Annotated in this window: 47 protein-coding genes (2 of these 47 only partly in view); 16 read left to right on the forward strand and 31 right to left on the reverse strand. The window is 65.9% G+C overall.

All coding sequences use genetic code 11. The annotated features are described in order from the left end of the window. Positions 1-1159 carry the 5' portion of a sigma-54 dependent transcriptional regulator gene (locus tag B7G54_RS03570; protein WP_085037775.1) on the reverse strand. Its footprint begins 233 nt before the window's first position, so the window shows 1159 of its 1392 coding nt (coding positions 1-1159); the start codon lies at positions 1157-1159; its stop codon lies off the left edge, out of view. Positions 1160-2575: 1416 nt separating this feature from the next. Here B7G54_RS03570 and B7G54_RS03580 point away from each other — a divergent pair. The 4 genes from B7G54_RS03580 to B7G54_RS03595 all read left to right on the forward strand — a co-directional run bounded on the left by B7G54_RS03580 (position 2576) and on the right by B7G54_RS03595 (position 7444). After that, positions 2576-3160: a GNAT family protein gene (locus tag B7G54_RS03580; RefSeq protein WP_085037962.1), complete on the forward strand. Its 585-nt coding sequence runs from the start codon at positions 2576-2578 to the stop codon at positions 3158-3160. Then, complete coding sequence (locus B7G54_RS03585; RefSeq protein ID WP_085037776.1) at positions 3157-4737, forward strand: mannose-1-phosphate guanylyltransferase/mannose-6-phosphate isomerase; 1581 nt, start codon at positions 3157-3159, stop codon at positions 4735-4737. Before B7G54_RS03580 ends, B7G54_RS03585 begins: the two co-directional genes overlap by 4 nt. Before the next feature lie 308 nt (positions 4738-5045). Then, a complete protein-coding gene (locus B7G54_RS03590; protein ID WP_085037777.1) occupies positions 5046-6194 on the forward strand; it encodes a glycosyltransferase in 1149 nt (382 codons plus the stop codon). 170 nt (positions 6195-6364) lie between these two features. Further along, positions 6365-7444 carry a glycosyltransferase family 4 protein gene (locus B7G54_RS03595; RefSeq protein WP_085037778.1) on the forward strand — a complete coding sequence of 360 codons (1080 nt, stop codon included), beginning with the start codon at positions 6365-6367 and terminating at the stop codon, positions 7442-7444. A 229-nt stretch (positions 7445-7673) separates the two neighbouring features. Here B7G54_RS03595 and B7G54_RS03600 read toward each other — a convergent pair whose 3' ends face one another. The 9 genes from B7G54_RS03600 to B7G54_RS39520 all read right to left on the reverse strand — a co-directional run bounded on the left by B7G54_RS03600 (position 7674) and on the right by B7G54_RS39520 (position 19666). Next, positions 7674-9920, reverse strand: a complete 2247-nt coding sequence (locus B7G54_RS03600; protein WP_085037779.1) for a GNVR domain-containing protein — start codon at positions 9918-9920, stop codon at positions 7674-7676. A 45-nt stretch (positions 9921-9965) separates the two neighbouring features. Continuing rightward, positions 9966-11318: a cellulase family glycosylhydrolase gene (locus tag B7G54_RS03605; protein ID WP_085037780.1), complete on the reverse strand. Its 1353-nt coding sequence runs from the start codon at positions 11316-11318 to the stop codon at positions 9966-9968. After that, the gene (locus B7G54_RS03610) at positions 11315-12571 is read right to left on the reverse strand and encodes a hypothetical protein (RefSeq protein ID WP_085037781.1); all 1257 of its coding nucleotides are present in this window, start codon (positions 12569-12571) and stop codon (positions 11315-11317) included. The genes B7G54_RS03605 and B7G54_RS03610 overlap by 4 nt, the downstream gene beginning before the upstream one ends. A gap of 179 nt (positions 12572-12750) precedes the next feature. Further along, on the reverse strand, positions 12751-14004 hold the full coding sequence (locus B7G54_RS03615) for an oligosaccharide flippase family protein (RefSeq protein ID WP_085037782.1): 1254 nt from the start codon (positions 14002-14004) through the stop codon (positions 12751-12753). Positions 14005-14042: 38 nt separating this feature from the next. Next, on the reverse strand, positions 14043-15233 hold the full coding sequence (locus B7G54_RS03620; protein WP_085037963.1) for a glycosyltransferase: 1191 nt from the start codon (positions 15231-15233) through the stop codon (positions 14043-14045). A gap of 297 nt (positions 15234-15530) precedes the next feature. Next, positions 15531-17318, reverse strand: coding sequence for an alpha/beta hydrolase family protein (locus B7G54_RS03625; protein WP_085037783.1), 1788 nt, complete (start codon positions 17316-17318; stop codon positions 15531-15533). 390 nt (positions 17319-17708) lie between these two features. Further along, positions 17709-18896 carry a polysaccharide biosynthesis/export family protein gene (locus tag B7G54_RS03630; protein WP_085037784.1) on the reverse strand — a complete coding sequence of 396 codons (1188 nt, stop codon included), beginning with the start codon at positions 18894-18896 and terminating at the stop codon, positions 17709-17711. 413 nt (positions 18897-19309) lie between these two features. Continuing rightward, a complete protein-coding gene (locus B7G54_RS39515; RefSeq protein ID WP_244289243.1) occupies positions 19310-19453 on the reverse strand; it encodes a hypothetical protein in 144 nt (47 codons plus the stop codon). A gap of 3 nt (positions 19454-19456) precedes the next feature. Further along, positions 19457-19666, reverse strand: coding sequence for a hypothetical protein (locus B7G54_RS39520; RefSeq protein WP_244289244.1), 210 nt, complete (start codon positions 19664-19666; stop codon positions 19457-19459). Between the two features lie 458 nt (positions 19667-20124). Between B7G54_RS39520 and B7G54_RS03640 the strand changes: the two genes are divergently transcribed. Continuing rightward, positions 20125-22326 carry a glycoside hydrolase family 3 C-terminal domain-containing protein gene (locus tag B7G54_RS03640; RefSeq protein ID WP_085037964.1) on the forward strand — a complete coding sequence of 734 codons (2202 nt, stop codon included), beginning with the start codon at positions 20125-20127 and terminating at the stop codon, positions 22324-22326. A gap of 73 nt (positions 22327-22399) precedes the next feature. On the opposite strand, the gene B7G54_RS38915 is transcribed toward B7G54_RS03640, so the two are convergent. Together B7G54_RS38915 and B7G54_RS03645 are read right to left on the reverse strand one after the other, a co-directional pair. Then, positions 22400-22573 (reverse strand): hypothetical protein, encoded by a 174-nt coding sequence (locus B7G54_RS38915; RefSeq protein ID WP_165765523.1) that lies wholly within the window; start codon positions 22571-22573, stop codon positions 22400-22402. Continuing rightward, positions 22570-23148, reverse strand: a complete 579-nt coding sequence (locus B7G54_RS03645; RefSeq protein WP_175130423.1) for a DUF4865 family protein — start codon at positions 23146-23148, stop codon at positions 22570-22572. The genes B7G54_RS38915 and B7G54_RS03645 overlap by 4 nt, the downstream gene beginning before the upstream one ends. A 127-nt stretch (positions 23149-23275) precedes the next feature. Here B7G54_RS03645 and B7G54_RS03650 point away from each other — a divergent pair, with 127 nt between their 5' ends. Together B7G54_RS03650 and B7G54_RS03655 are read left to right on the forward strand one after the other, a co-directional pair. Then, on the forward strand, positions 23276-24133 hold the full coding sequence (locus B7G54_RS03650) for a LysR family transcriptional regulator (RefSeq protein ID WP_085037786.1): 858 nt from the start codon (positions 23276-23278) through the stop codon (positions 24131-24133). Between the two features lie 193 nt (positions 24134-24326). Next, positions 24327-24914 (forward strand): IMPACT family protein, encoded by a 588-nt coding sequence (locus B7G54_RS03655; protein ID WP_085037787.1) that lies wholly within the window; start codon positions 24327-24329, stop codon positions 24912-24914. Positions 24915-25047: 133 nt separating this feature from the next. Here the strand turns inward: B7G54_RS03655 and ppk2 are convergent, their stop codons facing one another. From ppk2 to B7G54_RS38920, 7 genes are all read right to left on the reverse strand, one after another. Further along, positions 25048-25998 carry a polyphosphate kinase 2 gene (ppk2, locus tag B7G54_RS03660; protein WP_085037788.1) on the reverse strand — a complete coding sequence of 317 codons (951 nt, stop codon included), beginning with the start codon at positions 25996-25998 and terminating at the stop codon, positions 25048-25050. An 89-nt stretch (positions 25999-26087) separates the two neighbouring features. After that, complete coding sequence (locus tag B7G54_RS03665; protein ID WP_085037789.1) at positions 26088-27479, reverse strand: OmpW/AlkL family protein; 1392 nt, start codon at positions 27477-27479, stop codon at positions 26088-26090. 4 nt (positions 27480-27483) lie between these two features. After that, the gene (locus B7G54_RS03670; protein ID WP_085037790.1) at positions 27484-28779 is read right to left on the reverse strand and encodes an HlyD family secretion protein; all 1296 of its coding nucleotides are present in this window, start codon (positions 28777-28779) and stop codon (positions 27484-27486) included. 12 nt (positions 28780-28791) lie between these two features. Then, the gene (locus tag B7G54_RS03675; protein WP_175130422.1) at positions 28792-29796 is read right to left on the reverse strand and encodes a lysophospholipid acyltransferase family protein; all 1005 of its coding nucleotides are present in this window, start codon (positions 29794-29796) and stop codon (positions 28792-28794) included. After that, a complete protein-coding gene (locus B7G54_RS03680) occupies positions 29793-31913 on the reverse strand; it encodes a peptidase domain-containing ABC transporter (protein ID WP_085037791.1) in 2121 nt (706 codons plus the stop codon). The genes B7G54_RS03675 and B7G54_RS03680 overlap by 4 nt, the downstream gene beginning before the upstream one ends. 144 nt (positions 31914-32057) lie before the next feature. After that, positions 32058-32243 (reverse strand): hypothetical protein, encoded by a 186-nt coding sequence (locus B7G54_RS03685; RefSeq protein ID WP_021159490.1) that lies wholly within the window; start codon positions 32241-32243, stop codon positions 32058-32060. Positions 32244-32468: 225 nt separating this feature from the next. Beyond that, on the reverse strand, positions 32469-32642 hold the full coding sequence (locus B7G54_RS38920) for a hypothetical protein (protein WP_006495012.1): 174 nt from the start codon (positions 32640-32642) through the stop codon (positions 32469-32471). Between the two features lie 380 nt (positions 32643-33022). Here B7G54_RS38920 and B7G54_RS03690 point away from each other — a divergent pair, with 380 nt between their 5' ends. Beyond that, positions 33023-34339 (forward strand): TolC family protein, encoded by a 1317-nt coding sequence (locus tag B7G54_RS03690; RefSeq protein WP_425266445.1) that lies wholly within the window; start codon positions 33023-33025, stop codon positions 34337-34339. A gap of 308 nt (positions 34340-34647) precedes the next feature. Here the strand turns inward: B7G54_RS03690 and B7G54_RS03700 are convergent, their stop codons facing one another. Beyond that, positions 34648-35097, reverse strand: coding sequence for a winged helix-turn-helix transcriptional regulator (locus tag B7G54_RS03700; RefSeq protein ID WP_027791380.1), 450 nt, complete (start codon positions 35095-35097; stop codon positions 34648-34650). A gap of 312 nt (positions 35098-35409) precedes the next feature. Between B7G54_RS03700 and B7G54_RS03705 the strand changes: the two genes are divergently transcribed. Beyond that, complete coding sequence (locus B7G54_RS03705; RefSeq protein ID WP_085037792.1) at positions 35410-36333, forward strand: alpha/beta fold hydrolase; 924 nt, start codon at positions 35410-35412, stop codon at positions 36331-36333. Between the two features lie 84 nt (positions 36334-36417). Here B7G54_RS03705 and ggt read toward each other — a convergent pair whose 3' ends face one another. Then, complete coding sequence (ggt, locus tag B7G54_RS03710; protein ID WP_085037793.1) at positions 36418-38139, reverse strand: gamma-glutamyltransferase; 1722 nt, start codon at positions 38137-38139, stop codon at positions 36418-36420. Between the two features lie 423 nt (positions 38140-38562). On the opposite strand from ggt, the gene B7G54_RS03715 reads away from it, so the two are divergent. The 3 genes from B7G54_RS03715 to B7G54_RS03725 all read left to right on the forward strand — a co-directional run bounded on the left by B7G54_RS03715 (position 38563) and on the right by B7G54_RS03725 (position 45269). Further along, positions 38563-39087, forward strand: a complete 525-nt coding sequence (locus tag B7G54_RS03715; RefSeq protein ID WP_085037794.1) for a metal-dependent hydrolase — start codon at positions 38563-38565, stop codon at positions 39085-39087. 201 nt (positions 39088-39288) lie between these two features. Beyond that, entirely contained in the window at positions 39289-43860 is a 4572-nt protein-coding gene (locus tag B7G54_RS03720; RefSeq protein ID WP_085037795.1) for a DEAD/DEAH box helicase, read from the forward strand. A gap of 134 nt (positions 43861-43994) precedes the next feature. Further along, positions 43995-45269: an APC family permease gene (locus B7G54_RS03725; RefSeq protein WP_085037796.1), complete on the forward strand. Its 1275-nt coding sequence runs from the start codon at positions 43995-43997 to the stop codon at positions 45267-45269. 151 nt (positions 45270-45420) lie between these two features. On the opposite strand, the gene B7G54_RS03730 is transcribed toward B7G54_RS03725, so the two are convergent. The 4 genes from B7G54_RS03730 to B7G54_RS03745 form a co-directional block, all read right to left on the reverse strand. Further along, a complete protein-coding gene (locus B7G54_RS03730) occupies positions 45421-45717 on the reverse strand; it encodes an XRE family transcriptional regulator (RefSeq protein ID WP_085037797.1) in 297 nt (98 codons plus the stop codon). A 73-nt stretch (positions 45718-45790) separates the two neighbouring features. Further along, positions 45791-46138, reverse strand: a complete 348-nt coding sequence (locus B7G54_RS03735) for a type II toxin-antitoxin system RelE/ParE family toxin (RefSeq protein WP_085037798.1) — start codon at positions 46136-46138, stop codon at positions 45791-45793. Between the two features lie 134 nt (positions 46139-46272). Continuing rightward, positions 46273-47259 carry a pca operon transcription factor PcaQ gene (pcaQ, locus tag B7G54_RS03740; protein ID WP_085037799.1) on the reverse strand — a complete coding sequence of 329 codons (987 nt, stop codon included), beginning with the start codon at positions 47257-47259 and terminating at the stop codon, positions 46273-46275. Positions 47260-47336: 77 nt separating this feature from the next. After that, the gene (locus B7G54_RS03745; protein ID WP_085037800.1) at positions 47337-48074 is read right to left on the reverse strand and encodes a helix-turn-helix domain-containing protein; all 738 of its coding nucleotides are present in this window, start codon (positions 48072-48074) and stop codon (positions 47337-47339) included. A 120-nt stretch (positions 48075-48194) separates the two neighbouring features. Between B7G54_RS03745 and B7G54_RS03750 the strand changes: the two genes are divergently transcribed. The 3 genes from B7G54_RS03750 (at position 48195) to pcaG (ending at position 50341) form a co-directional block, all read left to right on the forward strand. After that, positions 48195-48761, forward strand: coding sequence for a YiiX/YebB-like N1pC/P60 family cysteine hydrolase (locus tag B7G54_RS03750; RefSeq protein ID WP_085037801.1), 567 nt, complete (start codon positions 48195-48197; stop codon positions 48759-48761). Positions 48762-49036: 275 nt separating this feature from the next. Continuing rightward, complete coding sequence (gene pcaH, locus B7G54_RS03755; RefSeq protein ID WP_085037802.1) at positions 49037-49744, forward strand: protocatechuate 3,4-dioxygenase subunit beta; 708 nt, start codon at positions 49037-49039, stop codon at positions 49742-49744. 3 nt (positions 49745-49747) lie between these two features. Then, positions 49748-50341: a protocatechuate 3,4-dioxygenase subunit alpha gene (gene pcaG, locus B7G54_RS03760; protein WP_085037803.1), complete on the forward strand. Its 594-nt coding sequence runs from the start codon at positions 49748-49750 to the stop codon at positions 50339-50341. Between the two features lie 457 nt (positions 50342-50798). On the opposite strand, the gene B7G54_RS03770 is transcribed toward pcaG, so the two are convergent. Further along, the gene (locus B7G54_RS03770; protein ID WP_085037805.1) at positions 50799-51578 is read right to left on the reverse strand and encodes an AraC family transcriptional regulator; all 780 of its coding nucleotides are present in this window, start codon (positions 51576-51578) and stop codon (positions 50799-50801) included. Positions 51579-51720: 142 nt separating this feature from the next. Here B7G54_RS03770 and B7G54_RS03775 point away from each other — a divergent pair, with 142 nt between their 5' ends. Then, positions 51721-52500 carry an alpha/beta fold hydrolase gene (locus B7G54_RS03775; RefSeq protein ID WP_085037806.1) on the forward strand — a complete coding sequence of 260 codons (780 nt, stop codon included), beginning with the start codon at positions 51721-51723 and terminating at the stop codon, positions 52498-52500. Positions 52501-52538: 38 nt separating this feature from the next. On the opposite strand, the gene B7G54_RS03780 is transcribed toward B7G54_RS03775, so the two are convergent. The 5 genes from B7G54_RS03780 to gsiB form a co-directional block, all read right to left on the reverse strand. Further along, positions 52539-53366 (reverse strand): M55 family metallopeptidase, encoded by an 828-nt coding sequence (locus B7G54_RS03780; protein ID WP_085037807.1) that lies wholly within the window; start codon positions 53364-53366, stop codon positions 52539-52541. Next, the gene (locus tag B7G54_RS03785; protein WP_085037808.1) at positions 53363-54445 is read right to left on the reverse strand and encodes a DmpA family aminopeptidase; all 1083 of its coding nucleotides are present in this window, start codon (positions 54443-54445) and stop codon (positions 53363-53365) included. The genes B7G54_RS03780 and B7G54_RS03785 overlap by 4 nt, the downstream gene beginning before the upstream one ends. Continuing rightward, positions 54445-55338 (reverse strand): glutathione ABC transporter permease GsiD, encoded by an 894-nt coding sequence (gene gsiD, locus B7G54_RS03790; RefSeq protein WP_085037809.1) that lies wholly within the window; start codon positions 55336-55338, stop codon positions 54445-54447. The genes B7G54_RS03785 and gsiD overlap by 1 nt, the downstream gene beginning before the upstream one ends. Before the next feature lie 7 nt (positions 55339-55345). Beyond that, a complete protein-coding gene (gene gsiC / locus B7G54_RS03795; protein WP_085037810.1) occupies positions 55346-56266 on the reverse strand; it encodes a glutathione ABC transporter permease GsiC in 921 nt (306 codons plus the stop codon). Positions 56267-56333: 67 nt separating this feature from the next. Beyond that, on the reverse strand, positions 56334-57671 hold the 3' portion of the coding sequence (gene gsiB / locus B7G54_RS03800; RefSeq protein ID WP_085037811.1) for a glutathione ABC transporter substrate-binding protein GsiB. The gene runs 225 nt beyond the window's last position; 1338 of the gene's 1563 nt are visible here — the last part of the coding sequence; its start codon lies beyond the right edge, outside the window; it ends in the stop codon at positions 56334-56336.

The following is a 57671-nucleotide window of genomic DNA, read 5'->3' on the forward strand; positions in this document are numbered from 1 at the left end:
GCCCCTCCGTCATCACGACTGCGCGGCGCACGCGGTTGATCAGTTCGCGGACATTGCCGGGCCAGTCGTGCTTGTAGAGTGCCGTGATCGCGTCCGTCGAGAAGCCGCGCACGCGATGGCGCGCGTCGCCGCGGAAGCGTTCGAGCATGTGATGCGCGAGCAGTTCGATGTCCTTGCCACGCGCGCGCAGCGGCGGCTGGTCGATGCGCATCACGCACAGACGGTGGAACAGGTCCGGCCGAAAGCGCCCTTCCTCCATCGCGCCCCGCAGGTCGACGTGCGTGGCCGACACGATCCGGACATCGACCGGCACCGGATCGCTGCCGCCAAGGCGATGGATCGCGCGTTCCTGCAGAAAACGCAGCAGGCTCGCCTGGCTCTCGTGCGGCAGGTCGCCGATCTCGTCGAGCAGCAGCGTGCCGCCGTTCGCCGCTTCGACATAGCCGATCTTGCGCGCGTTCGCGCCGGTAAACGCGCCACGCTCATAGCCGAACAGTTCGGATTGCAGCAGATGCGGCGGAATGGCACCGCAGTTGACCGCGACGAACGGGCCGTTGCGGCGCTCCGAATGACGATGGATCGCGACGGCCGTCAACTCCTTGCCTGTCCCCGTTTCGCCGAACACGAACACCGGTGCGTCCGTGCGCGCGAAGCGCCGCACCGTATCGAACAACCGCAGCATCGCACTGCAGGTGCCGACGATGCCTTTCTCTTCCGATTCGAGCCGTTCGCGGTCGCGCGCGAACAGGCATTCCATGCCGTACGCATGGCCGACCGTATCGGCGATCCGCTGGTGCGATGCGGGCAGCGTGACGTAATCGAAGCAATAGTCGCGCAACAGCGCGCGCACGTTCGGCGAAGCCGTCTGGCCGACGTCGACGAGTGCGACCCAGACGACGTCGCGCATCGACGCGCAGGTCGACGCGATGCTGCCGATCGCATCGGCATGGCCGCCGCTCAGGTCGAGGATGCCGCAGGTGATTTCGCCGGACGTGTCGCGCAACTCACTCGCCTGCGCGACGATCGACACTTTCCAGTCACGTCGCGCCAGTTCCTTTCGCAACATGACGGACGGCGACTGCGTCCAGTAAATCAGCGGACGCTGCCCGTTACCACTCCCCGCGCCGGCGCTCTTATCGCGCGTTATTGGCATATTCATATGCGAACCATCACTTTCTCCACTCCGCGAACCGTTCGCGTGCGCTGCGGCCGGTGGCGCATGGCCGCCTTTCCGCGCTGCGTTTCCGCAGCTTTGGCGAAGATCGAAACTGCACACGGCGAGAACCCCCGGAGGTCGAGCCGGATGTCATCCGGCCTCGTTGTCATCTAACTCGAAGGGAACGCGCGGCTGCGGAGCCACGACGTTCCCGCTTTGACACGCCCCGCCATCCAGGCGGGGCGCGTCGGCAGACGAGAATGCCGTCGGCATGTGCGTCACGTCATATACGACCGTTGCGCCCGATGCTGAACCGGATGGCCGCCAACCCGCTCCCGGAATGACCGCCGCATTTCATCCGTTCCTGAATTTACACCCCGTTTCGAGATGCTCTTGTTACCAAAAGATAAACCTGAATCAGCCGGTTACGCGACCGGCCGCCCCGCGCCACGCACCTTTGATCACTGAGATTTGATTATCTATGAGCATTGCAGTCAATCAGTGGCAAATACTACTTTTCTGCAAGATGAAGGCAGTCGATTGCCTGTGATTTCCACCGAAATCCCCGGGAAAGGCCGGCACCGCATTCCGGTCGCCGCATAATCGCGCGCGCCGCCGGACAGCCGCATCGTATCGCGACGGCGCACGGCCCCCTCATCCTCCACTCGTACGTTACATGCCGTAATCAACCGCCCCGCATCGCACATCGCGTTTCGCGAAGCCCGGGCACGGCAAAGCGCGGGCCACGCGCACCGGTCGTTCTCGGGCGAATCGTCGCGGCGACGCGTGAAACCGGTCGTGCCGACACTCGCCCCCCGCAATGCAGCATGGCGGTCCGGCACGTGACGCACAGGCACGTCGTGACTGTGCCCGGCGTTCCGCCGGCGCGGATGCGGGCTGTCCGTTGTCGTCATCGGCCAGGCCACATCGCCTGATCGCAAGCGGCAACGGCGGCATGCGGACGAAGGACGTGTGCGCCATGCCGGCACGCACGATCGTGGATGAAATCGACGCGGCTGCACACGGTCGGCCTGCGCGATGCAGCCGACCGCATGCTTGCGTGTGTGCCCGGTACCGCCATGCACGATCGGCCCGTCGCGAACGCTCGCTATCTTCAAGTCCTGCCCCCGGTTCTTTATTGACATTCGATGTTGACTGGCCGCGCATCGAGGCGGGCCGCCAGGATGGGTCAATTATGAAAAAGCACCGGCCGCCGCGGTGTGTGCTACCGCACTTTGCAGCGCTCGCGCGGCGCGCCTCGGCAGCGTGTGGCCCGCCTGCCGTGCGAATCCGGAGCGTGAGTATGCTTTCGAACAGACTGGCGCACGGCGCACCCGGATGATGAGGATCGCCGCGTTGCCCGGAACGATCGCGTCCGTGCGGCACGGCGTGCCGAAGGCATCACGCGAGGACAGCATCATGGAATGGCATTGTTGTGAATTCGAACATCTGGGAGCCGTCGATCTCTATGCAATCCTGCGCGCGCGCAACGCCGTGCTGGTGGTCGAGGACGCGCACACGCATCTCGACATCGACGGCAAGGACGCGGGTGCGCTGCATGTCTATGCGATCGTGCGCGACGGCGACACGATGGAAGTCGCGGCCTACGCACGCATCCTGCCCGGCGACGACATCGACCCGGACGTCGTGATCGACAAGGTGCTGACGAGCGAGAGCCGCCGCGACGACGATACGCTCGAGCGGCTGATCGAGCGCGCCCTCACCGCCGCGCGGGCTGCGTGGCCTGACGCCGCGGTGCGCACGCACGTCCCGGCGGCACGCCAGGCGTTCTACAAGCGTTTCGGATTCCGCAAGGCCTACGGCCCGTATCTCGAACAGGGTGCGCCATTCGTCGGCCTGGTGCGGTCGACCGATCGCGCTGCAGGCGCGCTGCGCACCCTGCTGTCCCGGGCCGTTTCGGCACACCGGCCGCGCAACGACGACACGCATGCCGACAGCCGCACACACAACCGGCAGCCTGCCGACACCGGAGCCAGTCGATGACCCGCACCCTTCGCCCGGTTCCCGAGCCCGGCCTGCCGCGCATCCTGCCGGTGATTCTCGCAGGCGGCTCCGGCACGCGGCTGTGGCCGCTGTCGCGCGAGCAGTATCCCAAGCAGCTGATCGAGCTGATCTCGAACGAATCGCCGTTGTCGGCGACGGCGCGCCGCCTGAACGGCATCGCGAATGCATCGCTCGGCGACACGCTGCTGCTGGTCTGCGGCGAACAGCATCGCATCATGAGCGCCGCACAGGTGCTCGGCCGCGCGGCGCCCGCCCGCATCCTGCTCGAACCCGCCGCACGCAACACCGCGCCCGCGCTGACGCTTGCTGCACTCGACGCGAGCCAGCTCTCGGACGATCCCGTGCTCGCGGTGATGCCGGCCGATCATGTGATCGCCGACGTCGGCGCATTCCAGGACGCGATCGCGCGTGCGGCACGCTACGCGCAGGAAGGCGCGATCGTCACGCTCGGCGTGCTGCCGCGCCGCGCGGAGACGGGCTACGGCTACATCCAGGTCGGCGAGCCGCGCACGGGCCGCCACGGCGGCCACGGCGGCTACACGATCGGACGCTTCGTCGAAAAGCCCGACGCGGTGCTCGCCGAGCGCTACCTGCAATCGGGCGACTACTGGTGGAACAGCGGGATTTACGTCACGCGCGCATCGGTCTGGCTGAAGGCGATCGCCACGCTTGCACCGGAAATCCATGCGGCCTGCGAGACCGCATGGCGCGCAGGCGTCGCCGAGGATCCGTTCTTCCGGATCGATGCGGCAGCCTTCGACACGTGCCCGTCCGACTCGATCGACTATGCGGTGATGGAACGGCTCGCGGAACACAGCGAGCTCGGCATCGAAGGCATCGTGGTGCCGCTCGCGGCCGGCTGGTCGGACGTCGGCACCTGGGATGCGATCTGGGAAATCATGCCGAAGGACGATCACGGCAACGTCGCGCGCGGCCCGATCGTGTTCGAGGACACGCAGGACAGCCTCGTGCGCTCGGAGGGCCGCCTGATTGCATGCGTCGGGATGAAGGACGTCGTGGTAATCGAGACGCCCGATGCCGTGCTGGTCGCGAACAAGCACGACGTGCAGCGCGTGAAGAACGTCGTCGCGCGCCTGAAGACCGACCGGCACCCGCAGGCGAGCGAGCATCGCAAGGTGCAGCGACCGTGGGGACACTACGATTCGATCGATCTCGGCAAGCGCTTCCAGGTGAAGCGGATCGTCGTCGAGCCCGGCAAGCGGCTGTCGCTGCAGATGCACTATCACCGCGCCGAGCACTGGATCGTCGTGCGCGGCACCGCGAAGGTGACGCGCGGCGAAGAGACGTTCCTGCTCTGCGAGAACGAGTCGACGTATATCGCGGTCGGCGAAGTGCATCGCCTCGAGAATCCCGGCCGGATTCCGCTCGAAATCATCGAGGTGCAATCGGGCGAGTATCTCGGCGAGGACGATATCGTCCGGTTCGACGATCAGTATGGTCGGGCGGTCGAAGCACTGCCGCCGCAATCCGTGCAGCCTGCGTCACCCACGACACATGCACCCGTCAACATGACGGACACTGCTCGACAAACGTGAGCCGAACCGCCCGGATATGCGCGGCATCCGGCCGACGACACGTCGACCACTCAATGTAAGCCATCGCACCTAGCCCGCCGCGCGGGCATAGCACAATGCTTGTGACGCACGGAATCAGGTGCGACCGTGCGAGCGCTGGCGGTTTCGCAAATGAGGACGCAACTTACTCAATGCAAAATCATTCAGGAATACATAGTTCTACGATTCCTCATGACGAACCGATCGGACGCCACCAACTTCGCGATTCGCCGGATACCCGTTTCTTGCGGTCGGCCGCGCCACACCCGGTCGAACCAACAGCCTCGAAGATGACCAGACAAAGAATCGTTCACATTGTCGAAGCGTTTGGCGGCGGCGTGCTTTCCATGCTGGTCCATCTCGCCAACCACGCCGCAGCAGCCGGCGTCGACGTGACCGTGCTGCATTCGATCCGCTCCGAAACGCCGGTCGATTTCCCGACGCTGTTCCGGCCCGACATCAAGCTCGTCCACATCGCGATGGCTCGCGAAATCAGCATCAGGCAAGATCTGATCAGCGTGAAGGAACTGGCCGATATGCTTCGCGAATGCGACCCGACGGTCATCCACCTTCACTCTTCGAAGGCCGGTGTGCTGGGGCGTGCTGCCGCGAGGATAGCGACACCTCGTGCGAGGGTGCTCTATTCTCCGCATGGACTCTCGTTCTTGCGTCGTGACGTCTCCCGCGCGAAACAGCTTGCCTACCTCGGCTTCGAACGAATGGCGGCCCTCCTGGGCGGCACCATCGTCGCCTGCTCGGACAGTGAGCTCAGGGAAATCAAAGGCAGGATTCGGGCAAAAACGGCGGTGCTCGTGGAAAACGGCGTCAATGTGGCCGAGGTTCCTTCTCGTCAACCGCGGGGCGATCGAAAGATCGCGGTGGGGATGAGCGGGCGCGCGTCGTTTCAGAAAAATCATCAAGCCTTCCTGCAACTGGCGACCGATCTACGCGATTCCGACCTGACGTTTATGTGGATCGGCGGCACCCCTGACGACATCCCGGATCAGCAGGGAAACCAGGCCATTGCCTGTAGCGGATGGGTGACACGCACGCGTGCACTCGAACTGACGTCCCAACTGGATATCTACGTCCAGACATCCCGCTGGGAAGGCATGCCCGTCGCGCTAATCGAAGCCCAGGTCGCGGGGCTGCCCGCGGTGGTGACCGACGTCGTCGGCAACCGCGACGTCGTCATTCATGGTGTGACCGGCTATGTCGCGTCAAACGCCGACGAGATGGCGCGGTATGTGGCAATGCTCTGCGACGACCGCCAGCTGCGAGAGCAAATGGGGGAATCGGCGAGAAAGTTCGCACTCCATCGATTTTCCATGAACGCGATTTTCCGGCAATGGCAATCCCTCTATGGACTGAGCGCCCATTTGCGTACCGTCCATGCGCGACGGTTCGAACCTGCGGCGCCCGATCACGTCGAGGCCTGACACGCTGCCGAAACCGGATCGGGGGGCCGTGGCCTCGAGCGCGAAGCCGTCGGGACATCGCATGCATGGCCGTTATGGAACGCGCCGATAGCGCATAACGACAGACAAGCGCTGCCGTTCAGAGCGCGCGGCAAGCGCCCTGGACGCGCATCGATTTCACCGGATTTGACATGAACACTCCCCAAAAAACCAAGCAACTCGTATATAACGGCCGATTCTCCACCCAAAAGACGACCGGCGTGCAACGCGTCGCCCGGGAGCTCATCGCCGCCCTGGTCAAGGTGCAACCGCAGGGCTCGATCACGGTTCTCGTGCCTCCGCACGCCGATGCAACGGTGGACGGGACGACGACGCTCAAGGTCGGCTTTTCCAAAGGCGTGATTTGGGAACAACTGGCATTGCCGCTTTTTTCGTCTCGTAACCGCATCGTCAATCTGAGCAATTCCGCTTCCGTTTTCCTCGGCAATCAGATCATCTACATGCACGATGCCGCGGTGTTCGACACTCCTGCTCACTTTTCCCGATTGTTCCGGGCGTGGTATCGGGTCATGTTCTGGATTCTCGCGCGCACGTCCCTATGCGTGTTGACCAATTCTCGCTTCTCGCGCGATCGCCTCGCTCACCACTGTGGTGTTTCAACGGAAAAAATCAGCGTCGTGCCGCTCGGTGCTGACCATCTCGACGCCCTGGAATCGGACGCGAGCATACTGAAAACACTCTCGCTCACGCCGGGCAGATTCGTGCTGGCGGTCAGTAGCATGAATCCGACCAAGAACTTTCGCCGGCTGATCGCGGCATTTCGACAAGTCAACGACCCGTCAGTGGATCTGGTCATCGTCGGCATGCGCAATGCCGCCGTTTTCGGAGCGCAAGACGATATTGCCGCGACCGAGCAGAACATCAAGTACGCCGGATACATCAGCGACGAACAATTGAAGGCACTGTACCAACATGCCGTCTGCTTCCTCTATCCGTCGATCTATGAAGGCTTCGGCATTCCGCCGCTCGAAGCCATGCGCCAGGGTTGCCCGACCCTCGTGGGACGATCGGCGGCATTGCCCGAGGTCTGCGCCGATGCATCGCTGTACTGCGATCCCTATTCGCGTGACGATATTGCGGAAAAACTGCGAAATTTGCTGGATTCAGCCGAACTCAGAGCGGACCTGAAACGTAGGGGTTATTCGCACGCGGCGCAATACAGCTGGCGCAAAAGCGCGGAGATGATGACGCGAATATTCGATTCGCTTTGAAGCGATCGCTATGTGACGTCGGGCTCGCTCGAGCAGGCGATCACCGAGGCGACCGGGCAAAACTCGCTGGGCGTGGCCCATGCGCTACATGCCCGGCCCCGTCAGCCGCCGCCCGCTTCCGACCGCTTCATGAATGTCGCAGTTCACCGCGGCGAACGCAGCGCCGCCGGCAAGGTGCTCACGCGGTCTCCCCTGTTTCCACCGGCGCCACGTGCGCGATCCCCGTGAACTACGCCCGCTGGCGTGCCGCCGTCCGAACCGGGAAGCCGCGTGTCGTTACACGCTCGACGATCACCTTGTTCGTTCCCGTGTAGGTATTGAACACGTGCCCGGTAATATCCGCGCCAATGCTCGTCAAACGCGACAGCGCCTCCTCGACATCCGAGGCACGCGTCAAGCCACCGCGTGACACGAGCACATGCGCGTCGCAGCCCGCGCCGGCGATGCCGAGCGCATCGTTGCTCGTCAATAGCGGCGGCCCGTCGATGACGATGAAGTCGTAACTCTCGCGCACCGATGCGAGAAGCCTGGCGAATTCTGCGCCTTCGAGCAACTCGCCGGGCGACGTTTTGTCCGGCGAGCCCGCCGGCATGATCGACAGGCGGCTTCCCGCCACACGCAGCGTGACGACATCGGGCAACACCGAGCCATCGAGCACCTGGGCGAGTCCCGGGCCGCCCGCGACCGACGAAGCACGCAAGTCCGCATTGATCAGCAGCACGCTGGCGTTCGTTCCCGCCAGCAGATAGGCAAGATTCGACGACACGAAGCTGCAGCCGACGCCGGCCGTCGGCCCCGTGAACAGCAGGACCTTGCCCCCACCGCCAGGTCGGCGCTCCGCGAGGGCGACCTTCAGGCTGGCACGCAATGCGCGCACCGAATCGATGCCCGCATCATCCGGGTGCGTCGCCGCCACCGGCAACGCTGTCGAGCGAGGCCCGCCCGGTACGGCCGCCGATGCAAGCGACGACGTGACGATTGCGAGACACGGCCGACCGGTCAACCTGGTCAGTGCAGCGGGCGAATACAGTTCACGGCGATGCAGCGACAGCAGATGCACGCCTGTCAGCGCAAGGAATACGCCGGCGAACAACGCGCCCAGAACGATGATGCCGCGCTTGGGCCAGACCGGCCGGAACGGTGCGACCGCCGTGTCGACGGCAGTCACGCCCGGCGCTGCGCTGGAGATGGCGATCTCGAGCTGCTGCGCGTTGGTCAGTACCCCCGTGTACAACTGGGTGGCAATTGTCACCTGACGCGACAGTCGCACGAACTCGCGCTGTGTCGTCGGCAATCTGGCTGCCATCGCGCTCGTGTCGCGAATCTCGCGCTTCACCTGCTCGAGCTGAGCCTGCACGGTCTGGTACTGCAAGCTCTTTGGCAGGAAGCGCTGCCGGACGTCGTCCAGCGAAATCTCCAACTCGGTCTGGTGTTCCGCAAGCGTATTGAGCCGGCTGATCAACGCGGCGCCTTGTTGATCGACGTCGATCGCACCGTTCTGTGTCCGGTATCGATTCAGATCATCCTCGGCCCGTTGCAAATCGTGCTTGAGTGCCGGCAACCGCTGGCGCAACGCGTCGAGATTGCGTCGCGCGCGGTCCGTCCGAAATGCGAGATCGCGCTGCAGATACTGTTGGACGATCGCGTCGACCATCTTTTTCGCGTCGCGCGCACTGTCCGCCTGATAGCTCAGGCGAATCATCGACGGCGATTCCAGCGTCGAATCGCGATTCGGCACGACCGTCTTCAGATGCTTCGATACGTTTTCGTAGACGAGCGGCTCCGGCTGCTTGCGCACGGTGAACGCAATGCCGGGCCGAGCGCGCAACACGTCGATGCGCAATCGGCCGGCCGTCGCTTCGCCGGGAATCCTGAACGGCACCGCTTCACCCACCTTGCCGCGCGCAAGCACGGTGTTGTCGTCGTCGTAGAGCGTCCAGTTGTTCGCCTCTTCCGCGACGATCCTGAATCGCTCGCCGAGCGCATTTTTCGGCAGCAAGAATTCACCGATATCGATCCGCTCACCGCCCCACGCATAACCGGTCAGTCCCAGCGGTGCCGACGCAAGCGTGTCGTCCGCGTCGAAGCGCGACGCAACCAGCCCACCGATCAGCGGAAACCGGCTCGCGTTGCGGATATCAAGATCGGCACCGGTCGTGCCGATCGCGTTGTCGATGACCGCGCGCGAAATCAGCATCTCGCTTTCGTCGGACGCGGATGGCGAAGCCGTGATGGTTCCGGAGACATCCGACAACGAACTGATCGACGAGCCGGGCTTCGTCTGTACGCGCAAAAGCGCTTCGGCTCGATACTGCGGCGTGGCCAGCAGGGCGTACAGCACCCCCGCCGCGAACGTCGCGCCGATCGTTGCAAGGAACACGCGACGATGCCGTCTGATCGCGTGCCAAAGCTGGGCCATGCCGGATTCATCCGGCATCCGCTGTGAATCCACGATGTTTCGTGCGGTGAGTTTCATGATTTTTTTCTGAATGATGCGACCGTTCCCGATCCTGATCGCCGGCTATCGGCCAGTCGCTGAGACGATGAACACCGGACCTTGCTCCTCACTGATCGTCAGTCGACGATGTGCGATATCGACCGATGCGCCATAGAGATCGGATGCGGACGTACCTGTGACCGGCAACTGCGACAGGTCGACATCGACCGTGTTGTCAGTTTCATAGCACCAGACCACGTATTTCACGACGTTTTCGGTACGCAATTGCAGGACGGCGACACGGCGAACAGGATCCATGAAGAGTCGCGCGCCGCGGGCTTTGGCGGTAAACGAGAAAAGATGCCGAACCGCGATGTACGCCGGCAATGGCGTGTTGTCCGCGTCCAGCAAGCCGAAGTTGTGCTCCATGTTCTTCGGATCGCGGCCGTCGTTGCGCATGTCGTAATAGGCGGTGAGCCCGATCTGCGCAATCCAGTCGACGAGAAGGCGCCGTACCGTGTAGCGCGCCTGGCGTTCGCGCGCCACGGGATCGTGGCCGTCGCGGGTGTGCGCCACGTACTTGTACCCATAGGTGGGATACGACCACTCGGTTGCCCAGATCGCGGGAACACCGCGATACGTCGCGAGGTCTTGCGCGAGCGTCACATAGTCGCGCAGCGCGGTCTCCGGTGCGGTCTGCCGATACGGATGCACGCTGACCGCGTCGGGCGCGGGCTGGGACGCGCTGCCGATATCGCCCACCGCTCGAATGAAAGCCCGGTCGATCTGCTGAACGCCGCCCGTCGCAACGATTGCCTGCGGATTCGCAGCTTTGACCGCCCGGACGCTCGCCTCGAGCAGATTCCGGTATTTGACGGGGGACGGAGGTGCGAGCCAGTAGTCCTTGTGGTCCTGCTCGTTCCACACTTCGAAGCGTACCGGCAGATCGCGATAGTGTCGCGCGGCCTGCGTCGCATACTCGGCGAATGCATCGATCTGTGCAGGCGACGTCGGGGGTTGCTTCGGCGCATGCAGCGGATGCTGATAACCGAGAATGAATAGTGCGCCGAGTCCTCGCGCGCGCAGGTTCGCGACGAGCGCGTCATAGCGGGAGAAGTTCCAGCCTTGCGGCGTTTCCACCGAATCCCAGAACAGATCGGTTCGGACGAACGAGAAGCCGACATCTCGCACTGCGTCGAGCAACGCCGGATCGTCGATCTCGTGAATCGCGACACCCGAGTTCGCACGCGTGTCGAAAAAGCGTGGTAGCGCGACGAAAGGCAGCGTCGACGTCTGCGCCAGATTCGGAAGAACGAGCGCGAGTTCGTCCGAGCTGGCGGAATTCGACGCCGTCAGCACGGCCGCGGCCGCAAGCAGTGCGGCTGCCACGCATTTCGCCCGGCCCATGATGCGTATGCGTTCGATGATCATGCTCATCGGCTTCCCACCCAGGTCGACGCATGCCCCAAGCCATCGCGACTGGCCTGACGTTCGTGACCCGCATGAATTGTCAGCATGCGGATCGAGACGCCCGCGAAGAGCAGACAGCCGAGCGCTTCGAAGATATCCGTCGTCACCCCGCTCAGCAGTATGAAGAGCAGCATCAACCATGCGCGCGGATCATCCGTGCGGCTGCCTAGCACGCGCTGCGCGAACAGGAGCATGACGAGCAAGGCTCCCGCTACACCGAGATTCGCGACGACATAGAGCGCGGCGTTGTCGGAATAGCCGGTATTGAAGCCGAAGTCGGACGTGTAGTACGCCGTCGCGGACCCGAATCCACCGGCCCCTACGCCAAACCAGAGCAGGTTCGCACTCGCCATCCCGTCGAGCAGCTTCGGCCAGGTGTTCAGCAGCCGGTCCTGCATCGACGCGAGCGATCCTGTATCGGTGGCCCCCACGTTGATCGTCTCGGCGACAACCCATCCGGTGAGCGGCAACGCGATCATCAATATCGTCAGGGCGATACAGACGCGCCGGAGGCCACGCGTTTTCAGGGTGGCGAAACACAGCATCACGAGCGAAAGCGCGATGAGTGTCGTCTTGTTGGTGGTCGCCCAGATCGCGAATGCCGACATCGCGAGCAATGCCACGATGACCATCGCGTTGCGCTGGCGCGGGACGAGCCACGTAGTCAGCAGGCCGATCACGAGGCCGGTCGACGCACTGCTTCGACCGAACCCGGGCAGGCGCGGTACGGTACCGACGTAATTGGAGCTTGCCAGTTGCACATTGACGCCGTCGACGTCGATACTGCCTCCGACCCATGGCAGATGGACGAACCCGTTGAGCATGACCCCGGCACAGCAGGCCATCGCCAACGCGACGAGCGCAAACCTCAGCGCGTTCGACTCGAGCATCGCCAGCGCGTCAGGCGGCATCAACAGCACGAACAGCACCGGCGCGACCGTCCACATCCAGAAGCATGCGGCCACGAGACTGACGCCGTTCGCGAGCGAAACGCACAGCTGCGCGGCCATGAAGCTCGCAACGAGCAGGGTGCTGACACGCGGGCGCACCGCGAGACCGAACGCGATGCAGCCCACCATCAGGGCCTTCGGCAAATAGCCGAGCATCGACACGCCCACGATCGACGTGTAATAGCGGATCGCGCCGGAGAATACCTCGCTCGCGATCGCGATCATGAATGTCGCTGCCCACAGTCGGTTGATCGATCGGTTTCCGTTCATGATGCTCGATACATGTTTTAGAGCGGAGCGACGCACACGTATCGCGCGTGATACGGTTCCCGGCCTACCCTGCTGTCTCGCCAGTATAGGAGCGCGCAGCCGGGAGAAACGTTCGACAACCCACACATTCGGCGGCAGTGACGCGGCAGGTTTCCGGCCCCGGAGAACCGGCCTTCACGTCAACCGGAACGCGCCGACAGATCGAGCACGCCGACGCGTTCACGGTGAAGGACGTATGCAAGCGCGACGGCGACGGCCGTTTCGGCGATCAGCACCGCGATAGCCGCGCCACGTTCGGCAAACAGCATCGCGAGCGGAGGAAGCAACGTCACGTTCAACACACCCGACGAGATCAGGATAACGCTGAACGCCCGTTTCATCCCGAGCGGCAACATCGTTTGAACGCCGAACAGGTCGGTCATGCATGCCATGAACGGCACCAGCGCGAGGCAATGCAGCACGCCGATCGTCGGCGCAAACGAGCTGCCGTAAAGGATATGGACCGCCAGTGGCGCGCATGCATAGATCGTCGCCGACATCGCCAGCACCAGCGCACCTTGCATGACGATCAGCTTGCGCAGGAATGCGAAAGCTTCGTCACGCGCGTGATGCATCAGGTAGGTCACGTGCGGATAGGTTGCCGCCCTGAGCGGTTGCAACAAACCGACCGCGGCACGGATGAGTTTGTCACCGGCCGCAAAATAGCCCGCGGCGACGTTACCGGAAACCATGCTCAGCAGGACGGTATTGGTCGACGCGTAAAACGAGATCGACGTCGAGGCGAGGAACACCTGAAAGCCGCCTTTCAACGCTTCGACGATGTCGGAAAGTCGCACCTGAACGCGCTCGACCTCGCGATGGAAAAACAGGTATGCCAGCAGCGTGATCCCGCACAGCAACGGCACGGCCGTATTGATCGCGACTGCATGCAGGAGGTCGTCCTCCGTGCGCACCCACAGGAAGATGGCGGCGACACTGAGTACCCGGTACACCACCACCGTCACGCTATAGACGCTCAGTTTCTGAATACCCTGAAAATACCAGCCCGGCGTCAGCGCGGCACCGATCGCCATCCCGAAACCGATCAGCAGCGCTCTGCGCTCCGCGGCAAAATGCGGAATGAGCATGGTCAGCGCGACGAGCAACCCGAAGCCGGCGACGGTAATCGTCCATTGGGCGCAAACCGTCGTCCAGAAAATGCGCGACCGCTCCATCCTGTCGTTTGCGAGGGCGACACGTGGCGTTGCCGTCAGGTCGAAACTATAGTTCGCGAGATTGATGAAATACGTCGTCACCGCAAGCACGAACGATAGCCGGCCGTACTCTTGGGGGCCGAGTACGCGGGTCAGGAGCGGCAACGTGACGAGCGGCACGACGTACGTCGAGATTTGCAGCGCAAACAACAACGCAAAATTTTTTCGAACGGCGGTCATCGTGCTAGCTGGGCAGAGAGGAAACAGTGCATCGACTGTCAATGTGCCCACGTGCGCGATACATCCCCGCCGATACCGAGCGCGGCATACAGCGACGCTGCATAGCGGTCGACCGAGTAGCGTGACCAGTCGTAGCGACGCTGCTCGTTGTCGAGGTGCACCCGCAGTTCGACGAGCGCGCGTGCCAGGTCGTCGGCCGTGTTCCGGTAGCGAATCTTGTTGCCGAGATCGTCTCCGAAGGTCGACAGGCTTCCAATGTCGTGCACGAGCGCCGGCAGGCCCAGCATTGCCGCTTCGACGATCACGAGAGGCGCGTTTTCCACCCAGATGGAAGGCAGTACGATCGCATCATGCGTCGGCAGCGTGGCAAACAGGGTTACATGATCGAGACGCCCGGCAAAGCGCAGCCGCCCCGACTCCACAAGTGCTGCGTGATGTTGCTCGAGGCTGCCGCGCTCCGGTCCGTCACCATAGACCGTCAACGACGCAATCGCGTCGCCGGGCGATTCACCCATGAGCGCGAGAAACTGGGCAAGACCCTTGTCCGCCTCCAGGCGACCGACGAACGCGAGATCGAGACGGCCGCTCCTCGCAGGCTTCGGTGTACGGGGAACCAGCGTCGTATCGATCGGATTCGGCAGCAGTGTCGCCGGTGTCCGACCGAATCGTGCGATCAGGTCGCGCATGAACGGACTCGGGCAGAGAATCTCGTCGAACAGGCCGAGCGGGTCGAAAAGCGCATTGACCGCATGCCAATGCAGCTTCTTCGCGACATCGTGAAGAAAGCCGCGCGGGCTGGCGGTGAGAACGATACGCCTGCCGCGACTTAATTGGTCGAGCGATAGCGGTTGCGCGCGCCCTCCCGGGTAGACCATCAGACTCGGGTTGTAGAACACCAGGTGGTAGTCGTGCGCGGTCATGTATAAACGGCACTCCGAGCGCCGTTTGTAGCGCCCGAGCACGGGCAGGATCGCGCTCGACAGCAGGTTGTGGTAATTGTGTACGAGGATCCGTTGCGGGCGAAACCGCTTGAGCAGCGTGTCGAGCGCACGTGCGGCAGCAGGTGACCACGCGCGCGCGCGATGACAGTTCTCGACATCGATCAGCGTGCGCTCGTCGAACGTTTCGACCTCGACGTCATTGCGCGCGCGAAGCACGTCGACTGACAGCCGGTACACTTCCTCGGCCCCGCCCTTGCGAACGAAATCGTTGACGACCAGTACACGCATCACGACCGCCCCGAATGGCACGTCGCCTGCGGCGCGTGGCGTTTGCATGTTGTCCGGCATCCACGGCGGTTTCTTTGCATCCACATTCCTGAGCAGCCTCATGACGCCGGCACCGTCGAAAACGGGCGACGCGAGAAATAGACACCGCCAAGATACAGTGCCGGAAACCGGGGATCTGTTCGCACGGTCACTTTCGGACGGTTTCAACCGGTCACCGGCACACGGGGCGTGTTCCGCCCCGCCCGCAACCTGGGCGTCGTCCAGCCGCGTTCAAATGCGGCGGCGTGTACCCGAACGCTACGGCGTCGCCCGTTCGGCTTCCGCTTTCGGCCTTGCCCTCGAGACCGGCTCCGCCGGCGCATGCCAGCCGGAAAGCAGCGCGGCGCAGCGGTCGACCACGTACTGCGCAGCGGCATCGCTGTGCAACGAATGGTCGAGCGCGTCCTGCGTATCGACCGATACGTTCGACAAACGCGCGAACGCACCGGACATCGGACCGAAATGCCGGACCACGACATCGACGCCCGGATCGAACGTGCCGTAGAGGAGATGCGCCTGGATGCCGCGTGCAGACATGTCGTGCAGCATCCCTCGCGGCGTATCCTTGTCCGGCGCACACCCCATGCGCTCCATGCAGCTCTTGATCGGGACCGTCGCGAAGTCGGCGACGAAACGAATCAACGCACGCAGCACCGGACGCGGATCACGACCCTCGAGCAGCACCCGGCGCCACTTGCCGACGCTGCGCAATGAAGCGACATAACCGCGCATCGAATTGGTCTGGTTGTTGACGACATCCGCCAGTGTCTGTCCGCGCGGCCAGACAAACACCGGGAGATTGATCGTGATCGCGCCGGCAAGTGCGCCCCGCGCGGCGGCATGAAGCGACGCGTACGCACCGGAGCAGATTCCGAACGTGACGATCCGGTGGTGACCAGCCTCTTTCAGCCAGCGCGCGGCGCAGATCATGTCGTCGATCATCTGGTCCGAATACGGAATATCCGATTGATCGTCACGCGCACGCTGACTGCTGTCGCCGATCCCACTCGAATCGAAGCGCAGACTGCGGATGCCGCGCGCGGCGAGCGACCGCGCCAGGCGCACAGCAAGCCGCCCGTCGGCCGTACGCGGGTTGGCGGCGGTATTGGCGATAAGCAGCGTGGGGGCCGCCAGACGCATGGCGTCGTCGGCTGGCTCGCACAGCACCCCGATCAGTTGCTGCGTCCCCATGCGAATCACGCGCTCGACACTGCCGTTCCCGGTCAGGACGACATCGGAAACGTGCTGGCGCGTGGAAGTTCGTACGTCCGCGTCAGGATCGTCGTCGATCCAGTTCCCGATCGTGTCGAGCAACGCATTCGGCAGCCGGGAACGGTGCGGTTCGCACATGACGGCCGCCCAGTCGGAACATGTGTGGATACTGACCGCGACGCCACGCGAGCGCAGCGTGTCCGACAACGCCGAACCATCGCCGTACGGCGTATCGACGAGCAGCGCGCGCGCGGGCAACTCGCGCAACTGGCCAGCGGCCTGGCACAGGTCGATACCCCGGAGTGCGCCGAGGAGATCGTCGGGATACGCATGGCCGAGCACCTTGAACGGCCGTTCGTCACGAACCGCCTCCCGCACGGTCGGCGGCAGGTTATCGAGCCAGCGTTGCGCGACGAGCGAGAGCTCGCGCACGTAGCCGCGACCACGCACAACGGGGGCAAGTGCGATGAAACGCGTGATTCCGGACAGGCCGTCCGAAGCGAGAAGCGCCAATGGCGCACCGGCGCGTACACCGATGAGCGTCAGGCTATCCAGCACGGCGTTGTCGCGCAAGGTCCGGACGGCATGCCGCACGCTTGCGAGCATGTTCTCGAAACGTTCGGGATCCTGTTCGTCGCCAAGCGAATCGCCACTCGCCGGATAGTGAAAGCGTAGAACCGGAAAACCACGGTCGGCAAGGTATTCCGCAATTGAGCGAACAAGCTTGTGCAGCCAGAGCGCCTCATGGCCGAGCGGCTCGCAAATGACGACGCCGTGTGGTCGAGTGCCCTCGTGAAGCCAGCCGACGCATCCATCGAACTGGATGGGTGTCATGGTTTGGTCCTTGTTTTAAGTGTCTGACAGGCCGGGTTTCAACGCGTGCTTGCCGCGGGCCATGGGGCAAGCGTTCGATCGTTGCCCGGATGCATGAAGGGAAACGCGCCAGCAACGCACGCGCACTCGCCGCGGACCACCCCGATCCGCAGGCGCTTCAATGTAGAGGCAGGTTTCGAGAATGCCCTTGATTTGCATTCCGCAATATCGCCCTGCTTTTCACCGGACAACCTCGATGCGCGGCGCAGACGGCCGCACTCGAATGTCTAAGGCGATTAGACCATCTCATCCTGACGGATTCCGTACGTCACATTACATTTTCAATACGAAGCCGTCACGCGTGTCAGGCAGTGACATGACCGATTGCGGCTGCGGCCGCCGAGATCGAGTTCACGGCGTCACGGCCCGGGCCGTGAGCGCGCCCTGCGCCGCGGACGGAATCAGCAGATTCACGACGCGGCTCCAGCGCACCAGCGACGACGCATCGACGAAGACGACGTCGCGGCGCTCGAGCGGGAACTGATCGGCCAACGCATAGGAGGCCGGCGCGCGACCGTCCAGGTGATAGACCTGCGGCCGGTTCCCCGGCCCACGGCGCACCACGTAGATCTGCCGCGCGTCCGACGTGTACTGACTGACGCCGCCGGTCTCGCCAAGCGCTTCACCGAGGCTGATCCGTCCGTCGGTCAACGTCAGCGTCGCCGGGCGTGACACTTCCCCGAGTACGAAGACCTTCGCTTCGCTCGTCGGACGCACTCGCACGAGATCGCCGTCGCGCAACAGGATGTTGGACGGATTGATACCCGCGGCGATCATGGCCGGCAGACTCACGTTCACCGTCTTGCCACCGCGCGTCACCGTGACCTGTGACCGATCGGCTCCGGCCGTGAAGCCGCCCGCGCGATCGATCGCCTCGGGCAACGTCATCGGCATGTCATTCACGATCTGCAGCCCCGGCGTGCGCACTTCGCCGTCGAGATAAACGCGCTTGCTGCGATACGCCTGGATACGCAGCGCAATCTGCGGTTTGCGCACGTACTCGCCCAACCGCCGGGTCAGTACGGCACGCGCCTCCGCCTCGGTGAGCCCGGCCACGTGTACGAGGCCTGCGTGCGCGAACTGAACGTTGCCGCCCGCGTCCACCGTGTAGCCAGCCACAACCGAGTTGGTGCCGATATTGTCGCCATTCGCCGCCTGGGCCGTGGGCAGGTTCAGCTCCGGGTGGTCCCAGACGACGATGTTCAGCACGTCGCCCGGGCCGATCACGTATGCCTTCGGCGTACCGAACAGGTGCCGGATTTCTGCGTCGACACCGGCAGAGCGGGCGGCATGCTGTTGTTCGACGAACGCGGGCGTGATCTCGATCAGGTCTTCACTCGATACGTTCTGCACCCCGTCGAGCCCCCCCGATCCTGTTGCTGCGACGCTCACGCGCGCATTCGCATCGCGTTCGGCCGGCGCCTGATATGTCATGCCCGGCGCAAATGCGCAGGCATTCAGCACACACACGGTCGCCGCCATCGCAACGCGCAGCCGCGGCATGCCGAGCCTCGATTTCTTCTGTGTAGTCGTTGACATCGCGTCTTTCCAAACTGAGCGGAACCCACCCGCCCCAACCTGGCGGATACCACATTTCGCTGCCGGCACGGCTCGCGCTGCATTGCCGCGCATCCTTTTCTCACCGCACATCGTTTCGTGCGGCCGAACGGTGCTTCGACGCGCTCGTCTGCATCCGTTCGGCCGGCGCGCCCGACGAAATCGCGGTTACGCACCGGCATACCGTCCGTATCGCCGCCGCGAACGTCACCCGATACGACACGGGCCGTCCGCACGGATGCGGCCGCGCCGGTCGTGCTCCGGCGCGGCCGCTCCCGCGGCGATACACGATTGGACACCGTCCAGCCCGGCGCGTATGTGAGCAACCCCACCGAAAGCCAAACTTCATACGGAAATGGGGCCACTCCCTGAAAAGCGATCGCGACCGCGGCTTGCTAACCGCTACACCACTTGTTCAGTGTCGCGTCGAACGCAAAGGTCAGGACCTGCCCGCTCGCCATGACGACATTGCTGCCGGTCGTCTGGATGTTCGCGTTGTTCGCGATCATGCAATTGCCGTCGGTCGCAACGATCTTCATTGACTAACCGTCGATGCCGCCGACCAGGTTGGTCAGCGTCGTGGGCGACGCGTAGTTCGCCGTCAGTTTGCGGATACCGGTCACCCCCGGGCGTCGAACTGGTGCCGACGAAGCCGTTGGGCGTGAAATGACCAAAGTGTTGAGCAATACCGCCATCGCCATATGAAAAGTACGTTTCGAACATCCGGTCAACCGCGTCGTATTCGATGACATGTCAAGTCGACGCCATTAGATGTGCACGCAACGAACCGGACCACTAGTCGCGGCGTATCGCTCGCGCAATAGCACTAGTACTAGCACACAGGTACTTCTTACCCGACCACACACGCCTCGTCGGGAACGATGACCGTCTTCCCACCCCACCCTGCACGACTACGAAATAAAGATCACACGTATCGGTACAAACACCGATGCTGTAGTCAAACTACATTCATACCATTGGTCGCAGCAGAGAATCGCTACACCCGATTAGACAGTGCCGGGCGGCCTGCGCGTCGCCGCTCGCATTGACCGGTCGAGCCCAACCGGCCGTAACGATTCCCCGCCTGGCCTGGCATGCCGACGCGCAACCACCCTGCATCGCCAGCCGAATCCGTCCGGTGCGAATCCACCGGACGTGCGCAGCTCCAGACATCATCCGAACAACCGGCAATACGATCATGGAGAGCAACATGCGGGACACACTCTGGCCGGCCGTCGTGCTGGCAGCGACCCTCTGCACTACCGCCTATGCGGGCGACGCCGATTTCAACGCGCAGGGCGACGCCACCGATGCATTCGCGTCGGCCGCCGCAGTTCGGCGGGCCGACCTGCTCGTGCGCAAGATGACGCTCGACGAGAAACTTCAATTCATTCATTCGCAATACGAAATGTCGAAGGTGCCGGGCGGCGGCGCCGGCTACATCCAGGGCGTGCCGAGGCTCGGCATTCCCGACCTGAACATGGTCGATTCGGCGACCGGCTCCGGCAGCACGTCGCAGGCCAGCACGACGTTCCCTGCGACGATCGCGGTCGCCGCGAGCTGGGATCGGCGGCTGTCGTACGACTACGGCAAGCAGGTCGCGATCCAGTTGCGCGCGCAAGGATTCGGCATGGGCCTCGCCGGCGGCACCAATCTCGCGCGCGAGCCGCGCGGCGGCCGCCTGTTCGAGTATCTCGGTGAGGATCCGCTGCTCGCCGGCGACCTGCTCGCCGAACGCACGCTCGCCACGCAGCGGCAGAAAGTCATCGCCACGATCAAGCACTACGCGGGCAACGAGCAGGAGCATGGCCGGATGGGCGGCAATACGCAGATCGACGAACGCACGCTGCGCGAGCTGTATCTGCTGCCGTTCGAGATCGCTGCAAAGCGCGGGCGGCCAGGTAGCGTGATGTGCAGCTACAACCGCCTGAACGGCACCTATGCGTGCGAGAACCCTCACCTGCTGAACGACGTGCTGAAGAACGAGTGGGGCTTCCAGGGCCAGGTGCAGTCCGACTGGGGCGCCACGCACAGTACCGCCGCCGCGATCAATGCCGGGCTCGACGAGGAAGAAGACGTCGGGCCGAGCGTGTACCTGACGCCGGCAGCCGTCAAGCAGGCCATTGCGAACGGCTCGGTGTCGACCGCGCGCCTCGATGACATGGTGCGCCGCAAGCTCGCCGTGATGATCCGCGTGGGCGTGATGGATGACCCGGCCAAGGGCGGCGGCACGATCGATTTCGCGGCCGGGAACCGGTTCGCGCAAGCGGCTTCCGAGCAGTCGATCGTTTTGCTGAAGAACGACGGCAACCAGTTGCCGCTCGTCGCGTCGGCACTGTCGCGTATCGCCGTGATCGGCGGCCATGCGGATGCGGCCGTGCTGTCCGGCGGCGGCTCGGGCAACACGCGCGACCCCGTATCGGGATCGTTCGCGGGTTGCGGCGGGCTGACGTTCGGGTCATCGACGGGATGCAGCTGGTGGCGCAATCCGTGGCTGAAGGTCGACGTGCCGATCGTCGCGGCGATCCGCGCGCTCGCGCCGGCCGCACAGGTCACGTATGCGGGCAACGGCGACCAGCAGTCGCCGTTCCGCGCGTACACGCAGCAGGAGATCGACCAGGCCGCGGCGCTCGCGGGCCGTTCGGACGTCGCGATCGTCGTGGTCGCGCAGCCGGCCGGCGAGGATTTCGGTGACCTGCAAAGCCTGAGCCTCGCGAACCCGTCGAACCAGGATGCGCTCGTCGAAGCCGTCGCGCGCGCGAATCCGCACACGATCGTCGTCGTCCAGAGCGGCAACCCGGTGCTGATGCCGTGGAAGGACAACGTGTCGGCCATCGTCGAGGCCTGGTATCCGGGCGAAGCCGGCGGCAAGGCGATCGCGAACGTGCTGTTCGGTGCGGTCAATCCGTCGGGCAAGCTGCCCGTCACGTTCCCCGCGCGCGACCAGGATTCGCCGAGCTGGGGGCAAAACGGTGCGTTCGACAACGATCCCGTCTATGCGGAAAAGCTGAGCATGGGCTATCGCTGGTATGACGCGCACAACATCAAGCCGATGTTCGAGTTCGGCTACGGGCTGTCGTACACGCACTTCGCGTATTCGGGGCTGTCGGTGGCAAAGCAATGGGACGGGTCGCTGAGTGTCGCGTTCACGGTGCGTAACGACGGGCGCGTCGCCGGCGCGGAAACGCCGCAGGTCTATCTCGGCGTGCCGTACAAGGACGAACCGCCGAAGCGGCTGGTCGGCTGGGAGAAGATCCGGCTGAATCCGGGCGAGGCGCGGCGTGTACATGTCACCGTGTCGCCGCGGATGCAGAGCGTGTGGGATACGTCGCGTAACGGCTGGCGGGTGGTGCCGGGCGGGACGGTGTATGTCGGTGCGTCGTCGCGGGACATCCGGTTGCAGGGTCACTGAGCGGTAAAAACCGGCGGGAGCGCCGCGCACGTCGTGCCCGGCACTCCCGCGTTCGACCATCCGCTGCTGCTCCTTACCGGAACAGCAGCGCCAGCAATGTCGCGAGCGCGGCAATCGCGACGATTCCCGCCGCCACCCCGGCCAGATGCGCGGTGATCACCAGGCCGGCCGGCAATCGCGTCGATGCCGTGCCACGCGCCCCACCCACCGGCCCGGCCCGCGATCGAGACGCGACGCCGGCCATCACGCCCCGCTCCCTTCGAGCGTATCGAGCAACGGCCTGGCCAGATGCAGGACCTGGTACACCGTGCCGGCGCCGCCGTCGTCCGGTTCGTGTTCCGATACGAGCACTCGCGTCAGCCGCCAGCGCAACGGATCGAGGCTGACGGCGGCCGCCACCGCACCCTGCCGCGCCGCCGCTTCGCGATTGCGCGCAATCTCCCGTGCCAGCGTCGCGTCGAGATCGGCATCCGCCGGAATATCGATGGCTTCCAGCCGCACGAAGCGCCCCGTCGATGCACTGCCCTTGCGCGCATCGAGCGCGACCTGCACGTCGATCGGCGCGCGGCCGAAGCTGTCCGTCACGACCCGGTAGCGGCCGTCCGTGACGAACCCGGCGAATGCCTGTTCATTGCGCCACAGATAAAGCGATGCATAGCCGTTTTCCGTCGCACCGTAACGGCCCGCCTCGCGCAGCAGGAACCCCTTGAACACGAGATCCGGCGTGTCGTCCCAGAACCTGCCGCGCTCGCGCACGCGATTGCGGATGATGTCGAGATCGTAGTCCGCCGGCAGGCGGTGCACGTAGTACGCGGTCAGCATGATCGACTCCTGGGATCGAAAAGGGAGATTCCGAACGGCTTGATAGCAGCGTAGAAGGCCTTGAATCATTTGAAAAGACGATGGCAGAATATTTCAATGATTCGTTTTTTAAATGGGTGAGTGCGCGATGAAAACGCTCGACATCGAAGCCGTGCAGGCGTTCGTACTGACCGCCGACCTCAAGAGCTTCACGCGGGCCGCCGAGGCGATGGACACGACGCAGTCGGCGGTGAGCCTGAAGATCAAGCGGCTTGAAGACGGCCTCGGCCGCCGCCTGCTGGAACGCACGCCGCGGCAGGTTCGCCTGTCGGCCGACGGCACCGCGTTCCTGGAACCCGCGCGCGAGCTCGTGGCCGCTCACCAGGGTGCGGTCACCGCGTTCGGCGGCGGCCAGCGGCGGCTGGTGATCGGCGTGAGCCATCATGTCGTCGGCGCCGATCTTCCGATGCTGCTTCGGCGCATGAGCGAAGCGGAACCGGGGCTCGTGCTGGAGATCCGGGTCGCCGCGTCGCGCGACGTGCTCGATGCGTTCGACCGCGGCCAGCTCGATGCCGCCGTCGCACTGCAGCACGACAGCCGGCGCCTCGACGGTGAAACCCTGCTGTCGGAGTCGTTCGGCTGGATGGCCGCGGCCGATTTCGAGTACCATCCGCCGCAACCGCTGCGGCTCGCGACGCAAGCCGAGCCGTGCAGCGTACGCCGCATGGCGATCGGTGCGCTGGACGAAGCCGGTGTCGCCTGGACGGAAGTGTTCGTCGGCGGCGGCGTGGCGACGATCGGCGCGGCGGTGTCCGCGGGGCTGGCTGTCGCCGCGCTCGGGCATCGTGTGGCGCCCGTCGGGACGGTCGACGTGGGGCCGCGATACGGGCTGCCGCCATTGCCGACGCGCGAGGTGGTGCTCTACTCGAACCTGACCGATGCGCGGGCCCGACAGGCGCTGCGCACGCTGGGCGCGGCGCTGCGGTCGTCGGTCGGCGTGCGGTGAGGTTGCGCGAGGCATTGATGAATCAGGTCCGCCGGCGGCCGGACGGGCGTCCGCTCGCGGCACGTTTCGCCGCCCTCCCGCCTCGCACGCGGTATGCTTCGGGGCACGCCGCGCGTCCGCAGCGGCCGATACAGACAACACCCGGAATACGGGCGCGCGATCGCATCGATCGCGCCTGCCCCTGACGATCGACGTGACTTACACCCTATCCGCTCCCCGTACGACCGAGCTCGAGATCCGCAAGAGCCGCTTCATCGCGTACGCGATTCCCGTGGACGACCGCGACGCCGCGATGCAGGTGCTGCAACGCCTGCGCGACGAGCATCCGGCCGCCACCCACGTATGCTGGGCACTGCTCGCGGGCGGCCAATCGGGGATGTCGGACGATGGCGAGCCTTCGGGCACCGCGGGCCGGCCGATTCTCGAAGTGTTGCGCCATCACGATCTCGATGGCGTGCTCGGCGCGGTCGTGCGTTATTACGGTGGCGTAAAGCTCGGCGCGGGCGGGTTGGTGCGCGCGTACACCGATGCAATCGCGTCGGCGCTGCTCGATGCCGAGCGCGTCGAGCGCCTCCGCTACGCGCGGCTCGCGATCGAGATCGGCTATCCCGAGGAAGCGCGCGTGCGCCGCTGGATCGAACAGGCCGGTTATGAACTGGTGGACAGCGCGTACGGGATGACGGTCAAGCTCGTGATCAAGCTGCCCGAGACCGCCGGCGCGAATGCGCGAACCGAGTTGTTCGACCTGACGCAAGGGCGATCGGGCTTTCCCGATCTGTGACGACCGGCAACCGCCCGCCCCGTCATCCCGACTGCCGGCAAGTTCCGCCGGGAAATCAGATACGCCCGACAGAAAAACCGCGCGCCGCATTGCACGGCGCGCCCGTTCACTGGATCGAATCCGCCCTGGCCGCTCAGTAAGTATCCGGCACGATCATGTTGTCCGGCACCGGCCGGCGGATGTAATCCTCGTGATGCACGCGCGGCGGCAGGTCGATCGGCGCGTGCGGCACCTCGTGATACGGCACCTGCTGCAGCAGATGGTGAATGCAGTTCAGCCGCGCACGCTTCTTGTCGACGGCCTGCACGACCCACCACGGCGCTTCCGGAATGTGCGTGCGCTGCAGCATCTCTTCCTTCGCGGCCGTGTAGGCTTCCCAGCGGCGGCGGCTCTCGAGATCCATCGGGCTCAGCTTCCACTGCTTGAGCGGATCCTCAATCCGGCTCTGGAATCGCACTTCCTGCTCGTGATCCGTGATCGAGAACCAGTACTTGACGATCTGGATCCCGCTGCGCACCAGCATCTTCTCGAACTCGGGCACCGAACGGAAAAACTCCTCGTACTCGTCGTCGGTACAGAAGTTCATCACGCGCTCGACGCCCGCGCGGTTGTACCAGCTGCGGTCGAACAGCACGATCTCGCCGCCGGCCGGCAGATGCGCCACATAGCGCTGGAAATACCATTGCGTCCGTTCGCGGTTGTTCGGCGCCGGCAGCGCCGCCACGCGGCAGACGCGCGGGTTCAGCCGCTGCGTGATGCGCTTGATCGCGCCGCCCTTGCCGGCCGCGTCGCGCCCCTCGAAAATGACGACGAGCCGGTGCCCCGTGCTCACGACCCAGTCCTGCAGCTTCACGAGCTCGCCCTGCAGCCGGAACAGCTCGCGGAAATACTCCTTGCGCGCCTCGCGGCGCTCCGGCGAGAACAGCAGGTCCTCGTCGCTGTCGAAGCGGCGATCGTCGAGCTCCATCTCGAGCTCTTCGTCGTAGGCGTCGACCAGATCTTCCTCGAAGCGGCGCTGGCGCGCCTCTATCGATTCCGTATCGGTGCGGTTGTCGGTCTCGGTACGGGTATCGTTGTCGCCCATGGGGCCTCCTTCCATCATTGACGCAGCCAAACGCCGACATTATCCCAGTGTCGCGGGTCAAATTCATGAAAAAGGGGCCGGCGCGCCGGTCAGAAGCGGAACGCGAGCAGCACGCTGGCCAGCACGGGGTTCGCGGAAATATCGAACGTGTTCGACGCGAGCTGCCGGTCAGGCTGGTCGATATCCAGCGTAATCTTCGTACGTAACGGGATGTAGGTCACCATCCCGGTGACCCAGAACTGGCGCGTGATCTGGTAGCTCGCGCCAATGGTGAACACCGGCTCCCACACGCTCTTCACCTTGGCCGACACGTTGGTCTTCCCCGACAGCAGCAGGTCGCCGCCGGCATCCCAGATGCGCTGGAACAGCGACGGGTCGAGCAGCAGCGACTGCAGGCTGCCGATGTCCGCGCCCGCCGCGAGCAGCCCGCCGAGCGACGCGAGCTTGCGCTGGAACACGGGATTCAGGTTCGTGTTCGTGAAACGCGTATAGCTGATGCCGATGCCCGCGAACGGGCGGAAACGGTCGTCCCGCTCGCCGAGGTAATACTTGAACACGACGGATCCGAGCCACGCACGCGTGGTCGCGAGCGGGTTGCTTTGCGTGTTCGCGAGATCGATCAGCGGAAAGCGGCCCTGGACGCCGGAAAAAATCCGGTCGAGCGGTAGCGCGATGCTGCCATGCCCGCGCAGCGTCAGCACCGGCGGAATGCCGGCGCCAAGTTCGGCCGCCCAGTGCTCCGAGACAAAATGCGTGAACGTGAACGCCAGCGTGTTCGTATTGCTGAGCGACAGGCTCGAACCCGCGTTCTGGAAACTGTTCAGGCCGAGCGCGTCGGTGCGCGTCGTCACGGGCGTCGAGCGGCCGGTCGTCCCGACGAAGTGCCAGCCGAGGCCGACCATGTTACGGTCGTCGCCCATCAGTTGCTCGAGCAAAGGCGGCGCCTGCGCGGCCGGCAGATCGGGCAGCCGCGATGGATCGACGGGATGCAGTTCGTACGGCATCCGGTCGGCGTGGACGACGCCGCCGGCCGGTGCGTCATCCGTCGCTGCATCGCGGGCCGCGGCCGGATCGCAGCCGCGGGCTGCGCCGTTGTCGTCGAAGCCGATACCGTCCGCGCCATCGTCGTGCGCTGCCGCGCATGCACGCCCCGCCTCGCGGGTTCGCTGGCCGAGCGTGATCTTGCGCGCCGTCAACGGGACGGCGTCGGGTTGCGGCACGTCGACCGAATCGCCGCGTCCGCGGCGCGCCGGCCTCGCATCGGTCGCCCATGCGCTCGCATCGAACCCGTCCGCATCGCCGCCCGGCCAGAAGCCGATCCCGTCGGCGCCGGCCTGCCAGCGTGGCTCGGCGTCGCCGTCCGGCTGCGGCGCGCCATGCGCGGCCGCCGCGCACGCAAACAGCGTCGCGCCGAGCCAGCGCGAAAGCGGGCGCGCGGCGCCCGGCCACGCGCGGCGGCGGCCCTTGTCCCGGCTCACCATCGGCTCAGGCCGGCACGCCGAACAGGCGTTGACGGATGCGGTACAGCGGCTCGAACAGCCATTCGAGCAGGCTGCGCCGCTCGAGCACGATGTCGGCCTTCAGCATCATCCCGGCCCGCAGCGACAGCGGCCGACCGTCGAACGACGGCGTGCGGTCGGCGAGCTCGACCCAGGTCTTGAAGTAGGTCTGCGGCGCGGCGGCATCACCCGGCAGGTTCAGCTCCTTCGCGGAAAACGCAACGGGCGAGATCGACAGCACCTTGCCGCGATAGGTGCCGAACTTCTCGACCGGATAGCTTGCGTACGCAACCTTCACTTCCTGCCCCTTCTTCACGAAGCCGGCCTTCGACGACGGAATGTAGACCTCGGCGATCAGCCCGTCGGCTTTCGCGGGCAGGATCTCGACGACACGCGTGCCCGGCGGGTCGATCACGCCGCCCTGCACGACGTCGAGCCGCACGATCTGCCCGTCGGCCGGTGCGTACAGCACCTGGTTCACGTTCTCGTCGATGTTGTATTCCTTCGCGTTCAGCTCCTCCTGCTTGATCTTCAGTTCCGCATTCGCGCCGTCGTACTTGCTCTGCATCGTGTCGAGGTCGCCGCGCAGCTTCATCGCGTTCTTCGCGAGTTCGGCGCGGCGCAGCAGCAGGTCCTGGTACGCCTGCCCGGCCTGCAGGTACTGCGTGTTGACCTGGTTGTACTGTTCGAGCGTCACAACCTGTTCATCGAGCAACTGCTTCACGCGCGCGCGCCGTTCGCCGTACTCGTCGACGATGCGCTTCTGGTCCTGGATCTGCCGGTCGATCAGCCCGCGGCTTTCCCCCTGCGCGGCGATCTGCTGGTTGATCTGCTGCACCGACGATTTGTATTCGAGCCGCGCCGCGTCGATCTGCTGCGTCACCTCGACGCGCTGCCGGTCGAGCGCCGCGCGCATCCCCTGCACGTTGTTCGCCTGGCTGACGAAGCTCGTGTCGCGCGTCACCGCGAGCAGCCGCTGGCCGGCCTTCACGTGCTGGTCCTTGCCGACGTAGATGTCGCGTACCGCCCAGCCCGGCGGCGCACCGACGCCGATCAGCCCCGAGCGCGGCGTCAGCATCCCCGACACGCTCTCGGTGTTCGCGTAGCTCAGTTCGACGAGCGCAATCACGAACATCGCGAACATCGCGAGCGACAGGTAGCAGAAGAAGCGCATCGACACCGGCACGTCGACGACGCCGTGGATCACGGTGCCGAAGGTCGTGCCGCGCGCGAGCTTGCGCGACGGCTTCTGTTCTCGGAGGGCGGAGTTCCAGGTCGGCATGGGGCGGGCTCGTCAGGAGCGACGCCGCGCGGCCGCATCGAGCAGCGGCGTCGGCATCAGGTAAGGCGTGAAGTGTTCCCAGAAATGCCACTGCTCGGGCTGGCGCACGAGCGCCTGCTCGAGACGGTCGACGATGCGCTGGTGCGTCGCGCGCACGGGCGACGCGTCGTCGTCCGCGCCGAGCATCGGCGCGAGCGGGCGAGCTGCGAGCTCGGTGAAATGCACCGCGCAGCGGTCGCGAAACGGCACGCCCGTCGCATAGGCGACGAGCAGCGGAATCCCCTGCTCGACCGCGAGCTTCACGCCGCCGCCGGCCATCCGCACCCAGCGCCCGCCGAGCCGGCAGCGGTTGGTCTTGCCGAACTTGCCGTGCAGGTCGGAGAACAGCAGGAACACCGGCGCCTCGCGCCGCAGGCTCGTGACCAGCCGGCGCAGGTGCACGCGCTCCTCGATGTCGATGAACTCGACTTCGCCGGCGCCGTATTCGGCGACGAGCCGCAGCGCATCGTCGAAGAACGCGCCGGGCGCATCCCGGTGCAGGATCACCATCAGCTTGCGGTCGTCCGGAATCATGAAGCGCAGCTTCGTGACGAACAACATCAGGTTGCCGAAGTGCAGCCCCGCGAGCATCAGCGGGCCGCCGCGCGCGAGTGCCGCCTGCAACTGCTCGTCGCCTTCGCACGCCATCCCGTCGATCATCGACTTCATCGATTCGAGGCTGTGCGTACGCAGCTTGAGCCCCGCGAACTCGGCCTCGAACAGTTCCCGCACGATCGCCGCCGACACGTCCCGCACGCGTCGCGGATCGTCGTTCAGGTGCGCGCTCAGCATGTATGCGACCGCGCGCTCGATCGACTCGCGAATGCACGGAAAGCAGCGCAGGCATGCGCCCGAGCACCAGCGCATCAGCCGCAGCCCGCGTGCCGGCGACGTGCGCAGCGCGACGGCGCGCACCGCACGCCGCACCAGGAACGCATACGAGAACGGATTGAGCAGAAAGAGTCGTCCGAGCATCACCGTGTCTCCTCGGCCGGCCGCCATGCGCCGGTCGCATCGATCAATACGCCGTCCTGCATCTCGTAGATCCGGTCGACCATCGACAGGATCGACGCGTCGTGCGTGACGAGCACGATCGTGCACGGCAGCGTCAGCACGTTGCGGCAGATCTCGTGCGTCGTCGTCTGGTCGAGGTTCGACGAAAATTCGTCGAGGATCAGCAGGCGCGGCTCGCAGTACAGCGCCCGCGCAATCAGGAGCCGCTGCATCTGCCCGGCCGACAGGAACTTCTGCGTATCGCCGAGCGGCGTGTCGTAGCGATGATCGAGCCGCTCGATCTCGTCGTGAATGCACGCGAGCTTCGCCGCGTCGAACATCGCGCCGAGCCGCGGCGCCGGTGCGAAGTTCGTGATGTTGTCTCGGATCGTCCCGCGAAACAGCTGGTCGGACTGCGTGACGGCCGCGAGATGCTTGCGGTACTGCCGCAGGTTCACTTCCGCGAGATCGACGCCGCCGACGAACAGCGTGCCGGGCTCGGGCCGCACGAGCCCGCAGATCAGGTTCAGCAGCGTGGTCTTGCCGCTGCCGGTGCGGCCGACGATCGCGATCTTGCCGCCCGCCGGCACGTCGAGCGCGATGTGGCGCAGGATCGGGCGGTTGCCGCCCTTCGGCGTGTACGACAGCGCGCGGATCGACAGCGCGCCGTCGAATCCGTCGACCGGCCGCACGACCGCGTCGGGCGCGGGCTCCTCGGTCTCGGTCTGCAGCACGTCCGCGACGCGGTCCATATGCACCTGCAATACCTTGCGGCGTACATAGAGCTGGATCGAATCGATGAACTTGTCGGCGAACAGGTTCTTGTACTGGATGAACGCGTAGATCACGCCGATCGTGCTCTGGCCGTGCATCACGAGCCACGCGCCGTACGTGACGATCACGAGCTGCTCGACGTGCACGATCCCCTTCGATACCGCGTCGAACAGCAGCTGCAGCCGCTCCTGCTGGCGCATCGCCTGCAGCTTCTGCGTGAACGCGTTCACCCACAGGCTGCTGCGCGCAGTCTCGGCCGACAGCAGCTTGATCGAGTGCGCGGAGCGGATGTTCTCGATCAGCAGCGCATCGGCTTCGGCGCCGCGCGTGAGGATCTGCGACATCGCGTCCTGGAGTTGCGGCTGGATCGCGAGCCGGCTCAGCGCGAACAGCACCATTCCGGCCAGGCTGATGCCGGCCAGCACCGGGCTGTAGTACAGCATCAGCACGAGCGTCAGCGTGCAGGTGACGATATTCAGCAGCCCGCCGACCAGCCCGTCGACGAGAAAGCGCCCGACCTCCGACACCGACGACACGCGCGAGATCGAATCGCCCGTGTTGTGGAACAGGAAATAGCCGATCGGCAGCCGCGCGAGATGCCCGACCATGTTCGCGGACAACTGCTGCGACACGATGTTGCGCAGGTAGCTCTTGATGTTGCCGACGAGGTTCGCGTAGAGCGTGTCGAACAGGAACACGATCGCGAACAGGATCGTCAGCAGGTACAGGATGTCGACGTCGGTCTTCTTCAGCGCCTCGTCGATCGTCAGCTGCACGTACGACGGGCCGAGCAGCAGCAGGAGCTGCGCGGCGACGCCGCCCGCGATGCCGATCGCGAGGCTCTTGCGGATACCGGTCAGCCCTTCGAGGTAGTCGCGCAACCGGATCCGGTCGGCCTGCCCCGCCCGCGTGAAGCCGATGTCCGGATTCAGTTCGAGCGCATAGCCGGTGATGTGCGTGAGTGCCTGCGCGAGCGGCAGCTTCGTTTCGCCGAGCGCCGGATCGACGATGTGCACGCTGCCGTAGCCGACCTTCGTCAGCACGACATAGTGGTTCATCCCCCAGTGCAGGATGCACGGCGTCTTCAATGCATCGAGCTCCCCCGCGTCGAACTGCAGCCCGCGTGCGCGCAGGCCGAGATCGTTCGAGATCTCCATCAGGTCGAAGAACGACAGCCCGGAATCGATCCGGACGGGATAGCGGTTGCGCAGCGTGCGCAACGTCGTTTCGCGCCCGTGCCACGACGCGATCATCGCGAGGCAGGCCAGGCCGCACTCCGTCACCTCGTCCTGCAGGACCGGACGGACTTTACGCGTATTGAATAGCATGTCGGGCACCCGGGGCGCGACGACGCGCCGCCCGGGCCAGCCGGTAGCGGGCCCGTGGCGGGTCGTGCGCGATACGCATGGGCGCAGCCGGCACGCTGCCGGCTGCGACGGAAGATCGGTGTTACCGGCTGCTGGGCGGGCCGCTCAGCGCGACGAGCCGAGCGACATCCGGAACTGCTCGACAGCGCGGGCCTGGTACTGGGTCATCAGGCCCTGGAGGGTGGTCCCGATCGACTGGTTGACGAGATCGACCGTATAGGCGGCCGAATTGGAGTAAAGCGACGCGCCGCCGCGAATCTGGCGGGCCTGTTCTTCCGTGATGTCTCGCATTTATTGTGGCCTTTATATTGTCGGAATGCCCATTACCGTCAGCCAATTGCAATCTCAACGGCCGTTCACTTTATTACGTTGATAATCCGGCACTCCTGCCTCCTGATAATCGCCCGAACCGAAAAGAATGCATTTCGGATTCGTTTTATTTCCACTGCGGCGATCGATTCTTTTCCTTCTGTTTCGCAGCATTTCGCGCGGGGGGCGCCTCCCCGCGCACGGCGGTTACTTGCCGGTGTTATTGAACGTCTTCGGGTTCTGCAGGTAATTGCCGAGGCTCGGCAGGAACTGGCCGAGTGCGGTCACCACCGGCGCGGCGTCAACGGCGAGGCTACCCAGCGAGCTGATCGCACCGCCGCCATGCACATTCCTGACCTGTTCCGTCGTCATGACCTTCATCATTCTCTCCTCGTAAAAAATAAAGATGATGCAAAGAACCTTCATTGAAAGACAAACGGCTTTTAATCCCTAGCGACTTGTTAATCTAATAATCACCGCGATTACGAGCCGAAATCAGGCTATCATGCGAGCGCATCGGAATTCAATGGAGGACACACTCTTACAGGCGCGTTTTCCGATGCGCGACGGATGGAAGGCATTCATGCTGTTTGAATTTCAATTTCAAGACGTTTAAATCCCGCCGCAATGCGTTGCGGCACGGGCAGGAGACGGAGACGGCCATGTTTGAAACGAGGCGCGCGAATGGCGGATCGGCGACGCAGAATGCGGGTAATTCCCTATCAAGTTTTCCAACTAGGTGGAATCCCCGACTTGCAACCATGACATTGTTCGCTGTAACGATGGCAGGCATGGCGGCGAACGCGCATGCGTTCTGCCTCGACAGCGCCTACCAGTACGCCGCCGTGCACGATCCGCGCTACCTGCAGGCGCGCAGCGAATACGATGCGGCCCGCCAGAAATTCCCCGAGGCACGCGCGCAGATGCTGCCGCAGGCCGCCGCGCAACTCGAATGGGGGCGCTACGGCACGCACGCGAACCTGTTCGGCATCGACGTCAGCGGGTCGAGCAATGCCGCATACGGTTCCGCGCAGGTCACGCAGGCGCTGTTCAACGTGCCCTACCTGTACGACATGCGGCGCGCGACCGAGTACGAGGAAGCGGCGAAGCAGAAGCTCGAGGTGGCGAGGCAGGACCTGATCCTGCGCGTCGCGAACGCGTGCTTCGACCTGCTGAGCGCGCGCGAGAAACTGCAGTCGGCCGACGACGAAGTGAGCGCGCTCACGCGGCTCGAAAGCGATACGCGACGCATGGCGCAGCTCGGGATGAAAACGATCGGCGATACCGCCGAGATCGAAGCGCGCCGCAGCCTCGCCGAATCCGACGAGGCACTTGCACAGACCGACGTCGACGCGCGCCGTGCACGCTACGAGACGCTGCTCGGCTCGACGATCGATTTCTCGCGCTGGCCGCGGCTCGCGATGCGCGGGTCATCGCCGCGCATTCCGTCGGGCGAATACGCGCCGCAGGACAACCCTGCGTACCGGCAGGCCTATCGCGACGTCCAGGTCGCGCGGCTCGCCGCGAAGCGCGTCAGCGCCGAGCATCTGCCGACCGTCGACCTGTTCGCGTCGTATTCGCGCGGGCTCAACCCCAACCTGCGCGGGCTCACCGATCGCTCGGACTTCCATCAAAGCGCATTCGGCGTGCAGGTGACGATCCCGATCTTCTCCGGCGGCAGCGTGTACTACCGGCAGGTCGAGGCCGAACACGTGACCGAGCAATACCGCAACCGGCTGCGCGAGGTCGAGGAGCAACTGGGCACCGATCACCGTGAGGCGCTGTCCGCGCTCGAATCGGTCGGCAAGCGCATCCGCGCGCTGCAGCAGTCGCTGCAGGCCGCGCGGCTCGCGTACGATTCGTCGATGAAGGCGCACCAGGTCGGCTACAGCACGACGTACGAAACGCTGAACCTGCGGCGCGACATTTCGGGCATCCGGCAGAAGCTGTTCGACAGCTATCTCGATGCGTTGAAGCTGCAGTTGAAGCTGAAAAGCGTGCTCGGTACGCTCGACGAACAGTCGCTGATCGCGGTGGACAGCTTCCTCGAAAGCAACGCGGCGAGCGATCGCGGCTGAACGTGGGACGACGCGCATCGCGCATGCCACGAAAGGCTGGACGCGCAACCGTGTTCGTCGTGTCGATGCGCCGGCACGACGAATACCGGCGCCGCATCGCGCAGCTCGAACAGCGCGCGATGTCCGTGCGCGCACCGCAGGAAACGAAGACGCAGCTGATACAGCACAACGCAATCAACGAGGAAGAGGCGTACCAGCAGATCCGCTCGCAGGCGATGGAGCGGCGCATCGCGATCAACCCGCTCGCCGGGCAGATCGTCCAGGCACACACGCTGCTGAAGCAGCGACGCCGCCCCGCCCGGCGCGCGTCAGTCGGGCGGCGGCAGCACGACCGTGTCTTCCGGCCCGAGCACGCGCCCGTCCTGCGAACGCAGCTCCAGTTTCCTGACCGGAAGCCCGGTTTTCCGGTCGACGAGCAGCACGTGCGCCTCGTCCGGTTCGAAGAAGAAATCCTCGCCCCACTGCCGCAGCGCGACCAGCAGCGGAAACAGCCCGCGCCCCTTTTCGGTCAGCACGTATTCGTGATGCGCGCCACCGTCGGCGGCCGGCACGATGTCCATGATCCCGTGCGCGACCAGGTTGCGCAGACGGGCGGCCAGGATGTTCTTGGCCAGCCCGAGGTTCTTCTGGAATTCGCCGAAGCGGCGCAGCCCGTCGAACGCATCGCGCACGATCAGCAGCGACCACCAGTCGCCGATCGCGTCCAGCGGGCGGGCAACGCCGCAAAGGGAATCTTCGTGCGTGGTTCGTCGGTTCATCGATGCATGCGGCGTGTTGAAATGAATGGTTGCAATATAAAACCTGAATGCCAAAAGATCAATCGCGCGAGCCCGACTGTTCACGGTCGATGAACGGCACGGAGGTTTCGGTCTTGATTGGCGTGAAATTCACATGATTTGAACGATAAACCTCGTCACGTTCTCTTTCACCGCTTCACCACGCATCGACACCTCCACCCACCGGCGGTCGACCGGATCACGCTGATGGTTGCAACTTGAAACCTCATGCTCTACGCTTCTGTTTGGTTTCAATTTGAAACCAACCTGTCCGACTACCCGAAGGAGCATGCGATGATCCGGCCCGATGCCACGTTCGACGGCACCTTTCCCTTCGCCCCGCATTTCGACGATACATCCGGCTTCCGGATGCACTACGTCGACGAAGGTCCGCGCGACGGCGAAACTGTCCTGTGCCTGCACGGCGAACCCACGTGGGGTTATCTGTTCCGCCATCTGGTGAGTGCGCTGAGTCCGGCGCACCGTGTCGTCGCTCCCGATCACATGGGATTCGGCAAAAGCGCGACGCCGCAGGACCGCAGCTACTGGCTGCAGGATCATGTCGACAACCTGGAGCGCTTCGTGCTCGCGCGCGGCCTCGATCGCATCACGCTCGTGATGCACGACTTCGGCGGCCCGGTCGGCATGGGGCTTGCCGCGCGGCATCCGGATCGGATCCGGCGCATCGTGTCCGCGAACGGGCCCACGCCGTTCGGCCAGCCCGACCTGATCGAGCGCCTGAACGCGAACGGCCGCGATGCGCCGTGGTTCCAGTGGATCACGCGCGCGGCGGCAGACGATACGCTGGAGACGGTGCTCGGGCAGCTCGGCTTCAACATCCTGAGCACGCTGAAGCTGAACGGGTTCGAAAATCACGCGATCATCAACGACACGTGGATCGCCGCATACGGTGCGCCGTTCATGCATCCGGCGGATTGCCTCGGCGCGATCGGATGGGCCCGCGGGTTTGCCGCCGGCACGCATCGGTTCGAGGCGCCCGATGCGGCGGCGCTGCGCGCGATACGCGAAAAACCCGCGCTCGCGATCTGGGGAGACGCCGACCGAACGCTCGGCGCCGAACACGTCCTGCCGCTCTTCACGGCACTGTTTCCGTCCGCGCCCGTCGAGCGGCTGGCAGGCGTCGGACATTACTGCTTCGAGGATGCGCCCGACGCCATCGCGGCACGCATCGCCGGATTCATCCGGACCACCGGCTGAATGCGCTCCGCAGCGGGCACCCGACACCCGCCGCGGAACGCCGCGTGCGCGGCCGCCTTCGCAACCGCGCAGGCCTCCTTCACGTCAGTGGATGACCCGCGTCACGCCACGCCCGCGCGGGTCGGCCATCGCTTCCGGCGTCTTGCCGTCGATCTTGATCACCTGGATATCGCCGCTGAAATCCTGCCCCTTCAGCGTATAGCCGCGCGCCTCGATCTGCTTCGCGAGTTCGCCTTCGATCGGGTGGTACGGCTCCCAGAAGATCGTGTTCGGTGGCAGCAGCTGGTGATGGAAACGCATCGCGCCGACCGCTTCCTTCAACGGCATCTTGAAGTCGTAGATGTTGTTGATCACCTGGAAAATCGACGTGAAGATGCGCGAGCCGCCCGGCGTGCCGATCACGAGCGACACCTTGCCGTCCTTCGTCATGATCGTCGGCGACATCGACGACAGCGGGCGCTTCTTCGGTTCGATCGCGTTCGCGTCGCTGCCGACCACGCCGAACATGTTCGCGACACCCGGCTTCGCGGAGAAGTCGTCCATCTCGTCGTTCAGCACGATGCCCGTGCCGTCGGCGATCACGCCCGAGCCGAAATAGCCGTTGACCGTGTAGGTGTTCGACACCGCGTTGCCCCACTTGTCGACCACCGAGAAATGCGTCGTTTCAGCCTTCTCCGGCATCGTCGTGCCGAGGCCCGGCTGCACGCTCTTGGTATCCGACGGCTCCTTCGGGTTGACCTCGGCCGCGCGCTTCGCGATGTACGCGTTGTCGGTCAGCTGTGCGATCGGCACCTTGTAGAAATCCGGATCGCCGAGATACTGCGCACGATCGGCGAACACACGCTTTTCGATTTCCGCGACGAGGTGAATGTACTGCGGCGAGTTGAGCTTCACGCCCTCGAAGTCCTGCTTGAGGTCGGCCTTCATCTTCAGCAGTTGCACGAGGCCGATGCCGCCCGAGCTCGGGGGCGGCGCGGTGATCACGTCATAGCCGTTCCACTTCGCCTGCACCGGCTGGCGCCACACCGCGCGGTACTGCGCGAGATCTTCGGTGGTGATGAGCCCGTTGCCGTCACCGGTCTTCATCGATGCGGCGATCAGCTCGGCCGTCTTGCCCTTGTAGAAACCTTCCGCGCCATCGTTCGCGATGCGCGTGAGCACGTCGGCGAGGTCAGGCTGCTTGAAGTTCACGCCGGCCTTCAGCCCGGAGAAATACTTGTCGAAGTTGGTCTTGCCGCCGAACTCCTTCGATGCGTCGACACCGCGCTGCGCGAGCTGTTCGTCGACGACGAAGCCGTCGCGCGCATAGTGGATCGCCGGCGCGAGCACCTGCTTCCACTTCAGCTTGCCGAAGCGCTTCTGCGCTTCCCACATGCCCGCGACCGTGCCCGGCACGCCGACCGCGCGCGGGCCGTACAGGCTCATGCCCTTGACGACATTGCCGTCCTTGTCGAGATACATGTCCTTCGTCGCGGCGAGCGGCGCACGCTCGCGATAGTCGATGAAGTACGGCTTGCCGTCCTTGTAGATCGTCATGAAGCCGCCACCGCCGATGTTGCCGGCTTCCGGATACGTGACGGCGAGCGTGAATGCGATCGCGACGGCCGCGTCGATCGCGTTGCCGCCTTCCTTGAAGATCCGCTCCGCGGCATCCGCGCTGTACTTGTCGGCCACCGCAACGGCCGAGCTCGTCAGGACGGCCGGTTGCGGCCCCTTCGCATAGGCGGGCGCGTTCGGCAGGAAACCGATGCCGGCCACCGTCGCGAGCACGACAGCGGATGATTTGAAGCGATTCAGCGTAGTCATTGCATGTCCCCCATGTGGATCTCCTTCAGGCAGGAAAAGCACCTGTTCCGCTCATGGCGGCCGGCGCGCCGACGGCCATATCCGGATTCGTAGTATAGGGGGACAAAAAGGGTCGAACACGTGGCGTGTAGCGAAAGCACATCCGTCGTGTGCGCGCGGTCATGCTGCGGTTTCAAAACAGGCATGCGAATCGGTCGAAATTGCTCGCGGTGCACGTCCGCAGTGCACGTCCGCCGTGCACGTCATTACGCAACGCACAAAACCGAAAGTTGCGAACTACGCAGCGGGCCACACGACACGCGCAAAAAAACCTGCAACCGTCCCTCCCGCTGCACGAGCCGATCTGCGAAGATAGCGCCCCGCTTTCGCGCCGCATCATTTTTTCGTTCACGCGCCGCTTCACGTTTCTTCGTCTCGCTTCCTATGGCATCACACAATGCGCATCATGCATCCGGCTTCGCAGCCGGCGTCGCCGCCGCCGTCCTCGTCGCACAAACCGGCGCCACGGGCCCGTGGCACACCGGCATGCTCGCCGCGTTCGCGGCGGGCGTCGCGGGCGGCACCGCGCCCGACTGGCTCGAAGTCGCATGGTGGAGCCGCAAGCGCCGCCTGTGGATCACCCATCGCACCGTCACGCACTGGGGCATCGGCTGGATCGCCCTGCTTGCGCTCGGGTGGCACGGGCTCATCCATCATCCGCATCCGCTGTGGGCCGCACCGCTGTTCGGCTTCGCATGCGGCGGCGTGATGCACCTGCTCGCCGACTGGCCGAACCCGCTCGGCGTGCCGTGGATCTGGCGGCGTCATTCGCTCAACCTGTGGAACAGCGGGCATTGCGACCTGATCGTCGTGGCCGCCGCATGGGGCGGCACGCTGTGGCTCGCGCAGTCGCTGTGGTCGCGTGCGCCGCTGCTCGAGCACTGGCTCGGCTGGCTGCATCGCGTTTAGTTGCAATTTGACGCAATTCGGCGTGCTATCGGCATGCCGGCGCGCATGCAACTTTCCGTTCGTTGAAAGTGCTGCGCAGGCGCCCATCCGGATCCGATTCGCCGACACGCGTGCCCGGCATGCACGCGCGACGTCTGGCACACTGACGATTCGATTCGTGCGCACGCCTTCCGTGCGCTTGCACCCCATTTCAACGCTCCGATGGACGTCACCGCTACCCGCCCTGCCGCCAGTGCGCTCGATGTATTCCACCCGGCCGTCGCCGCGTGGTTCCGGCGCACGTTCGCCGCGCCCACCGGCGCGCAGGCACTCGCGTGGCCGCACATCAAAGCCGGGCGCTCGACGCTGGTCGCCGCGCCCACCGGCTCCGGCAAGACGCTCACCGCGTTCCTGTGCGCGCTCGACGATCTGGTGCGCGATGCGCTCGCGCACGACGGCACGCTGCCCGACGCGACGCTCGTCGTCTACGTGTCGCCGCTGAAGGCGCTGTCGAACGACATCCACGTGAACCTCGATGCGCCGCTTGCCGGCATCGCCGAATCGCTCGCGCAGCTCGGCCTGCCGGTGCCGGCGATCCGCACCGCCGTGCGCACCGGCGACACGACGCAGGCCGAGCGCGCCGCGCTGCGCAAGCGCGCGCCGCACATCCTCGTCACGACACCCGAATCGCTGTACGTGCTGCTGTCGTCCACGTCGGGGCGGCAGATGCTGTCGAACGTGCGCTCGGTCATCGTCGACGAAATTCATGCACTCGCGTCGTCGAAGCGCGGCAGCCACCTCGCGTTGTCGCTCGAACGCCTCGACGCGCTGGCCGGCCGCGCGCTCCCGCGTATCGGACTGTCGGCCACGCAAAAGCCGATCGACGCTGTCGCACGCTTCCTGGTCGGCGGCCCGGCCGACGCGCCGCGCGACTGCACCATCGTCGACACGGGCCACACGCGCGAGCGCGACCTCGCGCTCGAACTGCCGAACGTGCCGCTCGAACCCGTGATGGCAACCGACGTGTGGGAACAGGTGTACGACCGCATCGCCGGGCTCGCGGCCGCGCATCGCACGACACTCGTGTTCGTCAACACGCGGCGCACCGCCGAGCGCATGGCGCGCCATCTCGCCGACCGGCTCGGCAAGGAAGCGATCGCCGCACATCACGGCAGTCTCGCGAAGGAGCACCGCTTCGATGCCGAGCAGCGCCTGAAGCGTGGCGAACTGAAGCTGCTCGTCGCCACCGCATCGCTCGAGCTCGGCATCGATATCGGCGACGTCGATCTCGTCTGCCAAGTCGGCTCGCCGCGCGGGATCGCACCGTTCCTGCAGCGCGTCGGCCGCTCCGGGCACCATGTCGGCGGCGTGCCGAAGGGCCGGCTGTTTCCGCTGTCGCGTGACGAACTCGTCGAATGCGCCGCGCTGCTCGATTGCGTGCAGCGCGGCGAACTCGATACGTTGCGCATTCCCGAAGCGCCGCTCGACGTGCTCGCGCAGCAGATCGTCGCCGAAGTGGCGTGCACGGAATGGCAGGAAGACGCGCTGTATGCAAGCTTCACGCGCGCGGCGCCGTACGCGCGGCTCACGCGCGAGCGCTTCGACGAAGTGATGACGATGCTCGCCGAAGGCTTCACGAGCCGCCGCGGCGTGCGCGGCGCGTACCTGCATCGCGACGTGGTCGGCGGCACCGTGCGCGGGCGCCGCAACGCGATGATGACCGCAACCACCTCGGGCGGCACGATCCCCGACATGGCCGACTACGCGGTGCTGCTCGAACCGCAGGGCATCCAGGTCGGCACCGTCAACGAGGATTTCGCAATCGAGAGCCTGGCCGGCGACGTGTTCCAGCTGGGCAACCAGTCGTACCGGATCATTCGCGTGGAAACGGGCCGCGTGCGTGTCGAGGACGCGCAGGGCCAGTCGCCGAACATTCCGTTCTGGCTCGGTGAGGCGCCGGGGCGCAGCGACGAGCTGTCGGCGGCGGTCGGCCGGCTGCGTGCGCGGCTCGACGGGCTGTTCGCCGACGGTGACCGGCAGGCGCTTGCCGAAGGCGGTGAACGCGCTGACGGCGATACCAGCCGGAAGACCGCCGCTGCAGTCAAGGCTGCGGCCCAAACCAAGACCAGGGGCGGTGCAAAATCCACGCCGCGCGTCGAGCCTGAAGCCGAAGCCGAAGCCGAAGCCGAAGCCGAAGCCGAAGCCGAAGCCGCGATCAGTATGCGAAACGACGTCGCCCTTGCCATCCCGGCCAACGGCCGCCTCGCGCCAGCATTGCGCTGGCTCGTCGACGATCTGCACCTGTCGCCCGACGCCGCGCACCAGATCGCCGACTACCTCGCGCGCACGCGCGCCGCGCTCGGCACGCTGCCGACGCAGGACACGCTCGTGATGGAGCGATTCTTCGACGAATCGGGCGGCACACAGCTCGTGATCCATTCGCCGTTCGGCAGCCGCATCAACCGCGCATGGGGGCTCGCGCTGCGCAAGCGCTTCTGTCGCAGTTTCAACTTCGAGCTGCAGGCGGCCGCGACCGACGATGCGATCATCCTGTCGCTGTCGCTCGCGCACAGCTTCGCACTCGACGAAGTGTGGCGCTACCTGCGTTCGGCCAGTGCCGAGCACGTGCTGGTCCAGGCACTGCTCGACGCGCCGATGTTCGGCGTGCGCTGGCGCTGGAACGCGACGACAGCGCTCGCTCTGCCCCGCTTCACGGGCGGCAAGCGCACCGCACCGCAACTGCAGCGGATGAAGAGCGAGGATCTGCTCGCGACGGTGTTCCCCGACCAGGTCGCATGCCTCGAGAACATCGTCGGCGAACGCGAGATCCCGCATCATCCGCTCGTCGACCAGACGCTCGACGACTGCCTGCACGACGCAATGGACACCGACGGCTGGCTTGCGCTGCTGCGCCGAATCGAAAGCGGCGCGATCGAGCTCGTGGCGCGCGACCTGCCCGCGCCGTCGCCGCTCGCGGCCGAGATCCTCAATGCGAAACCGTACGCGTTCCTCGACGATGCACCGCTCGAGGAGCGCCGTACGCAGGCCGTACAGTCGCGCCGCTGGAGCGATCCCGAATCGACCGACGATCTCGGCGCGCTCGACGCCGACGCGATCGATGCGGTGCGCGACGAAGCATGGCCGCTCGTGCGCGACGCCGACGAAATGCACGACGCGCTGCTCACGCTCGCGTGCATCGCCGATCGTGAAGCACAGGTACACGAAGGCTGGCCCGACCGGCTCGCGGAACTCGCCGAACGCCGCCGCGCGACGAAACTCGTCACGCCCACCGGCGCCTCGCTGTGGGTGCCGGTCGAACGGCTCGTGTGCCTGCGCACCCTGCATCCCGACGCGCGCATCGCGCCGGCGCTCAAGGTGCCGGCTGCCTGCGCGCAGCCGTGGGAAGCGGATGCCGCACTCGTCGACGTGATCCGCGCGCGGCTCACCGGCTTCGGCCCGCTTGCCGTCGATGCGATCGCGACACCGCTCGGCCTGCCGCCTGCGTCGATCGCGACAGCACTCGCGGCGCTGGAGCGCGAAGGCTATGTGATGCGCGGCCGGTTCACGCCGGGCGCCACAGCGGACGAATGGTGCGAACGCCATCTGCTGGCGCGCATTCATCGCTATACGGTGAAGCGGCTGCGCCGCGAGATCGAGCCGGTCGAGCGCGCCGATTTCATGCGCTTCCTGTTCCATTGGCAGCACCTGACGCCCGACACGCGCGGCACGGGGCGCGATGCACTCGCGGCCGTGGTCGAACAGCTCGAAGGCTACGAGGCCGCGGCAAGCGCATGGGAAGACGCGCTGCTGCCCGCGCGGCTCACCGACTACATGGCGGGCGGGCTCGACGAGCTGTGCCGCTCGGGCAAGCTCGTATGGACGCGCATCGGCGCACCGGCGCGCGCGGCCGGCACACCCGTGAAGACGACGCCGATCGTGCTGCTGCCGCGCCGCCACCTCGGCGCCTGGCAGGCGCTGCGCGACCCCGACGCGCAACCGGCGCTGTCCGCGCGGGCCGCACAGGTGCGCGCCGCGCTCGCCTCGCACGGCGCAATGTTCTTCGACGCGCTGCTCGACGACCTGCACATGCTGCCCGTCGAACTCGAACAGGCGCTCGGCGAGCTCGTATCGGCTGGGCTCGTGAATGCGGACAGCTACGCGGGCCTGCGTGCGCTGCTGAAGCCGGCCGTCAAGCGCAGCGCGACCTATTCGCCGCGCACGCGGCGCGGCGGCGCGCTGATCGGCGGGATGGACGACGCGGGCCGCTGGGCGCTCGTGCAACGCCACGCGCCGCCGGACGATGCACCGGCGCCGAAACGCGGTCAGGCCGCGACCGACCCCGACGCGCTCGAACACATCGCGTGGACGCTGCTGCGCCGCTATGGCGTCGTGTTCTGGCGGCTGCTCGAACGCGAAGCCGACTGGCTGCCGAGCTGGCGCGAGCTCGTGCGCGTGCTGCAGCGCCTCGAAGCGCGCGGCGAGATTCGCGGCGGACGCTTCGTCGCCGGGCTCGCGGGCGAACAGTTCGCGCTGCCCGAAGCGATCCCCATCCTGCGCGAACTGCGGCGGCAACCCGGCGACGGACAGTACGTGTGCGTGACGGGCGCCGATCCGTTGAATCTGGCCGGCACGCTGCTGCCCGGCGACAAGGTGCCGGCGCTGGCCGGCAATCGCGTGCTGTTCCGTGATGGCGTGCCCGTCGCATCGCTGGTTTCGGGGGCGTTCCACTACGCGCCCGAACTGTCGCCCGCCGCACGCGAAGATGCCCGCCTGCGGCTCGCGCGCCACTACTGACATCGGCTGACACGCGGCACTGCACGGACTACTGATCGCCGGGCCGCGCTGCCGTCATCGTTCGGGTAGCATCGAACGATTTCCGCGCGGACTCGCGCGATCGAACACAACAAGACTTCCGGAGACTGCTGTCCATGCCCTCGCATGCCGACTCGCCCGCCGCTCATCACGCGGGCTCGCTGACGATTTTCCAGGGCGCCGCGCTCTATATCGGCGCGGTGCTCGGCACCGGCGTGATCGCGCTGCCCGCACTGGCTGCCGAGGTCGCAGGCCCGGCTTCGCTGCTCGCATGGGCAGCACTGGTCGTGCTGTCCGGGCCGCTCGCGGCCACCTTTGCCGCACTCGGCGCGCGCTATCCCGATGCCGGCGGGGTCTCGACCTACGCGCGGCGCGCATTCGGGCCGAAAGCCGCGGCGATCGTCGGCTGGTGCTTCTACTTTGCGGTACCGGCCGGCGCGCCGGCCGCCGCCATGTTCGGCGGCGCATACGTCGCGGCCGTCACGGGCGGCGGGCACACGACCGTCGTCGTCACGGCTGCCGCGCTGATCGCGACCGTGTCGGCCGCGAATGCATTCGGCGTTACCGTGTCGGGCCGCATGCAGCTCGTATTGTCGGCGCTGCTCGTCACGCTGCTGCTCGCCGCGGTGCTCGCCTCCGCGCCGCATGCGCACACCGCGAACCTGCATCCGTTCGCGCCGCACGGCTGGCTTGCGGTCGGCCAGGCTGCCGCGCTGCTCGTATGGAGCTTCGCCGGCTGGGAAGCGATCACGCATCTCGCGGCTGAATTCCGGCGGCCCGCGCACGACATGCCGCGCTCGGCCGGGATCGCGGTCGTGGTGGTCGGGTTCCTGTATCTGTCGGTCGCCGCCGCGAGCGTGACGGTGCTCGGGCCGTCCGCGGGCGCATCGGGCGCGCCGCTCGCCGAACTGATCGCGGGCGGCATCGGCGGTCATGCGCAGGTGCTGGCCGCCGCGGCCGCGCTGCTGCTCACGCTCGGCACGATGAACGCGTATTTCGCGGGCGCGGCCAAGCTCGGCGCGGCGCTCGGGCGCGACGGCGCGTTACCCGCGTGGCTCGCGCAAGGCAGCCAGGTCGGCGGCGTCCCGCGCCGCAGCCTCGGCGTGATTGCCATGCTCGCAGCCATCGCACTGGCCGCGACCACGCTGTCGGACGTCGGGCCGAAGCCGCTCGTGCTCGTCACGTCCGGGTGCTTCGTGATGGTGTATGGGCTCGGCGCGGCCGCCGCGCTGAAACTGCTGCCGCGCGGCAGCATCGCGCACCGTTGCGCATGGATTTCGCTGGTCGCGGTCGCCGGGCTGTTCCTGACGACCGGCTGGTACATCCTGTGCCCGCTGCTGCTCGCGGGCGGTGCGCTGCTCTATCTGCAAGTGGCCGGGCCGCGCCGGTAATCCCGCATGTGCGCGCCGGCCGGCACTCGCCCGCTTGCGGCGACGCACCGGCGCATGATGACCGAACCGCTGGCGGGATTGCCGGCCATCCCGCCGTGCGCATCATGCGCATGGGCGTGGACGCGCGCCGTACACCGATTCCTCACGCCCGTCAGGCGGGCACCAGTTCGAAGCTGAGCCGTTTGCCGAGCGCGGCGGCCGCGCTCGCGAGCGTGGCCAGCGTGAGGCTCGTGTCGGTTTCGTCGAGCAGACGGTTGAGCGCGGCGCGGCTGGTTTTCATCCGCGCGGCCATCGCGGTTTTCGTGATGTGCTGTGCCTTCATTTCCTGCCCGATCTGCCAGGCGATCACGCGCTTGATCGCGGTGGCGGTGGCCGCTTCGAGACTGCCATCCTCGTCGAGGAAGGTATCGAAATCGCTGCCGATATGCGGATTGTTCGTGGTCGTCATGGGGTACTCCAGTGCATGGCGTTGCCGGCTGCCTGACCGTCGAAGACGGTACATTCCGGTGCAACCGGGAAATTCAGATGGTGCGCATCAGCGCTTTCAGGCGCGCGACGGTGACATCGAGATCGTCCGACGGCGTGGCCCGCGACTGCTTGAAGAAGCCGTGCAGCAGGACCATCGCGTCGCCGACGACCGTAAACAGCACGCGAGCGCTCCGCCCCGGCAGCATCACGCGGATCTCCCACAGATCCTGCGCCATCTTCCGGACCAGCGGCATGCCGAGTTGAACGGTCTTGATCTCTTCGCCGATCACCCTTCGCTCCGCTTGCCCGAGCGCCTTCAGCCATTCGCGCACCGGCTCGTTGCCACGGGCCGTCTGGAAGAACCGCACGCCGAGCGTGACCTGGATCTGCTGTCTCGTCATCGTCTTGACACCTATCGCACCAAAATCGGTACGATATGCCAAGCACCACGAGGCGCGCTACTGACCGGATGGCCAACCTGGCAGCCGAAAGCGGGAAACCGGATCGGGCCGCGCCCGCCGCGTGCCCCGCTGGTTCAACCGTCGCGACGAGTCGGCTTGCGCACCGCGCGTGACGTCCCGTGCGTGCGCGTCTGGCCGAACCGCGACCGCGCGATGTCGCGCACGGCGTCGATCAGCGTCCGCGCGACCGGCGACGGCTGCGCATCGGTGCGCAGCACGAGCCCGACCGGCTCGTCGGTGCCGGCCGACGGCAGCGGCAGGCGTGCCAGCGCCCCGGCCGACAGATCGTATTCGGCCGCATAGAGCGGCACGAACCAGACCGCGTCGTTCTCGAGCGCCAACGCGCGCGCGACCGATATCGACAGCACCTCGATGAACGAATCCAGCGGCGGCGCGCCGCAGGCGCCGAGCAGTTGCTCGGCCGACTGGCGGATCAGCGTGCCGAACGGCGGCAGCACGACCGGATAACGCGCGAGCTCGGCCGCCGGCGCCGCGCTCGACAGCAGCGGATGCCCGGCACGCACGACGGCGACGAGCGGCTCGTTGTACAACTGCTCGAACGCGAGCCCGATCATCCGCTCCGGCTCCGACAGCCGCCCGATCGCGCACTCGATCGCGCCGGACTTCAGGCGCTCGAGCAGATCGGCGTTCGCGGCCGTCGCGATCCGCACGACGATGCGCGGCCAGCGCGCGGCGAGCGCCTTCATCAACGCGGGCGCGAGCGATGCCGCGACAGTCGGCAGCATGCCGATTTCCAGCGTCGCGGCGGCGGCGCCGCCCTCGCGCGCGAGCAGCCCGACGCCCTGTCGCAGCGCCAGCACGCACGCGTTCGCATGCGGCATGAACAGCTGCGCCTCGCGAGTCGGCTGCGCGCCCTGCCGCCCGCGCTCGAACAGCTTCACGCCGAGGATCGCCTCCAGTTCGGCGATCGTCTTCGAGACGGCCGGCTGCGTGATCGACAGGCTTTCTGCCGCCTTCTGCACGCCGCCCAGCTGCGCGACCGCGAGAAAGCACTGCAGGTGCCGGAACTTGACACGGCCGTCGGCGATACGGTTATTCATAACGAGTGGTTATGTGATTGACGATGAAATGCCATTTTGCATAACTTTCCGGATAGTCCCAAGTATTCGACGATACGTCACGCATGGCGCCGCAGCGCCTGGAAACCGGCCGGCTCCCACATCCGCTTCGCGATCAGCAAGCTGGTCCCGCGCTTCTGCGCGAGCGGTGCGGACGACGATTCCGCATGCAGCGCGGCCGCCTTGCTGCGCAGCCGGCGCAACTCCAGTTCGAGCTCCGCGGACGCGGCCTCCGTCAGCATCCCCTGCGAGAACGTCATCGTCTCGCCTTCCCCGTCGAAGCGGCTGTCGAGGAAATCGCCGAGCGCATGCGCATGGAAGTAACGGCGGATCGGGCCGCCGGGCAGCCAGTCGAAGTCGCGCGCGACGCGCACGCGAATCCGGTCGCCCGGCAACAGCGCGACGACGTTCATCCGGTCGAGCATCAGCAGGTATTTCACGCACTCGGCCTTCGTCACCTGATAGGCCGACACGATGTCCTGCACGGTCCAGTAGTTGATCGCGCAGACCGCAACGAGCAGCAGCTTGTCGTCCGACACGAGCAGTGCCTCCTGCTGCTCGGTCAGCACGCGCAGCCTCGGCGCCGACGCGGAAGCCTCCTGCACGAGCTCGGCCAGCGTATAGCCGAGCAGTTGGGCGATCTCCACGACACGCTCCAGCGTGAAGCGGCCGCTGGCGAACAGCCGCTTCACGCTGGTCTCGGAGACGTCGAGCGCACGCGCGACGTCGCGGTAGGTCATGCCCTGCGCCTTCAACTGGCGCTTCAGCATTTCGATGAGTTGGGCGGTTTCGGTCATTTTGGTATCGAAAAATGATGCTCCAGGTCAGATATTAGGCTACCTGACCAGGGACATGAACACTTTTAGGTACTTGTCTGCATAATCCGCTCCGTGCTGTCACCGAACGACGGAACCGAAATGACCACCCGAACCGAAACCGCCACCTACGAATCGCACCTCACCGCCCCGCGCGATGCCCGCGACACGGATCGCACGATGCCGCTCGCCACGGTCCGCACGCTGGCCGCCAGCGCGCACGTCGGGGATCTCGTGTTCATCCGCGTGGCGGCGAACGCACCGCGCGAGGCGGCAGGCACGACGGGCGCGTGGGCCAATCGCTTCGGCATCGTCGTCGATACGTCCGGCGACGAACCGGTAATCGCCGAATCCGCGTTTGCGTGGACGAAGCTCACGCCGCTGTCGCGCTTCGTCGCCCGTACCGACGGCGGACGCATCGCGCTGGCACGCCGCGTCGCGGCACCGACCGCCGATGCGCAGCGCCAGGTGCATGCAACCGCGGAACAACGGATCGACGCGCTGCTCGGCAACCGCTTCAACCTGCGGACGCGGCGCGGGTTCTGCTCGAGCTATGTGAGCGACGTGCTCGGTGCCGACCGGGCCGCGACACCGGCCGCATTGCTGCGCAGCGGCACGCTGTCACTCGAATTCGACGGGATCGTGTTCGATCCCGGCCGCCAGTCATAACGGGCGCGCTCGGGGAGACCGGATAACAACAAGAACGAAAACACAAAAAAGCAGCGACGGGCTGGCTGGAGGGCCGTGCACGGGGTCGTCACCGACGACGCGAAGCCCGATCGCTTTTTCCGCCGGACAGGCATCCTGTCCGGCGGAATTTTCATTGGCGCGACGAACATAACGAACGGTTATGCGATTCGCGAAAAAAGGTCATTTTGCATAACTTTCCGGATTGGCTAAAGTCGTGCCATCCACTTCGCGAAATACCTATCAGGAGACGCCCGATGGATTCCCCCACGATCCTCACGCCGCGCGACTGGCCGTCGCATCCGGCCTATGTCCACCCCGAGTACCGTTCGTCGGTGAAGCGCGGCCCGACCCGCCCGCTGATCCCGCTGAAAGAGAAGCTGCGCGACCAGTACGCGCCCGTCTACGGCGCCGAAGATCTCGGCGCACTCGACCATGACCTGACGAAGAACGCCGTGAAGAACGGCGAGCCGCTCGGTGAGCGCATGGTCGTCACGGGCCGCGTGCTCGACGAAGGCGGCAAGCCCCTGCGCAACACGCTCGTCGAGGTGTGGCAGGCGAACGCGGCCGGCCGCTACGTGCACAAGGTCGACCAGCACGATGCGCCGCTCGATCCGAACTTCCTCGGCGCGGGCCGCTGCCTGACCGACAACGAAGGCCGCTACCGCTTCCTGACGATCAAGCCCGGCGCTTATCCGTGGGGCAACCATCCGAACGCGTGGCGCCCGAATCACATCCATTTCTCGCTGTTCGGCGACTACTTCGGCTCGCGTCTCGTCACGCAGATGTACTTCCCCGGCGACCCGCTGCTCGCGTACGACCCGATCTTCCAGGGTACGCCCGAGGCCGCGCGCGATCGCCTGATCTCGCGCTTCTCGATGGACATCACCGAAGAAGGCTATGCGCTCGGCTACGAATTCGACATCGTGCTGCGCGGCCGCGACGCTACCCCGATGGAGCGCTGAACCATGACGACGCTGAAGCAAACCCCTTCGCAGACGGTCGGCCCGTACTTCGCGTACGGACTGTGCCCGCAGCAATACGACTACGACCTGAAGAGCCTGTTCACGCCGACGATCGCCGCGGCACACGCCGAAGGCGAGCACGTGCTGCTGGTCGGCCAGGTGTTCGACGGCGACGGCAACGTCGTCGGCGACGCGGTGCTCGAATTCACGCAGGTGGACGGCGCAGGCCGCTACCCCGCGTCGCGCGACGACATCGCGAAATCCGGCTTCACGGGCTTCGCGCGGGTCGGCACCGGCACCGATGCGCAGCAGCGTTTCGTCGTCGAGACGGTGAAGCCGGGCCGCATCGCCGCCGACGAAGCGCCGCACATCAACGTGACCGTGATGATGCGCGGGATCCTCACCCATGCGTTCACGCGCGTGTACTTCGACGACGAAGCCGCCGCGAACGCGGCCGACCCCGTGCTGAACGCGGTGCCGGCCGAGCGCCGCGCGACGCTCGTCGCGAAACGCGACGCGCAGCCGGGCCGTCCGGTCGTCTACCGCTTCGACATCCGCATGCAGGGGCCGGACGAAACGGTGTTCTTCGACGTGTGACGCGCGTGCCGGCGCACGCCGGCTTCGCCCGCTACCGCACCGCCGCGTGGCGCGATACCAACAGGCATCGCGTCACGCGGCGTTTTTCATGCTCTGTCGCAGCATTCGATGCTGCGGCGCATCGCGCCGGGCCACGGTTATCGATGCCCGTTGCCGCACGCTTCCGCCCCCTGAATCAAACGCGCGATTGAAACGGATGCTGCGACAGCACATAACTCGTCGGTCCGGCAGGATATCGTTTGCGCGTTATGCGGCGTATTCTTCGTTATCCTCAACGCGCAAGCGGGATTAAATCCGAATCAGCAACAATTACGCATGTCATGCACGACACGGCCCGGCCGGCCGTGCGCGCATTTTTCTGACCGAGTGCCTTTAAACGCGTCTGACCGAAGTTGGCAGGCGCGTATTTTTTGGCGGCAACCGCTGCACGGGCGTGGCGCGCGCCGATTCGATCCGGTTAGCGCCGAATCTCCAGATAGCGGCTCGGCGTGTCGCCCAGAATGCGGCGAAACGCCGACGTGAACGCGCTGGCGCTCGCGTAGCCGAGATCGAACGCGACGCGCGTTACCGGCTCCCCGTCGCTCAGGCGTGCAATCGCCGCGAGCATGCACACCTGCTGGCGCCATGCGGCAAAACTCACGCCCGTCTGCGCGCGAAACTGCCGCGTGAACGTGCGGCGGCTCACGCCTGCATCGGCGGCCACCTGGTCGAGATCGGCCGCGATCGACGGCGACGCGAACAGGTGGCGGCACACCTTCGCCAGCCTTGCATCGGCCGGCAGCGGCGCATGCAGCGACAGGCGCGGCATCGTCGCGATCTCCGCGACCAGCAACGCCATCAGCTTGCCCGCACGCCCGTCGACGTCATACAGGGCCGGCAGGTCGACCGCATCGTCGATCAATTGCCGAAGCAACGCCGATACGCCATAGACGCCGCACTGCTCGGGCAAGCCCGCTTCCTGCGCGGCGTCGCCGGACACGAACGTGTTGAGCATCATGACCGGCCCGGTCATCGTCATTTCGTGCCGCACGCCGGCCGGCACCCAGCACGCGCGCTGCGGCGGCACCAGCCAGCGCCCGTGCGGCGTCGACACGCTGATCGTGCCGCGCGACGCGAACGCGAATTGCCCGCGCCCGTGCGCGTGCTCCGGAAACGTCGTGCCCGCCGCATAGTCGTTGGCGGTCACGACCACGCTCCGGGGAATGTTTTCGTAGGGATCTAGCAGCGTATTTCTCACGGCCCGAATTCCATCATCAATGACCCGATATCGAAGGCGGGTCTCCTTCGCGCGATCTACGATCCGCTCCACCCTTGCGCGACCTGACGGCCGCAAGACCCGTCGGCCTGATCGGCCGGATTACCACTGCATCGGAGCGGACATGCCGAATACGTTTCATCGCGTGGGGGACGGCCCCCATCCTGTTCTTGTACTGCCCGGCTGGTTCGGCGACGCCCACGCGTTCGCACCCGTCGAAGCATGGCTGTCGCGTGAGCACTTCAGCTATGTATTCATGGACTACCGAGGTTACGGCCGCATGCGCGACGCAGCGGGCGACTACACAATCGACGAGATCGCCGCCGACGCGCTCGCGCTGGCCGACGCCCTCGATTTCGCGACCTTCAGCGTTGTCGGTCACTCGATGGGCGCGATGGCGGCCGAGAAGCTCGCCGTCATGGCGCCCGAGCGCGTGCGTTCGCTGGTGCCGATCACGCCCGTGCCTTGCGGCGGCCTGCCGTTCGACGCGGACAAACGCGCGCTATTCGAGCGCGCCGCCGACCACGTCGCCGATCGCCGGACCATCATCGATCGCAGCACCGGCGGCCGGCTGCCCGCCGCCTGGGTCGAGTGGAAAGCCGCGTATTCGGCAGCCCGTTCGTCGCCGCCGGCGTTCGGCGCGTACTTCCGCGCGTGGGCCGATACGGATTTCAGCGACGAGATCGCCGGCATCCATCCGGTGAAAGTGCTGATCGGCGAGCACGATCCGGCGTTCGACGCGGCGCTGATGGCCCGCACCTACCTGCGGCGCTATCCGCTCGCCACCGTGAACGTGCTGCGCAATGCGGGCCACTATCCGATGAACGAGACGCCGCTCGCGCTGGTCGCGGCGATGGAAGCGTTCCTGCTCGCCGCGACGGCGAGCCGCGCCGGCAACCACTGACGACCCGCGGCGCGCAAGCAGCATGGCGGTGGCGCGCATCACCGCAGCATGAACGACATCGCCGACAAACTGTTCAGCGTGCGCACCGCATGCTCGACCGAAGGCCCGTCGAAGCGCAGCGTCACCGCATCGACGCGCTCGAGCGACGGCAGCACGCAGAACAGGTCGGCCAGCGCCGCCGTCTGCACGCGCAGCGTGCAAGCGGCCGGCACGGGCCGATGGGCGCCGGCGCGCACGCCTGCCGACAGTGCCCGCACGACCGTTTCGCGCGCAGCGGTTGCGATCCGCGCACAGGACGCGGCGGGCGTGAGCGTATCGCCGCTCGATGCGCCGCTGGCTGTCTTGACCGTCTCGAAATGCGCGTCCGGAAACAGCGGCTGCGTTTCCTCCGCGAACACGTCGTCGCCCGTGGCCAGCGCGACGTGCGCGCCGTATTCGCGCGCCAGCGCGCCGTACAGCCCGGCTTCGCCGAGCTCGACGCCGTTCAGCCACACCTGCGTGAACGCGAAGCTGTTGATCGTGTGCGCGAGCACGCCGCGCGCCTGCGATTTCGCGTGATAGCCGATCATGAACACGAGATCGGGCTGCTGTTCGAGGCCCGCCATCATCCCGAGCGTGCGCGGCTTGCCGAGCACGACGCGCGCACGCGCATCGAGCCCGTCGGGCAGCAGGTTGCGGTAACCGCCGTGCGAATCGTTGACCCACACGGCCTGCGCGCCGCCCATGAGCGCGCCTTCGATCGCCGCGTTCGCCTCGGCGGTCATCCAGCGGCGTGCGCGCTCGTATTCCGGATTGCCGGCGCGCGTCTGCTCGGCGGCGAACACGCCGGCGACGCCTTCTATGTCGGTCGAAATCAGGATCTTCATGGCTGGCTAAAACGTCCTTCGTGGCCTTCGTTGAACAGGCGATCGAGATCGGGCACCGCATCGCGCAGCGATTGCCGCACGTGGCCGTCGCGCCCGGCCACCGTCACGGCCTGCAGCAATGCATCGGCGATCGCGTGCTCGACGCTTTCGGCCGCGGCCATGAACAGCGGATCGAGTGCCGCGTCGGCCACGAGGGCCGGCAGCGCGATGGTCGACGCGTCGTGCGCGATCGTGTATGCAGTGGAGAATGCGAGCGCGATGTCGCCGCTGCCGTGCCCGTAGACCGAGCCCGTGCGGGCCAGCCCCGCACCCGCGCGGCGCGCGAGCCGCGACAGTTGTCGCGCGTCGAGCGGCGAATCGGTGGCCAGCAACAGGATGATCGAGCCCTGCTCGGGTGGCGCCGCGTGCGCGGCCTCGGCCGCACGCCGTTGCGCGACGATGCGCCCGAGCGGCACACCGCCGAGCGTCAGCATCGGCAGCCGGCCGAAATTCGCGAGCACGAGCGCGCCGACCGTATAGGGCCGGCCGGCCGCGACGGCGACGCGCGAGGCCGAACCGATCCCGCCTTTCAGGTCGAAGCACGACATCCCGCGCCCGGCCCCCACCGCGCCGCGTACGACGTCACGCGACGCCGCGCGGCACGCGTCGTCGTAATGCGCGGCCGTGACCGCGAACGCCTGGATATCGTTCAGATAGCCGTCGTTGCATTCGAACACGAGCGGGTTGACGGTCGACCAGTCGCGGCCGATTGGCGGATTCGCCGCGATCGCCGCGCGGATCTGCGCCTGCGCGACCGCGCCGACGCCGAACGTATTGGTCAGCGCGATCGGCGTATCGAGCGTACCGAGCTCGTCGACCTGCACGAGCCCGACGCTCTTGCCGAATCCGTTGATCACGGCAGCCCCCGCCGGCACCTTGCTGCGGTACACGTCGCCCGGATGCGGCTTCACGACGGTCACGCCGGTCTGCACGTTGCCCGTATCGAGCGTGCAATGGCCGACCGTCACGCCCGGCACGTCGGCGATCGTGCCGCGCGGCCCGGCCGGCAGCGTGGCCGCCCACATCGGTGCCAAGTGCATCAGCGGCGCTCCAGCTTCGGATCGAGCGCGTCGCGCAGCCCGTCGCCGAGCAGGTTGAACGCGAGCACGGTCAGGAAGATCGCGAGGCTCGGGAAGATCGCGATGTGCGGCGCCGTCACCATGTCCGCGCGCGCCTCGTTGAGCATCGCACCCCACTCCGGCGTCGGCGGCTGCGCCCCGAGCCCGAGGAACGACAGGCTCGCGGCCGTGATGATCGACGTGCCGATCCGCATCGTGAAGTAGACGACGACCGACGACACGGTGCCCGGCAGGATATGCCGCATGATGATCGTCCAGTCCGACGCGCCGATGCTGCGCGCGGCCTCGACATAGGTCATGTGCTTGAGCATCAGCGTGTTGCCGCGCACGAGCCGCGCGAACGCCGGAATGCTGAAGATCGCGACCGCGCAGATTACGTTGACCATCCCGTTGCCGAGGATCGCGACCACGCCGATTGCGAGCAGGATGCCCGGGAACGCGAACAGCACGTCGGCCACGCGCATCGTGATGCGGTCCCACCAGCCTTCGTAGTAGCCGGCGAGCAGCCCGAAGAACGTGCCGATCACCGCGCCGAGCGCGACCGAGAAGAAGCCGGCCGCGAGCGAGATGCGCGTGCCGGTGACGATCCGGCTGAAGATGTCGCGGCCGAGCGAATCGACGCCGAACCAGTGCACGGCCGACGGCCCCGCGTTCAGCGCGTCGTAGTCGAAATAATTCTCCGGATCGAACGGCACGATGTGCGGGCCGACGAACGCCAGCACGACGAGCGCCAGCACGAAGCCGCCCGCGACGAGCGCGACGGTCTGCTTGCGGAACTTGCGCCAGAATTCGCGCCACGGCGTGCGGATCGCGGCGGGTGCGGCCGGCGCCGCGGTCTGGACTGTCGCGTTCATGCGCGCCTCACTTGAACCGGATGGTTGGGTTGATGACCGCGTACAGCACGTCGACGGTCAGGTTGATCAGGATGAACTCGAGCGAAAACAGCAGCACGATCGCCTGGATCACGGGGTAGTCGCGCATCGTCACCGCGTCGACGAGCAAGCGCCCGAGCCCCGGCCAGTTGAACACGACCTCGACGACGATCGAGCCGCCGAGCAGGAAGCCGAACTGCAGCCCCATCATCGTGACGACCGGGATCATCGCGTTGCGCAGGCAGTGCTTGAGCACCACCATCGGCTCGTGCACGCCTTTCGCGCGCGCGGTGCGCACGAAATCCTCGTTCAGCACCTCGACGAACGACGCGCGCGTGAAACGTGCCATCACGGCCGCGACCGCGGCGCCGAGTGTCAGCGACGGCAGCACGTAGCTCTTCCACGAGCCGTCCGGCACGACCGGCAGCCAGCCGAGCTTCACCGAGAAAACTTCCATCAGCAGCATGCCGAGCGCGAACGCGGGAAACGAGATGCCCGACACCGCGAGCGTCATGCCGAGGCGGTCCGGCCAGCGGTTGCGCCACACCGCCGACGCGATCCCGATCGCCATCCCGAAGGCCGTCGCCCACACCATGCTGACGAGCGTCAGCATCAGCGTCGGCATGAAGCGCTCGCCGATCTCGGTCGAGACCGGCCGCTTGCTGCGTGTCGACATGCCGAAGTCACCGTGCGCGATCTTCGTGAAGAAATTCACGAACTGCGCGGGCAGCGGCCGGTCGAGGCCGAGATCGGCGCGCACGAGCGCGACCGTCGCGTCGTCGGCTTCGGGGCCGGCCGCGAGCCGCGCCGGGTCGCCCGGCAGCAGGTGCACGAACAGGAACACCAGCACCGCGACGATCGCGAGCGTGGGCAGCAGGCCAAACAGGCGTTTGACGAGAAAATTCAGCATGGGGCACCGATCGGGTCAATGCGCCCGCTGCTTGCGCAGCAGGCGCCGCGTGACGGACAAGCCACTGTCATTTCAGCGAGATCTCGTCGAAGTTGAACGAACCGTCCGGCATCACGTACGCGCCCTGCAGCCGCTTGCTGCGCGCATACACGATCTTCTCCTGCACGAGGAAGATCCACGGCGCATCGGTCCAGATCTGCTTCTGCGCATCGGCGTAGAGGTCCGTCTTCTTCGCACGGTCGACCGTTTCCAGCGCCTTCGCGAGATCGCCGTCCACCGCGTCGCTCTTGTAGTACGCAGTGTTCACGAGCTTCGGCGGCGCCGACGCACCGGCCAGCAGCGGCGTGATCGCCCAGTTCGCCTCGCCGGTCGACGACGACCAGCCGATGTAGTACATCCGCACCGGTGCCTTCGCCGGATCCGGCGCGCTCTCGACCTTCGCGACGCGCTCGCCGGCTTCCAGCGCCTGCACCTGCACCTTCACGCCAACCTGCGCGAGCTGCTGCTGCACGAACTGGATCGCCTTCTGCGACGTCGAGTTGTTATACGCGGACCACAGCGTCGTCTCGAAGCCATTCGGATAGCCGGCCTCCTTCAGCAGCGCGCGCGCCTTCGCCGGGTCGTACGGCCACGGGCCCAGCTTCGTCGCAAAATCGACCCCTTGCGGCACCACGCCGGTGGACGGCGTCGCAAAGCCGGCGAATGCAACCTTCGCGAGCGCTTCCTTGTTCACCGCGTAGTTCAGCGCCTGGCGCACCTTCGGGTTGTCGAACGGCTTCTGCTGCATGTTCAGCGACACGTAGCGCTGCACGATCGACGGCCGCTCGACGATATCGACCTTCGGGTTGCTCTTCAGGTCGGCCGCCTGCTCGAACGGGATGCGAAACGCGAAATCGGCTTCACCCGTCTTGATCAGCGCCGCACGCGTGTTGTTGTCGACCACCGGCTTCCAGTCGATCGCGTCGATCTTCGGGTAGCCCTTCTTCCAGTAGCCGGCGAACTTCTTCACCTTCAGGTCGTCGGTCTGCTTCCACTCGACGAACTCGAACGGGCCCGTGCCGACCGGATGCAGCGCGATGTCGCGGCCCCACTTCTTCAACGCGGCCGGCGAGATCATCACGGCCGACGGGTGCGCGAGCGTGTTGATCAGTGCCGAGAACGGCTCGCGCAGCGTGATCTTCACCGTGTACGGATCGACCACTTCGGTCTTCTCGATCACGCGGAACATGTTGTAGCGCTTCAGGTGGTTCGCGGGATCGGTCACGCGGTCGAAGTTCGCCTTCACGGCCGCCGCGTTGAAATCGGTGCCGTCGTGGAACTTCACGCCCTGGCGCAGCTTGATCGTGTAGGTCTTCGCATCGGGGCTCGCGTCGTAGCTGGTCGCCAGCACGTTGACGAGCTTCAT

It is taken from the genome of Burkholderia puraquae (assembly GCF_002099195.1).
Lineage (GTDB): Bacteria > Pseudomonadota > Gammaproteobacteria > Burkholderiales > Burkholderiaceae > Burkholderia > Burkholderia puraquae.

Coding starts and splice junctions, on each gene's coding strand:
- B7G54_RS03585 (WP_085037776.1), top strand. CDS start 3,157: ATGACCCGCACCCTTCGCCCGGTTCCCGAGCCCGGCCTGCCGCGCATC.
- B7G54_RS03700 (WP_027791380.1), bottom strand. CDS start 35,097: ATGAACCGACGAACCACGCACGAAGATTCCCTTTGCGGCGTTGCCCGC.
- B7G54_RS03720 (WP_085037795.1), top strand. CDS start 39,289: ATGGACGTCACCGCTACCCGCCCTGCCGCCAGTGCGCTCGATGTATTC.
- B7G54_RS03650 (WP_085037786.1), top strand. CDS start 23,276: ATGAAAACGCTCGACATCGAAGCCGTGCAGGCGTTCGTACTGACCGCC.
- B7G54_RS03725 (WP_085037796.1), top strand. CDS start 43,995: ATGCCCTCGCATGCCGACTCGCCCGCCGCTCATCACGCGGGCTCGCTG.
- B7G54_RS03750 (WP_085037801.1), top strand. CDS start 48,195: ATGACCACCCGAACCGAAACCGCCACCTACGAATCGCACCTCACCGCC.
- B7G54_RS03690 (WP_425266445.1), top strand. CDS start 33,023: ATGACATTGTTCGCTGTAACGATGGCAGGCATGGCGGCGAACGCGCAT.
- B7G54_RS03715 (WP_085037794.1), top strand. CDS start 38,563: ATGGCATCACACAATGCGCATCATGCATCCGGCTTCGCAGCCGGCGTC.
- B7G54_RS39515 (WP_244289243.1), bottom strand. CDS start 19,453: ATGAAGATCGTTGCGACCGACGGCAATTGCATGATCGCGAACAACGCG.
- pcaQ (WP_085037799.1), bottom strand. CDS start 47,259: ATGAATAACCGTATCGCCGACGGCCGTGTCAAGTTCCGGCACCTGCAG.
- B7G54_RS03735 (WP_085037798.1), bottom strand. CDS start 46,138: ATGACGAGACAGCAGATCCAGGTCACGCTCGGCGTGCGGTTCTTCCAG.
- gsiD (WP_085037809.1), bottom strand. CDS start 55,338: ATGAACGCGACAGTCCAGACCGCGGCGCCGGCCGCACCCGCCGCGATC.
- B7G54_RS03580 (WP_085037962.1), top strand. CDS start 2,576: ATGGAATGGCATTGTTGTGAATTCGAACATCTGGGAGCCGTCGATCTC.
- B7G54_RS03590 (WP_085037777.1), top strand. CDS start 5,046: ATGACCAGACAAAGAATCGTTCACATTGTCGAAGCGTTTGGCGGCGGC.
- B7G54_RS03780 (WP_085037807.1), bottom strand. CDS start 53,366: ATGAAGATCCTGATTTCGACCGACATAGAAGGCGTCGCCGGCGTGTTC.
- pcaH (WP_085037802.1), top strand. CDS start 49,037: ATGGATTCCCCCACGATCCTCACGCCGCGCGACTGGCCGTCGCATCCG.
- B7G54_RS03625 (WP_085037783.1), bottom strand. CDS start 17,318: ATGACACCCATCCAGTTCGATGGATGCGTCGGCTGGCTTCACGAGGGC.
- B7G54_RS39520 (WP_244289244.1), bottom strand. CDS start 19,666: ATGTCATCGAATACGACGCGGTTGACCGGATGTTCGAAACGTACTTTT.
- B7G54_RS38920 (WP_006495012.1), bottom strand. CDS start 32,642: ATGAAGGTCATGACGACGGAACAGGTCAGGAATGTGCATGGCGGCGGT.
- B7G54_RS03595 (WP_085037778.1), top strand. CDS start 6,365: ATGAACACTCCCCAAAAAACCAAGCAACTCGTATATAACGGCCGATTC.
- B7G54_RS03730 (WP_085037797.1), bottom strand. CDS start 45,717: ATGACGACCACGAACAATCCGCATATCGGCAGCGATTTCGATACCTTC.
- B7G54_RS03615 (WP_085037782.1), bottom strand. CDS start 14,004: ATGACCGCCGTTCGAAAAAATTTTGCGTTGTTGTTTGCGCTGCAAATC.
- B7G54_RS03630 (WP_085037784.1), bottom strand. CDS start 18,896: ATGTCAACGACTACACAGAAGAAATCGAGGCTCGGCATGCCGCGGCTG.
- B7G54_RS03785 (WP_085037808.1), bottom strand. CDS start 54,445: ATGCACTTGGCACCGATGTGGGCGGCCACGCTGCCGGCCGGGCCGCGC.
- ggt (WP_085037793.1), bottom strand. CDS start 38,139: ATGACTACGCTGAATCGCTTCAAATCATCCGCTGTCGTGCTCGCGACG.
- B7G54_RS03645 (WP_175130423.1), bottom strand. CDS start 23,148: ATGCTGACCGCGTACTACGTGCACCGCCTGCCGGCGGACTACGATCTC.
- B7G54_RS03775 (WP_085037806.1), top strand. CDS start 51,721: ATGCCGAATACGTTTCATCGCGTGGGGGACGGCCCCCATCCTGTTCTT.
- B7G54_RS03745 (WP_085037800.1), bottom strand. CDS start 48,074: ATGACCGAAACCGCCCAACTCATCGAAATGCTGAAGCGCCAGTTGAAG.
- B7G54_RS03600 (WP_085037779.1), bottom strand. CDS start 9,920: ATGAAACTCACCGCACGAAACATCGTGGATTCACAGCGGATGCCGGAT.
- B7G54_RS03680 (WP_085037791.1), bottom strand. CDS start 31,913: ATGCTATTCAATACGCGTAAAGTCCGTCCGGTCCTGCAGGACGAGGTG.
- B7G54_RS03685 (WP_021159490.1), bottom strand. CDS start 32,243: ATGCGAGACATCACGGAAGAACAGGCCCGCCAGATTCGCGGCGGCGCG.
- B7G54_RS03705 (WP_085037792.1), top strand. CDS start 35,410: ATGATCCGGCCCGATGCCACGTTCGACGGCACCTTTCCCTTCGCCCCG.
- B7G54_RS03665 (WP_085037789.1), bottom strand. CDS start 27,479: ATGGTGAGCCGGGACAAGGGCCGCCGCCGCGCGTGGCCGGGCGCCGCG.
- gsiC (WP_085037810.1), bottom strand. CDS start 56,266: ATGCTGAATTTTCTCGTCAAACGCCTGTTTGGCCTGCTGCCCACGCTC.
- B7G54_RS03620 (WP_085037963.1), bottom strand. CDS start 15,233: ATGCGTGTACTGGTCGTCAACGATTTCGTTCGCAAGGGCGGGGCCGAG.
- ppk2 (WP_085037788.1), bottom strand. CDS start 25,998: ATGGGCGACAACGATACCCGTACCGAGACCGACAACCGCACCGATACG.
- B7G54_RS03670 (WP_085037790.1), bottom strand. CDS start 28,779: ATGCCGACCTGGAACTCCGCCCTCCGAGAACAGAAGCCGTCGCGCAAG.
- B7G54_RS03610 (WP_085037781.1), bottom strand. CDS start 12,571: ATGAACGGAAACCGATCGATCAACCGACTGTGGGCAGCGACATTCATG.
- pcaG (WP_085037803.1), top strand. CDS start 49,748: ATGACGACGCTGAAGCAAACCCCTTCGCAGACGGTCGGCCCGTACTTC.
- B7G54_RS03640 (WP_085037964.1), top strand. CDS start 20,125: ATGCGGGACACACTCTGGCCGGCCGTCGTGCTGGCAGCGACCCTCTGC.
- B7G54_RS03605 (WP_085037780.1), bottom strand. CDS start 11,318: ATGAGCATGATCATCGAACGCATACGCATCATGGGCCGGGCGAAATGC.